Annotated in this window: 43 protein-coding genes, 1 pseudogene and 2 riboswitches (1 of these 46 running past the window's edge); of the genes and pseudogenes, 11 read left to right on the top strand and 33 right to left on the bottom strand. The window is 34.6% G+C overall.

All coding sequences use genetic code 11. From position 1 onward, the window contains the following. Positions 1–107: 107 nt before the first annotated feature. The 15 genes from C1Y58_RS21910 to C1Y58_RS21840 all read right to left on the bottom strand — a co-directional run bounded on the left by C1Y58_RS21910 (position 108) and on the right by C1Y58_RS21840 (position 22343). Positions 108–1067, bottom strand: coding sequence for a hypothetical protein (locus C1Y58_RS21910; RefSeq protein WP_170311664.1), 960 nt, complete (start codon positions 1065–1067; stop codon positions 108–110). Positions 1068–1346: 279 nt separating this feature from the next. Continuing rightward, positions 1347–2879, bottom strand: a complete 1533-nt coding sequence (xylB, locus tag C1Y58_RS21905; RefSeq protein WP_105618849.1) for a xylulokinase — start codon at positions 2877–2879, stop codon at positions 1347–1349. A gap of 10 nt (positions 2880–2889) precedes the next feature. Beyond that, positions 2890–4062, bottom strand: coding sequence for an ROK family transcriptional regulator (locus C1Y58_RS21900; RefSeq protein ID WP_105618847.1), 1173 nt, complete (start codon positions 4060–4062; stop codon positions 2890–2892). Between the two features lie 319 nt (positions 4063–4381). After that, on the bottom strand, positions 4382–5686 hold the full coding sequence (gene xylA, locus C1Y58_RS21895) for a xylose isomerase (protein ID WP_105618845.1): 1305 nt from the start codon (positions 5684–5686) through the stop codon (positions 4382–4384). A gap of 212 nt (positions 5687–5898) precedes the next feature. Then, positions 5899–7401, bottom strand: coding sequence for a LysM peptidoglycan-binding domain-containing protein (locus tag C1Y58_RS21890; protein WP_105618843.1), 1503 nt, complete (start codon positions 7399–7401; stop codon positions 5899–5901). A gap of 219 nt (positions 7402–7620) precedes the next feature. Next, positions 7621–8271, bottom strand: a complete 651-nt coding sequence (locus tag C1Y58_RS21885; protein WP_105618841.1) for an ABC transporter ATP-binding protein — start codon at positions 8269–8271, stop codon at positions 7621–7623. A gap of 2 nt (positions 8272–8273) precedes the next feature. Next, positions 8274–9920 (bottom strand): ABC transporter permease, encoded by a 1647-nt coding sequence (locus C1Y58_RS21880; RefSeq protein WP_105618839.1) that lies wholly within the window; start codon positions 9918–9920, stop codon positions 8274–8276. A gap of 77 nt (positions 9921–9997) precedes the next feature. Further along, on the bottom strand, positions 9998–11128 hold the full coding sequence (locus C1Y58_RS21875; protein WP_105618837.1) for a Fe(3+) ABC transporter substrate-binding protein: 1131 nt from the start codon (positions 11126–11128) through the stop codon (positions 9998–10000). A gap of 339 nt (positions 11129–11467) precedes the next feature. Next, positions 11468–12508, bottom strand: a complete 1041-nt coding sequence (locus tag C1Y58_RS21870; protein ID WP_105618835.1) for an ABC transporter substrate-binding protein — start codon at positions 12506–12508, stop codon at positions 11468–11470. A gap of 285 nt (positions 12509–12793) precedes the next feature. Next, positions 12794–13765, bottom strand: a complete 972-nt coding sequence (locus C1Y58_RS21865) for an ABC transporter permease (protein ID WP_105618833.1) — start codon at positions 13763–13765, stop codon at positions 12794–12796. A 155-nt stretch (positions 13766–13920) separates the two neighbouring features. Continuing rightward, positions 13921–15417, bottom strand: coding sequence for a sugar ABC transporter ATP-binding protein (locus C1Y58_RS21860; RefSeq protein ID WP_105618832.1), 1497 nt, complete (start codon positions 15415–15417; stop codon positions 13921–13923). A 144-nt stretch (positions 15418–15561) separates the two neighbouring features. Then, positions 15562–16536, bottom strand: coding sequence for a substrate-binding domain-containing protein (locus C1Y58_RS21855; protein WP_105618830.1), 975 nt, complete (start codon positions 16534–16536; stop codon positions 15562–15564). Beyond that, positions 16533–18317: a cache domain-containing sensor histidine kinase gene (locus C1Y58_RS21850; RefSeq protein WP_105618827.1), complete on the bottom strand. Its 1785-nt coding sequence runs from the start codon at positions 18315–18317 to the stop codon at positions 16533–16535. The genes C1Y58_RS21855 and C1Y58_RS21850 overlap by 4 nt, the downstream gene beginning before the upstream one ends. Continuing rightward, positions 18318–19946 (bottom strand): response regulator, encoded by a 1629-nt coding sequence (locus tag C1Y58_RS21845; RefSeq protein WP_105618825.1) that lies wholly within the window; start codon positions 19944–19946, stop codon positions 18318–18320. It abuts the gene before it with no gap. Positions 19947–20102: 156 nt separating this feature from the next. Beyond that, complete coding sequence (locus C1Y58_RS21840) at positions 20103–22343, bottom strand: glycoside hydrolase family 2 protein (protein WP_105618824.1); 2241 nt, start codon at positions 22341–22343, stop codon at positions 20103–20105. Between the two features lie 135 nt (positions 22344–22478). Between C1Y58_RS21840 and C1Y58_RS21835 the strand changes: the two genes are divergently transcribed. After that, the gene (locus tag C1Y58_RS21835) at positions 22479–23303 is read left to right on the top strand and encodes an AraC family transcriptional regulator (protein WP_105618822.1); all 825 of its coding nucleotides are present in this window, start codon (positions 22479–22481) and stop codon (positions 23301–23303) included. 81 nt (positions 23304–23384) lie between these two features. Here C1Y58_RS21835 and C1Y58_RS21830 read toward each other — a convergent pair whose 3' ends face one another. Together C1Y58_RS21830 and C1Y58_RS21825 are read right to left on the bottom strand one after the other, a co-directional pair. Then, positions 23385–23846 carry a DMT family transporter gene (locus C1Y58_RS21830; protein ID WP_105618820.1) on the bottom strand — a complete coding sequence of 154 codons (462 nt, stop codon included), beginning with the start codon at positions 23844–23846 and terminating at the stop codon, positions 23385–23387. 8 nt (positions 23847–23854) lie between these two features. After that, positions 23855–24277, bottom strand: coding sequence for a DMT family transporter (locus tag C1Y58_RS21825; protein ID WP_105618818.1), 423 nt, complete (start codon positions 24275–24277; stop codon positions 23855–23857). Positions 24278–24404: 127 nt separating this feature from the next. Between C1Y58_RS21825 and C1Y58_RS21820 the strand changes: the two genes are divergently transcribed. Beyond that, positions 24405–25091 (top strand): Crp/Fnr family transcriptional regulator, encoded by a 687-nt coding sequence (locus C1Y58_RS21820; RefSeq protein ID WP_105618816.1) that lies wholly within the window; start codon positions 24405–24407, stop codon positions 25089–25091. A 69-nt stretch (positions 25092–25160) separates the two neighbouring features. Here C1Y58_RS21820 and lpdA read toward each other — a convergent pair whose 3' ends face one another. The 5 genes from lpdA to gcvT form a co-directional block, all read right to left on the bottom strand. Next, a complete protein-coding gene (lpdA, locus tag C1Y58_RS21815) occupies positions 25161–26543 on the bottom strand; it encodes a dihydrolipoyl dehydrogenase (protein WP_105618815.1) in 1383 nt (460 codons plus the stop codon). Between the two features lie 49 nt (positions 26544–26592). Next, positions 26593–28050, bottom strand: coding sequence for an aminomethyl-transferring glycine dehydrogenase subunit GcvPB (gene gcvPB, locus C1Y58_RS21810; protein ID WP_105618813.1), 1458 nt, complete (start codon positions 28048–28050; stop codon positions 26593–26595). Continuing rightward, complete coding sequence (gene gcvPA, locus C1Y58_RS21805) at positions 28047–29396, bottom strand: aminomethyl-transferring glycine dehydrogenase subunit GcvPA (RefSeq protein ID WP_105618811.1); 1350 nt, start codon at positions 29394–29396, stop codon at positions 28047–28049. Before gcvPA ends, gcvPB begins: the two co-directional genes overlap by 4 nt. A 51-nt stretch (positions 29397–29447) precedes the next feature. Beyond that, complete coding sequence (gcvH, locus tag C1Y58_RS21800) at positions 29448–29834, bottom strand: glycine cleavage system protein GcvH (RefSeq protein WP_105618810.1); 387 nt, start codon at positions 29832–29834, stop codon at positions 29448–29450. Positions 29835–29900: 66 nt separating this feature from the next. Next, entirely contained in the window at positions 29901–31010 is a 1110-nt protein-coding gene (gcvT, locus tag C1Y58_RS21795; RefSeq protein WP_105618808.1) for a glycine cleavage system aminomethyltransferase GcvT, read from the bottom strand. Between the two features lie 324 nt (positions 31011–31334). After that, a riboswitch (glycine riboswitch) is annotated at positions 31335–31417 on the bottom strand. Beyond that, a riboswitch (glycine riboswitch) is annotated at positions 31418–31516 on the bottom strand. Between the two features lie 328 nt (positions 31517–31844). Here gcvT and C1Y58_RS21790 point away from each other — a divergent pair. From C1Y58_RS21790 to C1Y58_RS21775, 4 genes are all read left to right on the top strand, one after another. Next, a complete protein-coding gene (locus C1Y58_RS21790; RefSeq protein ID WP_105618806.1) occupies positions 31845–32822 on the top strand; it encodes a lipoate--protein ligase in 978 nt (325 codons plus the stop codon). Between the two features lie 11 nt (positions 32823–32833). After that, a complete protein-coding gene (locus C1Y58_RS21785) occupies positions 32834–33652 on the top strand; it encodes an AraC family transcriptional regulator (protein ID WP_105618804.1) in 819 nt (272 codons plus the stop codon). A 116-nt stretch (positions 33653–33768) separates the two neighbouring features. Continuing rightward, entirely contained in the window at positions 33769–34431 is a 663-nt protein-coding gene (locus C1Y58_RS21780; RefSeq protein WP_105618802.1) for a ThuA domain-containing protein, read from the top strand. Position 34432: 1 nt separating this feature from the next. Then, positions 34433–35536, top strand: a complete 1104-nt coding sequence (locus C1Y58_RS21775; protein ID WP_105618800.1) for a Gfo/Idh/MocA family protein — start codon at positions 34433–34435, stop codon at positions 35534–35536. An 86-nt stretch (positions 35537–35622) separates the two neighbouring features. Here C1Y58_RS21775 and C1Y58_RS21770 read toward each other — a convergent pair whose 3' ends face one another. From C1Y58_RS21770 to C1Y58_RS21750, 6 genes are all read right to left on the bottom strand, one after another. Further along, positions 35623–36768, bottom strand: coding sequence for an iron-containing alcohol dehydrogenase (locus tag C1Y58_RS21770; protein ID WP_105618798.1), 1146 nt, complete (start codon positions 36766–36768; stop codon positions 35623–35625). A 90-nt stretch (positions 36769–36858) separates the two neighbouring features. Further along, positions 36859–37596, bottom strand: coding sequence for a LytR/AlgR family response regulator transcription factor (locus tag C1Y58_RS21765; RefSeq protein ID WP_105618795.1), 738 nt, complete (start codon positions 37594–37596; stop codon positions 36859–36861). Then, positions 37571–37702 (bottom strand): hypothetical protein, encoded by a 132-nt coding sequence (locus tag C1Y58_RS27105; RefSeq protein WP_278286141.1) that lies wholly within the window; start codon positions 37700–37702, stop codon positions 37571–37573. The genes C1Y58_RS21765 and C1Y58_RS27105 overlap by 26 nt, the downstream gene beginning before the upstream one ends. Before the next feature lie 3 nt (positions 37703–37705). Then, positions 37706–38692 (bottom strand): flotillin-like protein FloA, encoded by a 987-nt coding sequence (gene floA, locus C1Y58_RS21760; protein WP_105618793.1) that lies wholly within the window; start codon positions 38690–38692, stop codon positions 37706–37708. Positions 38693–38749: 57 nt separating this feature from the next. Continuing rightward, positions 38750–39241, bottom strand: coding sequence for an NfeD family protein (locus C1Y58_RS21755; protein ID WP_157950236.1), 492 nt, complete (start codon positions 39239–39241; stop codon positions 38750–38752). Positions 39242–39338: 97 nt separating this feature from the next. Continuing rightward, on the bottom strand, positions 39339–40226 hold the full coding sequence (locus C1Y58_RS21750; RefSeq protein ID WP_105618790.1) for a sensor histidine kinase: 888 nt from the start codon (positions 40224–40226) through the stop codon (positions 39339–39341). 243 nt (positions 40227–40469) lie between these two features. On the opposite strand from C1Y58_RS21750, the gene C1Y58_RS21745 reads away from it, so the two are divergent. Further along, complete coding sequence (locus C1Y58_RS21745; RefSeq protein ID WP_105618788.1) at positions 40470–40919, top strand: YaiI/YqxD family protein; 450 nt, start codon at positions 40470–40472, stop codon at positions 40917–40919. A gap of 48 nt (positions 40920–40967) precedes the next feature. On the opposite strand, the gene C1Y58_RS21740 is transcribed toward C1Y58_RS21745, so the two are convergent. The 3 genes from C1Y58_RS21740 to C1Y58_RS21730 form a co-directional block, all read right to left on the bottom strand. Beyond that, positions 40968–42071 carry an RNA-binding domain-containing protein gene (locus C1Y58_RS21740; protein WP_105618786.1) on the bottom strand — a complete coding sequence of 368 codons (1104 nt, stop codon included), beginning with the start codon at positions 42069–42071 and terminating at the stop codon, positions 40968–40970. A 19-nt stretch (positions 42072–42090) separates the two neighbouring features. After that, positions 42091–43437 (bottom strand): PhoH family protein, encoded by a 1347-nt coding sequence (locus tag C1Y58_RS21735; protein WP_105618784.1) that lies wholly within the window; start codon positions 43435–43437, stop codon positions 42091–42093. A 226-nt stretch (positions 43438–43663) separates the two neighbouring features. Next, positions 43664–44842, bottom strand: coding sequence for a class I SAM-dependent methyltransferase (locus C1Y58_RS21730; protein WP_105618782.1), 1179 nt, complete (start codon positions 44840–44842; stop codon positions 43664–43666). 174 nt (positions 44843–45016) lie between these two features. On the opposite strand from C1Y58_RS21730, the gene C1Y58_RS21725 reads away from it, so the two are divergent. From C1Y58_RS21725 to C1Y58_RS26560, 3 genes are all read left to right on the top strand, one after another. After that, complete coding sequence (locus tag C1Y58_RS21725) at positions 45017–45712, top strand: C39 family peptidase (RefSeq protein WP_105618780.1); 696 nt, start codon at positions 45017–45019, stop codon at positions 45710–45712. Positions 45713–45752: 40 nt separating this feature from the next. After that, complete coding sequence (locus tag C1Y58_RS21720; RefSeq protein WP_105618778.1) at positions 45753–46502, top strand: L,D-transpeptidase family protein; 750 nt, start codon at positions 45753–45755, stop codon at positions 46500–46502. 68 nt (positions 46503–46570) lie between these two features. Then, positions 46571–46723, top strand: a complete 153-nt coding sequence (locus tag C1Y58_RS26560; RefSeq protein WP_170311663.1) for a hypothetical protein — start codon at positions 46571–46573, stop codon at positions 46721–46723. A gap of 56 nt (positions 46724–46779) precedes the next feature. On the opposite strand, the gene C1Y58_RS21715 is transcribed toward C1Y58_RS26560, so the two are convergent. Further along, a complete protein-coding gene (locus C1Y58_RS21715) occupies positions 46780–47193 on the bottom strand; it encodes a hypothetical protein (protein WP_105618776.1) in 414 nt (137 codons plus the stop codon). 276 nt (positions 47194–47469) lie between these two features. On the opposite strand from C1Y58_RS21715, the gene C1Y58_RS21710 reads away from it, so the two are divergent. Continuing rightward, positions 47470–48372: a helix-turn-helix domain-containing protein gene (locus tag C1Y58_RS21710; protein ID WP_157950234.1), complete on the top strand. Its 903-nt coding sequence runs from the start codon at positions 47470–47472 to the stop codon at positions 48370–48372. A 158-nt stretch (positions 48373–48530) separates the two neighbouring features. Here C1Y58_RS21710 and C1Y58_RS27340 read toward each other — a convergent pair. Beyond that, a pseudogene (locus C1Y58_RS27340) lies at positions 48531–48934 on the bottom strand (acetyl-CoA carboxylase carboxyltransferase subunit alpha) (it continues 1433 nt past the right edge of the window).

Here is a 48934-nt window from a genome sequence, read left to right as displayed (position 1 = left end):
TTATAAATATGGAAGAAAAATCCAACTAACTATACATAGCCAGATTGGATTTTTACACAATTAATGTTACACTCCCGCCACTTCTCTTCTTAGGAAAATATTAATCTTTATTGAAGTATACCTTTACCTCCACGATTACCTTTCATTCCACCTTGTGATCCCTGCATACCACCTCTTGGACCAAACTCAATATCCATTTCTTCCATCTTATCAGCCATAGCAGTTCTAAATTCATCTACTAAATCATTTTCTACTACTAAGTCTCTGAAATCTTTAAAATCTTCAACTAATGTTTTGGCTTCATCTACAGATATACCTGCTACCTCTGCATAAGCTTCAGCGTGAGCTTCATAAAGTTCTGCCTCTTGCTCTTCTGTTAATGCTACTCCACCTCGTGGTCCCTGCATGCCACCCTTAAAACCATATTCAATTCCTGCTTCTTCTAAATATTCAACCATAGCAGTTCTAAACTCATCTACTAAATCATTTTCTTCTATTAGGTCTCTAAAATCTCTAAAATCTTCGACTAATGCTTGCGCTTCATCTACAGATACACCTGTTACTTCTGCATAAGCTTTCGCATGAATCTCTAATAACTCTGCTTCTTGATCTTCTGTTAATGCTACTCCACCTCGTGATCCTTGCATACCACCCTTAAATCCGAAATCAATTCCTGCTTCTTCTAAATATGTTGCTATTGCAGTTCCAAATTCTTCTCTTAAATCGTCTTCTGCCACTAATTCTCTAAAACCTCTAAAATCTTCAACCAATGCTTTTGCTTCATCTACTGTTACACCAGCTGCTTCTGCATAAGCTTTAGCGTGGATTTCAAGAAGCTCTGCCTCTTGCTCTTCTGTCAATGTAACGCCACCTTGTTGACCTTTAAAGCTGCCATTCTGCATTCCTTTACCCATGCCACCTCTAACTCCAGCTTGGTTGCCACCTTTGAAGCCTCTTTCCATCATTGGTACTGTTGTTGTATCGCTTTCAACTTCATTAGCTGATACGCTAAAACTTGCAGCTGTTACTGTCGTACATAATAATCCTAATGCAACTAATTTCTTCATCTTCATACTCATCATCACTCCAATAAATTTTTTCATTAAGGTAGTGAGCTACTGTATCTTCCCCGATTAGTCATCTTATCTTTCGCTCATCCTTAACTTTGACTTTATTATATCCATGAAATATGGAGAAGTTATGAAAATCCAATGAAGATTTCATGATTAACAGATTATTCATATTTCTGACTCTTGTCTGAAACATAAATGAAAGTTTTCAATTAACAAGGAACTGACTGTTCTAAAAAATTAGAAAATCCAAGAGCTAAATGCCCTTGGATCCTTTTATTCACATATTTCACCATGCAATTTATAGCCTTCCTTCAACATTGGATAAAGCTTTTTATAAAACTCATAAATTGTATCGTATTTATCCACATGATCCACAAGTGTTTCGGTGATATCTTTTTCTCTTATCATTTCTCCACAAGCTTCTTCTATAGAATCATAAAGCCCTACACCAACTCCAGCTAAGATAGCTACACCAAATGCAGGACCTTCAGATGAATTGATGGTTCGTACACTATTATTGAAAATATCAGCTTGCATTTGTCGCCATAGAGGACTCTTGTTTCCACCACCAGATACGCGAATGTTCTCAATAGGAATACCTAAGTCTTTAATCAATTCAAGGCAGTCTCTTAAACTGTAGGTTACCCCTTCCATAATCGCTCTAATCATCTCATTTTTACGATGGGAAGGTGTTAGTCCAAAGAAAACACCTTTAGCATGAGGATCAAGATGAGGTGTTCTTTCTCCCATAAGGTAAGGTAAGTATACTAATCCTTTCGATCCAACTGGTGATTTTTCTGCTTCACCACCCATTAGCTCATAGGGGTCAATGCCCATCTTATCAGCTATACTCATTTCTTCGTCGCAGAAATTATCTCTGAACCATTTTAATGACAGACCTGCTCCTTGTGTAACACCCATCACATGCCATGTACCAGGTACAGCATGACAGAATGTTTGTATACGACCTTCTATGTCTTTCACGACTCTATCTGTATGAGCAAAGACAACCCCCGAAGAACCGATGGTAGAGGAGATAATGCCTTCTTTAATGATACCATTACCGATAGCACCAGCTGCTTGGTCTCCAGCACCACCTACGACTGCTGTACCTACCGCTAATCCCGTTAACTGGCTAACAAACTCAGTCACATGTCCAGTCACTTCATAGGATTCATATACTTTTGCTAAAAGTGATTGATCAATATTTAGAAGCCTTAGTAACTCATGGCTCCAATTTCTTTTTTCTATATCAATCAACTGCATACCACTAGCATCGGATACTTCTGTTGCAAATTCCCCTGTTAATTTAAATCGGATATAATCCTTAGGTAATAGAATGTGCTTAGTCTTCTTGTAATTTTCAGGTTCATTTTGCATAACCCATAATATCTTTGATGCAGTAAATCCTGTAATGGCTGGGTTACCTGTTATATCGATGAGTTTTTCGCGCCCAACTATTTCTGTCATATAGTCACATTGCTTTTCCGTTCTCTGATCACACCAGATAATCGAAGGACGAATAACATCATTGTTTTCATCCAACATGACAAGTCCATGCATTTGTCCTGATAAACCAATACCCTTGATATCTTCAGGGTCAATATTTGCTTTCTTTATAACTTGACTGATTGTACGATGAACAGCGTTCCACCAATCCTCTGGTTCTTGTTCAGCCCAACCAAGATAAGGTTGAGAGAGAGGATATTCTTCTAAAGCGCTGGCTATTGTATGCCCTTCTTTATCAAATAAAACAGTCTTCGTACCTGACGTTCCAATATCTATTCCTAAAAGATATGCGGTCATTTCTTCCCTCCTAGATGACTTTCTCAGTTCCATATAATAATTGTAAGAGAGGTAATAATGATGCTCCTAAGACAGCTGCTTTCCCATCAAGATTTGAGATAATAATTTTATTATCTCTTTGGCTATAAAATATATTGCCTGAATAGATTTTATTGATAAGCTCATGGTAATAATCATCACCATACTTGCTCATTTCTCCTCCGATAACGATGTAATGGGGATCGAGAGCAAATAAGATATTACGTAAGCCTAGAGCCAAATAATCCGTATATTGATTTAGGACCTGAATCGCATCATGGTCACCTTCTCTAAATCGCTTTACTATGTCTTCGATTTTTAATTCTTGATTAGCTTTTTCTTTGTATAATCGTTGTAAGCCTAATGTTGATACAAAGGTTTCCCAACATCCTATACTTCCACAATTGCAAGAAGGTCCTTCTGGATTGACTACCATATGACCAAATTCACCAGCTCGATCATTTTTCCCTTTATAAAGATAGCCTTTTATAACAATACCTGTACCTACCCCTTCATTGATCGAGATATAGATAAGATTACGCATCTGTTTTGCCACCCCTAAAAGGCTCTCGCTAATAGCAGAAGCATTGGCTTCATTCTCAATATAAACACTTGTACCAAATAGATCCTCATATTTATGAAAATCAATATTCTTATAAGATGCATTGGGTGCCATTTCAAAGATTAGTTTATTTTCATTAACGGTACCATGAAGAGAAAATCCAACACCTAATAGATTACTTCGCTTTATATCATGCTTTTCCAGCATTTCCTTTAATGCCCCATCGATAGTAGTCATAACCTCATCTGTATCATCTTGTAGAAGTTGTAACTCTTTTTGGCTTATAATATGGGACTTAAGATTAGTTATGATGATTGATATACCATGAGGACGTATATCCACGCCTACACTGTACTTAGCATCAGGCAAAAATTCCATAACAATGGGCTTTCTTCCTCCTGTAGAGACAGCCATTCCTGCTTCTCTCACAAAACCTTCTTCAATGAGCGTATTCACATTATGTGTCACAGTAGGAATACTGATTCCTAAGGTTTTTGCTATATCTTGTTTTGTCAACTGACCTTCTTTATAAAGCAACTGTAATATTTTCTTACTATTAGACATTTTGATTGCTTCACGATCGATATCCTTTAATAAAAACATAGTTTCACTCTTTCTATATATACATTAAGCTAAGCACTTATTACTCCATTCATTACTCTAGTATTTTTTCTATTATACCACAAATAATAATGGAACACTTACATACACTATTATCTTCATAAAGCGCGATGATCATGAGTCGCTTTCATTGCTCACTTCATTAGAGCTCATCATACAGAAAGCCTGTAAGGAGTTCTAGCCACGGATGGGGAGCCCAGCTGTCTAGGACATGGTCGCCTTTCCAACTGGCGAAATAGATCTCCTTACAGGTTTGACTCTAGAGATAGCATTACTTGTATTTAAACAGATAAAGAATGAACTAATCTATCATATAATCATTTAAAATGCCTTCTAGCATTTCTTGACGTCCGGATTCATTACGAATACCATCTAAGCTTAATGCATATTGTGATAATGACTCGAAATCTACTTCTCCATCAATGATTTTCTTACCAATCCCACTATTAAAGCTACTATAACGTTGTGCTGTAAAGTTTTCAAATACCTTATCTTCTAATAAGCGATGTGCAACTTTTAATCCTTTTGCAAATGCATCCATACCAGCAATATGAGCATAGAATAAATCCTCAGGCTCAAATGATCCACGGCGTACTTTAGCATCAAAGTTAAGACCACCTTTGTGTAATCCACCATTTTTAAGAATTTCGTACATAGCCATAGTTGTTGTATAAAGATCTGTGGGGAACTGATCTGTATCCCAGCCTAGTAGCATATCCCCTTGATTGGCATCTACACTACCTAATAAACCATTAATCCTTGCTAAATGAAGTTCATGTTGTAGTGTATGACCCGCTAACGTAGCATGATTCGTTTCGATATTCATTTTGAAGTACTTATCAAGATCATATGTCTTTAAGAAGCCAATAACAGTCGCTGTATCAAAGTCATACTGGTGTTTAGTAGGTTCTTTTGGTTTTGGTTCGATTAAGAATTGACCTTCAAAGCCAATCTTTTTCGCATAATCTACAGCCATATGCATGAAGCCAGCTAAGTTATCTAGTTCTAATTTCATATCTGTGTTCAATAATGTCTCATAACCTTCTCTCCCGCCCCAGAACACATAGTTTTCTCCGCCAAGCTCTTTGGTGATATCCATTGCTTTCTTTACTTGCGCTGCTGCTATAGCATATACATCTGCATTACAAGTTGTGGCTGCTCCATGTACATATCTTGGGTTTGAGAAATTATTTGCTGTACCCCAAAGTAGTTTTTTGCCAGTATCTTTCATATAGTCTTTCATTATAGCAGTGATGGTATCTAGATTTTTTTGAAATTCCCTCAAACTACTTCCTTGTGGTGCGATATCTGCATCATGGAAACAGAAGAAAGGAATATTCAATTTCACCATTAATTCAAATGCTGCCTCGACACGAGCTTTAGCTATATCCATTGGATCAGTGTAGCTATCCCATGATCTTTGCATCGTTCCTGCGCCAAATGGATCTGACCCTTCACCTGTAAGTGTATGCCAGTAAGCCATTGAAAAACGTAAATGTTCTTCCATTGTTTTATTTCCAACTACCTCAGATGGATTATAGTGCTTGAATGCTAATGGGTTTCTAGAACCCTTACCTTCGAATTTAATTTGATCGACTTTAAACATGGTAAGAATACCTCCTCAAAGATTAATATATGTTGATAATAACATAGACTCATAACTTTTTCAATACACTTTAAAAAGTTATTTTAAAAAGTTAAAAAAATTAAAAAGGAGTCCTTTGAACTCCTTCTCACCTCAATTGAAATATATAGCCCTTTGAAAGCGTTTATTATGTATATTAAAACATCAAACTTCCATAAATTACATTATCAAACTTAAGGAATTTGAATTATGGTACCTGAAACTAGGTTATTAACATCTGCTATGTTATTGATCTTCATGATTTCTTCTTCCTTTGAATTGGTACCAAAGAACTTCATACTAATACTGAACACTGTATCACCGGACTGTACTTTATATTCAATAGAACCATCTGCTGCTGGTAATAGAAGCTTTTGACCAACAAAGATATTCCCTGGATCTTCAAGATTATTGATATATGCAATCTTTTGAACCGCTGCCGGATCATCAAAGAGAGTCATGGCTATTTGATAGAGATTATCCCCTGATTGCACTTCATAATGTGTGGGTATACTGCTATCTTCAACTACTTCTGTACTCTCACCTGACTCCTCCACTGTTTCTTCTTCCAGAGGTGTCGCTGTTACTTGCTCTCCCTCCTCAGCAGGCTTCTCTTCTTCAACTGGCGGTGCCACATCTTCTAATAGATTATCTTCTCTTTGTTCTTCAACAACTGGTGGTGTTGCTACAGGTTCAGCTTCTTTAGTTCCTAGTAAGCTGTTAACACCAGATATAATTAAGAAAAGAACTAGTAGACACGCTACACCAATACCGCCATAAAGTGCATATTTTTTCTTATCTTCTGTATCTAAATTGACTTTAGGTAAAGAGATCTGAGAAGTAAGGTTGGAAGATTCCTTATCTCTAATAATGCTCCCCTTTACAACTTCATCAATATTCAACATGATCAATGTTCTATCTGTATCGCGCTGCTTGACACGATTAATTATTTCTTTACCAAGTAGAACTTCATCTTTATTGTTCTTCTCAATAATATTCTTTATATCATCATTACTCATTCCATCGGTTACACCGTCTGTTGTTAAGAATATAATATCTCCTGGATACACATTAAACACTTCTGAAAAACTAGCTGATAAACGATATTCTTCATCATCAAAACCAAAGTATTTCGTCACCTTACTTCTTATTTTATGTACTTCAGCTTGTTCTTCATTGATAATACCTAGCTTGACTAAGCTGTTGCATTCCAAATGATCTTGAGTAATTTGTAATAAGCGATCGTTTTTAAATAAGTAGACACGACTATCACCTACATGTACTGTGAAGGCTTTATTTCCAAAAAGGAAAACAGCAGCAAAAGTAGTTCCTACGTTTTGATCCTCCACTTGGTCTTTGTATAAGCATATTTTATTATTGGTGTCCACCACAAAATCACGTATCATCTTCCTTGCAGTTTGGATACTCAGATTCTCATCTTCAATTAGTCTTTTTTGAAGTACTTTAAGTATCTGCATAACAGCAGTAGAAGGAACTGATCCCTTTTCTCCATAACCTAAACCATCACTGACAGCGTATATTTGTATAGGTTCACGATAGCTACAACTGTAACTAAAATCATCACTTTTCTGCTCGTTGATGATATACTTACCGTTCATATATAAATTGTCTTGATTGTAATTATAACTCTCATTGGGTAATGAAACAGCATAACATTTTATTAATTGTTCCCCCATAAAAATTCATCCTCTACGCAAATATGTGTTAAAATTCTAATAATTATTATAATTATATCATAATCCCAAATTATTCACAATAATTCATTAATGTTATGCGCAGCTTTTGAAGCTCTAATCATAGAGATATGACTTTGGACACGTTTCAATTATATGCAAAATAGCAAAGGATATATAAAAACACATGAACTTCAATAAGATAGCTCATGTGTTATAGGATTAAACAACCTGTCCCGCATTTAATGTAATGACTTTATCAGCTAGAGCTTTTGCATCTTCTATATCATGAGTAACCAAAATAGATGTGATACCGACACTCTTTATTATACTCAATAGATCCATTCTTATCTTTTCCTTTAATTCTGTATCCAGATTGCTAAAGGGTTCATCCAGTAATAATAGATTTGGCTCAGGAGCTAATGCTCTTGCGATGGCAACTCTTTGTTGTTGTCCCCCACTTAATTCATAAGGATATCGTCTTTCATAGCCTTCTAGGTGCACTAAACTTAATACCTCTTTTAATCGTCTTTGCCGATCTTTTCTACCACCGCCATCTAATCCAAATACAATATTTTGACCAACAGTCATGTGAGGAAATAGAGCATAATCTTGAAAAACCATACCAACATTTCTTTTTTCAGGTGGTATATAAGTCCTCTCATCAACTACTGTTTCGTTATTGATTACTATGCTACCGCGTTTAGGCTCTTCAAGACCTGATATTAGGCGTAATAAAGTACTCTTTCCACATCCGCTTGGACCTAATAAAGAAGCAATTTTACCTTTCTCCAAATCAAAGCTTACCCCTTTTACGGTATCTTCATCAGCATTAGCATATTTAAAAGTAAGATTATTAACTTGAACAAACATGTTTATGCTCCCTTCCTTTGACTAATTTTATTATACATGTAAATAGCGATAAAACTTATTAGAACAATTAACAATGACGGTACCGCTGCTTCGTGAATCATCTCATCATTAGCATATTCATAAGACTTAGTAGCTAAAGTATTAAAGTTAAAAGGTCGTAATAGTAGGGTTAGAGGCAACTCTTTTAATGTTTCAATAAACACGAGCAAAAATCCTCCTAATACTGCTGGAGAAATCATTTTTAAGTCCACTTTGAAAAATGTTTCTATGGAATTTTTACCTAAGGTCCTTGCTGCTTCATGGAAAGTAATACCTATCTTCTCAAAACCAGAGTCCACAGCATTATATCCAATTCCCAAAAAGCGAACTACATAGGCAAAAATAAGCATAACTACGGAGGTACTTAACACAAGTTTTCCGCTATTAGAGTCTACTAGTTGGTAGAGCCAATATAAACGGTGATCAATATTTATAAAGAATACCATAACACCAATAGCTATGACCGCCCCAGGAATAGAATACCCTAATGTCGTTATGCGACCATATATTTTTGATAATAGATTATGACTAAGGCGATTATTATTAGCTACTATTAACGCTATAACCACCATGATAAATGAAGCAATTAATGCAACTAAAACGGAATTTAAGGCTAAAGAAAAAAACTCTGAATCAAGAACTTTTCTATAACTTAATAATGCCCAATCCATTAACTGTATGACAGGAATAATGAAACTAATCATTAATATCAGTCCCGCATACAAAAAGGCTAACCATGCTTTCATTCCTTTTAATTCATAGGGTCTTATTGGTCGAACCTTGGTAGTTGTGTAGTTATATTTTTTACGTCCTCTTAACATCTTCTCTGAGAACAAAATAATAAAGACTATAATCATTAATATTGCTGCTAATCGTATAGCTGAATCAATATCCCCCATACCAAACCAAGAAGTAAATATAGCAGTACTAAATGTTTGGATACCATAATAATTAACAACTCCATAATCGTTTAGAACTTCTAATACAACTAAGCTAACACCACCAATAATGGCCACTCGTGATAAAGGTAATACAATTCTAAAAAATATTGATGTAGGACTTTTGCCTAATAATCTAGCATTCTCTATTAAATCAGCAGACTGCTTCGACATGAACCCTCTTGTTATCGTATAAACATAAGGAAATAAGAACATGGTAAAAATGAATATAGTACCTTGCATTGACATGATATCGAAATACTTTTGATTGACGTATATATCAAAGTTATTTCTCAAAAAACTTTGTATAGCACCAGTATAACTCAGTAAACCATTATATGTGTAGGCTGCAATATAAGGTGGTATCGCTAAAGGTAATATTAATGTCCATTTAAAAAAGTTTCTTAATGGGAAATCATAAACAGAAACAAGCCATGCCAAACTAGTACCAATAATCGTTGCAAATAATCCTGTGAAGATAACTAAAGTCAATGAGTTAATTGTATAGTCTTTTAATAAATAAGTTTTTATATGATCCCATGTATCATTGGGTTCGTTAAAGATATTAACGAATATATTTAAATTAGGTACAAGAATCAATAAGATGATAATTAAGCTTAAAATGGACCATATGTTGATATGCCTTTTAGATCTGCCAAGTCCCATTCCCATGTCCCTTCCTCCTTACCAAGTCGTATAAATGGGTAAAAGCACATGATAAACCATGTTTATCATGTGCTTGTTATTTCTTATTTCCAGCCTACTTCATTCATGATCTCAACTGCTTTAGCATTATATTCACCTAATAATGAAAGGTTGATATCTTGAGTTTTGAATTCTCCCCATGACTGTAAAAGCTCTGAAGGTTCTACATTAGGATTAACTGGATACTCGTAATTCGCTTGAGCATATTGCTCTTGAGCAGTTTCACTTGATAAGAATTCCATTAATTTAATTGCATTCTCTTGGTTCTTAGCATGTTTTGTTAAGCCAACACCACTAACATTGATGTGTGTACCATTTGTATCTTGATCTGGGAAAAAGATCTTGACACTTTCAGCTACTTTTACTTCTTCTGGCTCAGAAGAGTTTATCATTTTACCAATGTAATAAGAGTTCATGATGGCAATATCACCCTCACCAGCAACTACTGCTGTTGCTTGAGCACGGTCATTACCTTCTGGTTCTCTTGCCATATTTTCAACGACACCTGCAGCCCATTCTTTTGTAGCTTCTTCACCTTGAATAGCAATTAATGATGCTACTAAAGATTGGTTATAGATATTTGTTGAAGAACGAACAAGAATTTTATCATTCCATTTTGGATCAGCTAGATCTGCATATGTTGTCAATTCTTCTACGTTAACACGGTCTGGAGCATAAGCAAGTATCCTTGCACGCATTGTTATACCAAACCACTGATGATCTTGATCAACTAAGTTCTCAGGAATGTTTGTTGTCAATACTTCACTCTCAACTGGTTGAAGAAGATCGCTTGTTTTTGCCCTATGTAATCTTCCTGCATCAGCTGTAATTAATAAATCAGCTTCAGTATCTTCACCTTCACGAACAAGTCTTTCAATTAATTCGTCGCCTTTACCCTTTACAACATTTACTTCAATGCCTGTTTCTTCAGTAAACAGTTTATACAGTTCTTCATCTGTATCATAATGTCTATCTGTATATAAATTAACCACTTGCTTCTCTACTTCTTTTTCTTCTTTCTCTGTATCTTGATCAGTAGTTTCTGTTTTTTCTTCCACTACTACTTCTTCTTTAGTTTCAGGTTCTTCTGTCACTACATCAGATGAACATCCAACGAATACACCTAATACAGTAATCATTAATACACTTAGTAACATCCATACTTTTTTCTTCATAATATCCTCCTATGAAAGTAACTTAATGATATTTTATATCACTTGTAATTGAAAATTACTTTCATTATTATAATCAATTCCTGTTCAAAAGTCAATGGTTATTATATAAATTTTAACAAAGTACAACAAATTTCTTCTTTTATCTACGCATACCTAAAAAAATAGCCTCGTATTTTCTTCATTAATTGAATAAAATACGAGGCTGTGCTAAGTCCTCAAGAAGGGAATTTGTCTGATGAAAACATGTATGGTTTAAAATAAAATCAAAAAAAGCCCCTAAGCTCTCTCTTTAATCTCGGTAACTAAAAAGAGCTGGAAAACCAGCTCTTTTGAATATTCTTATTCATAAAGACGTGCTTGAATTTCTTCTGTATCGATGTTGGATTGGTCAAACCAGAAGAAACCAGTATCGATATCTTTCTCAACACTTTCGCCATTAACTGCTTTTACTGCAGCTTCTACAGCTTTGTATCCAATACCAATTGGATCCTGTGTAACAGCACCTAACATCGTACCATTACGTATAGCATCTTGCTGAAGTTTACCTGAATCATAACCAATTACAACAACTTCGCCTTCTTTACCTAACTCTTTTACAGCATTTAATACACCAATAGCTGAACCTTCATTAGCTCCAAAAATACCTTTAATATCTGGGTTCGCTTGTATGATTGATTTAGCGATATCAGTAGATTTTAATTGATCACCTTCACCATATTGAATATCTACGATTTCAATATTTGGATAAGCTTCTTCTATGCGTTTAACGAAACCATCTCTACGATCTACGCCAGTTTTACTGGTTTGGTCATGTACAACTAAAGCTACTTTTCCTTCATTTCCAATAGCCTCAGCCATTTTATCTGCTGCTACTGCTGCTGCAGCTAAGTTATCAGTTGCTGCAGTAGCAACTGGTATATCACTATCTACACCAGAGTCAAAACCGATAATTGGAATGCCTGCTGCATCTGCTTGATTTAACAATGGAATAACTGCTTGACTATCAAGAGCTGCTAAACATAAAGCATCTGGTTGCTTACTCATGGCTGCTTCTATCATTTCGATTTGTTTGTCTACCATTGCTTCAGTTTCTGGTCCTTCAAATGTTATTTCTACACCGTAGTCCTTTGCCGCTTGCTCAGCACCAGATTTAACTGCTTGCCAGAATTGATGCTGAAATCCTTTTGATATAACTGGAATATAAAGTGTGTCTTTTTCCTCTGTTGATGCTTTTTCTTCTGCTTTCTCTTCTGTTTTAGCTTTTTCCTCTGTCTTTGTACCTGTACTGCTATCTTTTGAATCTGCAGGTTGCTCAGAAGTACATCCTATAATTGATGCAACCATCAATAAACTAAGTAATAATGCAACTAATTTTTTCATGTAAACCCTCCTTTTTATTTTGCAAAATAATTTCAAAAGCCATCATTAAGATTCTTTGCACCCAATATATTATCTTAAGTCCATTGTCGTTTAACATAAGTAATGAAGACGCCTTTACTTCATTCATTTCAATTAGAGAGTTTTCCTAGAGATGAACATATTAAGCTTAAGAATCAACAGATTACAATTTTGAAATTACTTGACCTGATCATCCCATAGAGTATCAAGTCAACAGCACACATGGTGCCCTATATTAACTGCCTGAGGCAGTCAAAATCTTTATTATTAATTCTTCTGCTTACGTGCTACATCTGCAATGACAGCACCAATAACGATAATACCAGTTACAACAGTCTGCCATTCTTGAGGAACTGATAGTATTCTTAATCCATTAATCAATGTACTCATGATAAATGCACCAATGATGGTTCCTAAGATAGTTCCTTTTCCACCACTTAATGATGTTCCACCGATAACAACCGCTGCAATTGCATCCAGTTCATAACCCTGCCCAAGTGCTGGTTGTGCAGAATTTAATCTTGCAGCCATCAGAATACCTGCAATACCACAGAAAGCGCCCGTTAAAGTATGAATAGCTATTAACCATTTTTGTGTACTAACTCCTGAAAGACGTGTCGCTTCTAAATTGCTACCTATAGCAAATGTATAACGTCCTAGTAATGTTTTTCCTAATACAACACCTGCTATAATTGCAGCTGTAAAGAATATATACACTGCATTAGGTATACCAAATGTCATTCCTGTAGATATCTTTGAAAAAACGGGTGTATCAGTGAAATAAATTGGTTTTGCACCTGATATAACTAAGGATAAACCTTTTGTAATCATCATCATACCTAAAGTAGCGATAAATGCTGGGATCTTAAATTTAGCAACATTGAATCCATTAATAAATCCACACAATGCGCCTGCTCCTATTGCCCCTAATACACCTATCCAAATTGGCATTCCCCACATGGTAATAAATACACCTGCTATAACAGAAGCAAATGTCATCACTGTTCCAATTGATAAATCAATACCACCAGTTATGATAACGAATGTGACCCCCACTGCCAATACACCGTTAACGGCTGTTGCTAATAAAATGCTGATAATATTTGATTTTGTAAGAAAATTAGGCGATAATACCGAAAATACTACCACTAAAAGAATTAAACTACCGAAAGCTAATACTTTTTGCATGGCAGATGAATTTACTAAAGAAGATTTCTTTATCATAACTCTACTTTCCATGTTTGTTCCCTCCATTTATAAGTATTACAACTTTTGCACCTTGAATAAGATTCTAATGAATTATAATATTCTCCTATGTGAGCACAAAGCGGCTAATACCGCTTTGTACTAGGGAAAGGAATGAAAATGTAAGTGCAAATAGTTGGGTTAGTGTCTTATCTAGCTGTTGCATAATGCATTATTTTTTCTTGTGTAGCCTCATTTCTATCTAATTCACCTGTAATGCGACCTTCACACATAACGATGATTCGATGGCTCATTCGAAGAATCTCAGGAAGCTCGGAAGATATCATAATAATTGATTTACCCTGAGCAACGAGTTCATTTAAAAGCTTGTAGATTTCACCTTTGGCACCTACATCAATACCTCGTGTAGGCTCATCAAAAATCAATACATCACAATCCTTTGTTAGCCATTTCCCAATAACAACTTTCTGTTGATTGCCACCAGAAAGATTTTTAACTTTTTGGTTGATCCCTGGTGTTTTAATTCTTATATTTTCTACTTGCTTCATAGCAGCTTCTTTTGTTTTATTAGTCTTAACAAATCCAATACTATTAATAAAATCTTTAAAATTAGCCATTACTGTATTGGTTTCAATATCTAACCCCAAAACTAATCCATATCTCTTACGGTCTTCTGATAAGTAGCCGATATGATGTTTGACAGCATCCTTAGGCGATTGAATAGATACTTTCTTACCATTTACGTAGACATCACCTGAATCCATTTTATCTGCACCAAATATTGCTCTAGCTACTTCTGTTCGTCCTGCACCCATAAGCCCTGCGAAACCAAGAATTTCACCTTTTCTTAGTTGGAAATTAACATCAATAATTTTATGACCATGGTTAAGATTCTTAACTTCAAGAATAACTTCATCACTCGTATAGAATGTCTCATTTGATGCTGAGTCAAAAATTTCTCGACCTACCATCATATTTATGATTTCATCTATGGTTACTTCGTCCATGTGCTTTGTATCAACATAGCAACCGTCACGCATGACTGTAACACGATCACAGATCCTTTTAAGTTCTTCCATTCGATGAGATATGTAAACAATGCCAACACCCTGCTTCTTCAATTTTGTTATGATTCTAAAGAGCTCGTCAATTTCACTCTCTGTTAATGCAGCAGTTGGTTCATCCATGATCAAAACCTCAGATTCATAGGAAAGTGCTTTCGCTATCTCCACCATTTGTTGTTGAGCTACAGTTAGATCCTCAACTCTTGTATCACTAGGAATATCGATATGCATCTCTCTTAATAAAGCAGATGTTTTTTCATTTAAAGTTCTATCATCCAGAAAGATCTTAATGCTTTTCTTAGGCTCCCGTCCGATAAATATATTTTCAGCCACAGTTAAGTCAGGCATCAAATTCAATTCCTGATGAATAATACTTATTCCCATATCTTGAGCCATTTTAGGTGCCTGTATATCTATGATTTCACCTTTATATGTAATAGTTCCTGTATCTTTCTTATGAACACCTGTCAATATTTTCATAAGGGTAGATTTACCCGCACCATTTTCACCCACTAGAGCATGTACCTCTCCCTTTTGTAGTTCAAAATGACATTGATCCAAAGCCTTTACCCCAGGAAAACTCTTGTCAATCCCCTCCATTTTGACTAAACACCGCGTCATTCATTACACCTCCAAGCCTACTTTTTCAGTTATTTCTTGCATTACTGTCTTTTCTAATATTATATAAAAATACCTGCTTATAAAAAATTAAAAAACCTCTCAAAAAAGTTAAAAAAAATAGCCTCTTTAACTAAGAGACTAATTTTACTCAACAAATGGGAAGAGTAGTTTTTGGTTTTCAGGTGTAAATAGGTTTTCTTCTTTAATTAAAGCACAACCTGTATCAATCACTTCTGGTTCTTTTCCCTCTACATTAATTGCATAAGCTTCTTTCACACCTAAATAACCCATATTAAAGGGCTTTTGTACCATAGATGCATACATGGTACCCTCTTCAATATACTGAACCTGTGTAGCTTCTGCATCAAAACCCACAAATATTATATCATCTTGAAGATGTAACTCTTTTAATGCTTTACCAACCCCCATGGCAGTCTTCTCATTTGTTGCAAAAATAGCATCAACTTGTGGATATCTGTCTAAAAACTTAAGGGTTTTTTCATATGCTTTTAATTCTTCTCCATCACTATAAAAAGTTTCATCTAAGACAAATATATCATCATATAGTTCCATTTGCTTACGAAACCCTTCTTCTCTTTGAATAGCAGTAGATGTTCCTTCTACATGGGAAAATATAGCTACCTTTCCTTTGTACCCCATGCCTTTGGCTAAATCTTCAGCGATTATTTTGGCTGCTGCTATATTATCCGTTTGAATAAGGCTTTTATTAGCCTCAATAGATACATCTGAGTCTATAAGGACTAAAGTTATTCCTTTTTTCATAATAGCCTCACATACTGCCACAAGGGCTTCTTGATCCGCTGGTGATAAAATAATAGCTGAAGGTTCCTCCTCCATCACTTCATACAATATACGAATCTGTTCATCTACATCTGTCTCATAAGTTGGTCCTCTATAGTGAACTTCTATCCCCAATTCATCAGATGCTGTTTTTGCTCCATCCATCACAGTCTGCCAAAACTGAAAATCACTATCAATGGATTTAGGTATAAAGTAATAAACCTGTGTCCTCTGCCGTCCCAAGGAAAGTAAGAAAAATAAACAGCCTAATATAAGTACAATTAAGATGGTCATAACCCTCCACTTAGATTGCTTCACTGAATTTGTCCCCCTTCTTCCATAGATATTTTAGGAATAGTTATTACAACTTCTGTTCCCTCATCCAGTTCGCTTTTGATGGTGATACCAAAGTCATCACCAAAGTAGAGCTTAATACGTTCATCCACGTTGCTCATGCCTACACCACTACCTGACCCCTTCTTCTCCATCGTTTTATTTAATACTCTTGTGATTTCATCTTCTGTCATACCAATGCCATCATCACTCACGGATAACTTTAAGACATCCTGCTGATCGTAGATGGCTATTCGTACCATACCAGTTCCCTCTTTATACTTAATCCCATGATAAATGGCATTCTCCACGATGGGTTGCAGTATGAGTTTCACTGTATAGTAATCGTTTACCCCTTCACCTAAATCCAATACATAATCAAGCTTATTACCATACCGCATTTTTTGTATTTTGAGATAGTTTTTGATGTGTTCTACTTCTTGCCCCACAGGAATAATCTGCTTTCCTTTACTGATACTAATGCGGAATAACTTAGCTAATGAAGATGTCATTAACTTAACACTTTCATAATCCTTTAATTCCGCCATCCATATGATAGCATCTAATGTATTATAGAGAAAATGAGGATTAATTTGTGCTTGAAGAGCTTTTAATTCATTTTTACGCTTTAATTGTTCTTCTTGATTAATCTTTTTTATTAAGTTTTTTATTCTTATTACCATACTATTAAATGTGCGACTTAACTCTGCGACTTCATTTCCTTTTTCAACTGGTATCTGAACAGTGAAATCACCTTTTTTAATGACCTTCATGGCATCTGCTAAATCTTTCAGCGGATGAAGAATCTGTCTTGATATAAGAATAGCTAAGGTCACAGCAATAATTAAAGCCACTATAGCGGACATGACAAAATAACTCTGAAGTGTTGGTGTATAAGCTAATAAGTCATCCATATAAACTGCACCAATAACTTTCCACCCTAAACCTTCAATGGAACTAATAGAATACTGTTTCTGCTCGCCACTTTCTTTTAAAATAACATTACCATCCTCATAGTCCAATAATTCCACTATAGGCTCATTGTATAAATTGCTATAGATTAACTGTTGCTTAGGATGATAGACGATATCTCCCTCTTCATCTAACACAAAAACGTATCCCTTATTACCAAGTTTTATACCGCTACACATGTCCTCAATGAAATTAAAGTTCAAGTCAATCAATAATACACCTAAGACTTCATTATTTTCATCTCTTAAAGCATTGCTACAAGATATAACCCAATTATATTGACCATTAATAATATTCTGAACCCTTGAAGTAGATACGACTAACCCCTCGGATTCAATTGCCTTTTGATACCATTCTTCTTTAATGGGGTCAAAATTAGGATTAAGTTCAATATCAGCATCGTTAGCTAGATATCTACCATCTTCAGTAAAAATAAATATATTTGCTATATCAGCTCTTGCAGTCACGAAATTGTTCAGGTAATTTTGCAGGTTTTCCTCATCAACGGTATTTTTATTTATTAAATACTTATTGATATCATGATCATAATAGATATTGTATTTAATAACTTCAACATTATCAATATAATATTGTATATTACGATTGACTTGGTCCACTAATTGTACTACATAATCTCCCGAGTTTTCTTTTACAACACCACTAGTTGCAAAATAAGAGATAGCTCCCAGAACGAATATAACCAGCGATATAAGACATACAAAACTAACTGTTATGACGAATTGGATACTTTTTCTACTATAACTATCTTTTAATTTACTGAACAACCTTCTCATTTAATCAGCCTCCTGATTTCGGAAAGCTTTCGTTGTATATCCTGTATTTTTCTTGAAGAGATAGCTAAAATAATGTGCATCTTTATAACCTACTTTTTCCGCGATTTCATAAGTCTTATAGCTTGTGGATAATAGGAGATCTTTTGCTCTTTCTAATCTTAGATGGGTTAAATACTCTTTAAAGGTTTTACCTGTTTCAGACTTAAAGATTTTGCTAAAATAGCTGGTACTTAAGTACAACGTATTACAAATATCCTGTAGACTATAATTAGGATCTGAGAAGTTTTTTTCTAATAATAAGCATCCTTGATTAACAATTCTCTGCTTAGTATTCTGCCTGCTTTCTAGCATCTTCCCCATCATTATATCACATATTTGATAAATATGAGCCCCTATTTCTTCCAATGTTTGTAGTTGAAAAATTTTAGTGAAAAAATGCTGTGTATCTGGTAAGACTTGATAATCTTTCTCTTCCACTATTTCTTCAAAAACTTGTAAAAGCTGTACCATTAGACTGGTAGCACGTGTACGTATTTCATAGGTATTCAATCCACTACCTTTTAGTAGTTCGGTGAACTCTTTTAAGTGACAAACCACACTTTCTTGATCACAAAACCGTAAAGACATAGATACTTCTTTTATCAGTACCGTCAAATCTTCTTGGGTTTTTTCGCTCCTATCCACGATGTCTTTAATGAAAACCACCGCACCATCACCGGTAAATTCACTGTATTCTAAAGCCTTCTTAGCCTCCATAAATGAATACCTTAACTCATTATATTGTTCATAAACCTCTCCGACACCTACTCCTACTTGTGCATGTATAAATATTTGAAGTTTATCACTGATTTCTTCTAACACTTGCTCCATGATCCCCTTAAAGTACTCTCTTGACATATAAGCATCTTTAGATAACACAATAGCAAAGTATTCTTTTCTGTGGTGAAAGCAATGATAAGGTATCTTATTCGTATCCAAAATCTCTCTGGTAACATTTAAAACTGCAAAATTAATCAATTTGATATGTTCTTCACCAAAAATACACTTAACTTTATCAGGATTTAGTATTTTAAATAATGCTACCCGATGTTCATTACCTGAAAAAGAGATTTCCAACTGTTTCATATCTTCTTCTATCTCTTTTTCTCCTAACTTTTCTTCTAAAAGTAGATTGAAGAATTGCTCTTTTAAAATACCTCGACTATTTAGAAATTCCTTTTTTAAGCTTTGAATATAGTTATCATCAATGGTTATCTTGTCCATCTCTTCTTTAATTTCTTGAAGATTATCCCTTAATTCATCAGCTGTCAATGGCTTTAATATATACTTTGATACGTTGTATTCAACAGCTTTTTTGGCATATTCAAACTCGTTATAGCCAGTAATAATAACAACTTTTACATTGGGATAAGATTCTTTTATAGCTTTTGATAAATCTAACCCATCCATAAAGGGCATACAAATATCCGTAAGTACTAAATCAACTTTTTCCTTCTCTAAAACCTCTAATGCTTCTTCCCCATTGCTTGCCTCTCCTACTAGGTTAAATCCTAGTTTTCTCCAATCGATGATTTGAATAATGGCTTTTCTAACCATTTCTTCGTCTTCAACAAGCAGAACATTATACATAAAAACACCCCTCCTTGCCTATAATCACTATTATAAAACGTAGAAAACGAATATACAAGGAGTAGTTAAATGATGCAAAAAGAGTGAAGTCTTTATTCAATCAACTTCACTCTTCATTCACTCATATCATTATATAGCCTTATTGTGTATTAGTTATTATCTAACATCCACTTTAATCTCATTAGCTTCAAACCTGGAACATCTAGCTTTTACTTTGATTGTTCCAACTTCACCTGTTGTTTTTATCCATACACCAATGCATCCACCAATGAGTGCCATTTCCTTAGGTCCAATTATCTTACCCATACCCTCTATGTCTAAGCTGAGGATTTCATTGATATAAGGTATTATATTGCCCTTTTGATCTACCATCTTGAATAGGATTCTTGTTACATCCATATCTCCTGAATTTAACTCAGTATCATCTACCTCAGCAATCAACTCAGTTGCAATAGGATTCTTTGCGTATTCTTTTCGTATAACTTCCTTGTCACCAACATACCCTAAAAGCAGAAGATCATTCCAACTTGAACCCCAGTCTTGCTTGACTTCCAGTTCATCAATTACAACAGGAGGATATTCCAAACCTCGATATGTCTCTCTGTCAGGTGTATATTCGCCTACCTTTTGACCCAGATGATATACTTCTATGCGATCACAATTAGTCAATACCGTCATAGGTAAAACACCACAACGATCACGTTCTCCTCTTGCCCAAAGTGTTACTGGCTCTAGAATAGGCTCTATTTCAGGGCTAACTTGACTACTGTATACATGGGCAGCAAACTTAGGTATTCTGAACATATCCATAATACCGTGATAACATATACGATCACCTGAACCGAATTCATAGTGTGTATTATAATCGAAGGCACACCATCCGATGGCTCCGCTAATGCTTTGGTCTAGAGCAGCTCGATTTTGAACTCTAACATGACGCAGTACATGTTCGTTGATCCGCTCCTCTTGATCAAATCGCTTCGTTGGATACATATGACCATTATACTCTGTTACCATATAAGGTACATCTTCTTTTATACCAGTTACTTCTTGTTGTGGTCTAAGCGCTCTCTCTTGATCCCCATGAATAAAATCATTCATGGTATAAACATCCTCTAGAAGTTCACTATCACGAATGCAGCGGACACCACCAGTTTGTCTTGTAGGATCTAATTCATGAGCTATTTTGTTGGATTCTACATAGAAATCATGATCATCTTTTGACTCATTAATACGTACTCCCCATAGGATGATAGATGGATGGTTCCAATCTCTTTCGATCATCTCACGAACATTATCGCAGGCAACTTTCTTCCATGCCTCATCACCAATATGCTGCCAGCCTGGTATTTCTTCAAAAACCAACAGACCTATCTCATCACAACGATTAAGGAAATGTACAGACTGTGGGTAGTGACTGGTTCGTACTAAGTTAAGATGTAATTCATTCTTTAGTATTTCAGCATCTTTTTCTTGAGCTCTCTTAGGCATGGCATAACCTACATACGGAAAAGCTTGGTGGCGATTGAGGCCTCTAATTTTAACTCGTCTTCCGTTGAGATAAAAGCCTTTTGAAGTAAATTCTGCACTTCTAAAACCAACTCGAGTTTCATGACAATCTATAACTTGATCATTCTCTAAAATCTCCACTCGAACATCATACAAATGAGGCGTATCAATATCCCAGAGTTGAATGCCTTCTAGATCTGATAAGGATAAACTTTCTTTCATTTCTGATCCATTGATCTCAACTTCATTAATGGCTTCTCCATATTTCTGACCTTCCTTATTCGTCAAGGTAGTTTTTACTAATACTTTCTTTGGATTCTCTGAAGTATGCTTAAGATAAACATCTACCCCTAATCCTTTTCTATCCTCTAAAACCTGTTGAGGTTTAGCAAAAATGTTGTCTATATGGATACTGTCCACAACCCTTAATGATACCTCTCTATAAATACCGCCGTATGTCAAATAATCGATAACAAAACCAAAGGGTGGTATATCATTTCTTTCTCGTGAATCTACTTTAACAGTTAAGCAATTCTCTTGCCCAAACTGTATATACTTCGTTAAATTAAAGCTAAAAGGTGTATAACCACCTTTGTGCTCACCTAAATAATGACCATTGATATAGACTTCTGCATAAGTCATCACACCTTCAAAATCAATATAGATTTGTTTATTTTCATGTTCTTTAGGTACTGAAAAAATTTTTTTATAACAAGATATAAACTGATACATTTTTTCATCAAAATAATTATAAGGAATTTCTTTATTCATATGTGGTAATGTAATGCTTTCAAACCCATCATTATCATGAGCATTTAATATATATTCATCCTTAAAATTTTCATTGTATAACCAATTTTGATTGAGTGATATAATTGATCTTCCCATATTAACCTCCGTATCTTGAAATCATGAATATTGTTTTGATTATGTTTTATATTCATATTATAATATATACAGAAGGGTTAAACTATCTAAGGATTTGAAAATAACTATAACAATATTAATGTGAGGTGATTCAGCATGAATTCCAATTTCCCCACTATAACGGAGGAAATTTCAAATTTGCCAATCTGTCTATCTTGTATTGGATACGATTTTGAGGAAAACGGAATTAAAAGATTACAAGGTTACCCAACCTATCAATGGATACAATGCGAAACCGGAAAAGGGCGTCTTATTCTTCGTGGCAAGGAGTATACCATCACCCCCTCTCACGGTATGTTTATTTATCCCGATGTACCTCATGAATATTATCCAATTGAAAGACCATGGAAAACAAGCTGGATAGGCTTCAATGGAAAAGGACTATCTGATATCTTGTCCTTGATAGGACTTACTGAAACAAATGTGTATATTATGAAAAACAGTAACTTTCTTCATAATATGCTCATTAATTGTTTTAAAATCGTTGAATCCAATAAAGCTCTATGGCAAGTAGAGGTTTCTGCCTATCTCTATAACTTTTTACTGGAGTTAGTTAAACATGTTACACGTTTAGATCATGTATCACTCCAACAACACTTCAACCGACTTGAACCTGTTTTGAACTATATTGATCGTCACCATAGCAGCCCATTTTCAATGGATCATTTAGCTTCTCTAATCGACGTTACACCACAGTATTTATGCACACTTTTTAAAGAGAATCTTAATTTAAGACCATTTGAGTATATCAATATTACACGTATTAACAAAAGTAAAGAACTAATGATCAAATACCCTGGCTTAAATCTTAATGAACTTTGTAGAACAGTGGGCTTTGACAGCCCTAGTTATTTTGGTAAGCTATTTAAGAAATTAGTTGGTATGACACCTGGTCAGTTCAGGCAGTTGCATATTCATTAATAACAAAGCACATGCTTAATATTACTGGAATTATATCCAAAACATCAGCATGTGCTCATATATTTTAAATAAAGTTAATATCTACTTAGCAAGCTTTAAATTCTTTTCTGTCTCTTGGTCACTACTTTTTTGATCACAGTATAGATTAAAACAAACCCCTCCTATAATGATGATACCTCCTATAATATCACCCCACTCTAAGGTTTTAAATCGTAAATAATCGATAAGGATCCCTGCAAATAACTGCCCCACAAAGACTAATACAGTTGTATAGACAGCGGATATTTTTATGACAACGACACTGTTTAAAATGACTATTGCTACGCCAAATGCTCCACCAAAATACAGGTAAACAGGGATGTCTTTCAAATTTGTCGTATTGCCCCAATCAAACAATAAATAGAGTACGGCTGCAAAAAGTATCCCTAGAATAAAATTAATCAATGTGGCTTGGTGATAACCAATGCGATTACTTAAATTCCCGTTGAGAATAATGGTAATAATTACAATAATCCCAGTTATAAATGCTAAAAAATAAAACATATAATCACCTACCCCATCATCATAATTAGAATGCCAAATGCCATAATAGCAAATCCAATAAGTTTCTTTTTATTTAATGGTATTTTTTTCATACCTAGTAAACCAAAATGATCAATAATTACGGATGCAATAAGTTGACCATAAAGTCCTAAACCTATTGTTAACGCTGCACCAATGGAAATGAATGCTGCGTTGTTAAGGAATACACTTATAACACCTATGGCTCCTGCAAGTAATAAATAAAATGGAATACCCTTTAATGAAACCAACTTAACTCTTTTAAATAGTATAATTAGGCTAATTGTTATTAAACCAACTCCATGGATAATAAGTAAAGAAATGAACGCATCTGTCGCCATGGATAACATACTATTTAGAGCAATCATAATAGCGATAAGTACACCATTTAATAATGCAAAACCTTTGTACATAACCACTCCCCCATTCTATATAATCAACATTGTATTTGACTGCATTTTAATCATATCTCTCACTGCTTAACTCTAACATATTTGTGGTATAATGAATTAGGACATATGTCCTGTAAGGAGAATTATTATGAAAAAAGTTAAAAACACAAAAACCGTTAAAAATTATTTAGAAATCTATAGCCTAAATACTATCTTTAAGGAGTCCACTTTAGATCATTTTGAAATCCATTGCTTTAAAAAGGACGAATTTATATGTAGACTTGAAGAGCCTATCATTTATTTCTATTTCTTAGTAAAGGGAAAAGCTAAAGTATCTATTTTATTGAATAATGGTAAAAGTCTATTATTGCGCTTTTATTTTCCCTTAAATGTTATGGGGGATATTGAGTTTCTATCACCTAGCCCCTATAGTGCTAATGTAGAAGCATTAACTGATTGTCATTGCCTAGCAATACCTATGGATTATCTAAGGAAACACTATGAAGATAATATTGATTTTGTTAAATTTCTTAATAAAAGTCTAGGAGAAAAGCTCTTCACACTATCCTATTACAGCTCTTCTAATCTACTTTATCCTGTTAAAAATCGTATTGCCAGCTATATAGCAGCCCATAGAGAAGAGTCATCAAAAGAAGTTATTCTCCCCTCTTCCTATAGTAATATCGCCGAGATGTTGGGAACGACTTATCGTCATCTCTCACGAACTCTTAAGGAAATGTGTGATGAAGGTATTCTTGCCAAAAGTAGAAATAAAATTATCATATTAAACGAAGACAAATTGAAAAGTTTAGTTAATTCCAGTTATAAAGATTAAAAAATGCAGGAACAAGAGACTCTATCTCTTTAATTCCTGCATATCTTAAAATTATTTATTCAATTACGTTTAAACTTGATGAATCGCTTCACCAATTAAGCCTAAAACTGCCTCATGGAAAGCTTCGCCCAGTGTTGGATGTGGATGAATGATAGATGTAAAGTCTTCAGCTTTTAATCCTTTTTCCACAGCTAATATCCCTTCATTAATGAGGTCAGATGCATGTGGTCCCATGATATGAACACCGAGAATTTGATGACTTTCTTTATCTGCTATCACTTTAACAAATCCTTCACCTTCTCCTAAGGTAAGTGCTTTGCCATTAGCAGAGAAGTTAAACTGATTGGTTACATAGGCTAACCCTTCTTTTTTGGCTTCATCTTCAGTTATACCCACTGTTGCTACTTCTGGTGAAGTAAAAATACAACCTGGCACTGGTGAAGGTACCACATCTTTATCTTCTAAAAGATGTTCTACAACTTTAACAGCTTGATAAGATGCAGCATGAGCTAACATGCTTTCACCGTTAACGTCTCCGATTGCAAAAATATGATCGATATTGGTTGAGTAGTTTTCATTAACTTTTATGCCCTTACCATCATATACAATACCTATTTCGTCAAGTCCCAATTTATCCACATTGGGTACCCGACCTGTGGATACTAAAATTTCTTCAGCTATTAATTCATGTTCACCTTTTTTATCCTCAACTGTAATTACTTTGACATCAACTTCATCTCGAATATTTTTGACAGTGGTTCCAGTCATAAACTTAATACCACGTTTCTTCAACATGACTTTCAAGCGTTTACTGATGCCACTATCCACAGTTGGTAAAATATTATTCATCATTTCCACAACTGTCACTTCAGATCCAAAACTATTAAGAATACACGCAAATTCCATACCAATAACACCACCACCTATGATAGCTACTCGATTAGGTATGCAATCTATAGCTAGCATTTCTTCAGTGGTTTTAACGACTTCTCTTGTACATCCGGGTATTGGTGGAAGGAATGGCTTTGATCCTGTAGCTATGATGATATTTTTTGATTTTACTTCATCAATTTCACCATCATTGCGTAACACCTTAATGGATTGTGGATCTAATAAAATACCATTACCATAGATTACTTCTACTTTATTTTTCTTAAGAAGATGATGAATACCTTTTACTAGGGTTTCTACTACATCTTCCTTTCTTTTTTGAATCATATCTATATTAATTTCAAGTAATTCTGCATTAATTCCAAATTCTTCACTCTTTTTGATCAACTCTATAACTTCAGCATTACGATACAATGCTTTTGTTGGTATGCAACCTCTATTCAAGCAGGTACCACCTAGTTCATCTGCTTCAATAATGCATGCATCAGCACCTAACTGAGCTGCGCGGATGGCTCCTACATAACCAGCAGGACCACCGCCAATGAAGGTTATATCTTTCATTTCTTCCACCTCTTTCTGAGAAAAGTAGCTACGTACTTCTTAATAAATGTCAGCGGATTGAGTCTTTATACTTAAGTACTGGATTTCTAGCCGCTTTTACCTCGTCTAAACGACCAACAGGTGTGGTTATTGGTGCTGCATGTAATGCATCTGGGTCTTCTTTTGCCTCTTTAGCAATATTTTTCATGACATCAATGAAAGCATTAAGATTCTCAATACTTTCTGTTTCCGTAGGTTCAATCATTAGAGCTTGCTCAATGATAAGCGGGAAATAAATAGTTGGTGGATGAAAGCCATGATCAATTAGTCTTTTAGCTACATCCATGGTAATAACATGATGTTCATTATCACCAAGTCCAGCTAAAACAAACTCATGCTTACATACCCCTTCTATAGGAAGAACATAAGTATCTTTTAAGTTTTCTTTTAGATAGTTAGCATTCAATACTGCTAATTGACTAGCTTTCTTGAGACCTTCTGCTCCCATCATCTTAATATAAGTATACGCTCGAACTAAGACACCAAAATTGCCGTAGAAACTTTTCAATGATCCAATGGAATCTGGACTTTCATGATCTAATGTATATCTATCAGCTACTTTCTGTACCATTGGTTGAGGTAGGTATTTCACTAATCTATCCACGACACCTACAGGTCCACTTCCTGGACCACCACCACCATGTGGTGTTGAGAATGTCTTATGAAGATTAAGATGAACGATATCAAAACCCATATCACCTGGTCGAGTAATCCCCATGTTAGCATTCATATTGGCACCATCGTAGTAAAGTAGACCACCTACATCATGCACCATCTTTGCAATAGTCACAATATCCTTTTCAAAGATACCCAAAGTATTAGGATTGGTTAACATAAGACCCGCCGTTTCATCGTTAAGTACCTCTTTCAATTTTTCGATATCAACGGTACCTTTAGGATTAGATGGAATCTGAACGGCTTTAAAGCCTGCCATGGTAGCACTTGCTGGGTTAGTACCATGAGCCGAATCTGGTACAATGATATTTTTACGCTTCTCATCACCTTGTTGACGATGATAAGCTTTCATGATCATAAGTCCCGTTAACTCACCTTGTGAACCTGCTGCCGGTTGCAAAGTAACCTCTGCCATACCTGTAATTTCTTTAAGAGATTCCTGTAATTCGTACATCAACTGTAAAGAACCCTGAACAGTTTCTTCTTCTTGTAGAGGATGTACATGGGCAAAACCTGGTAGACTTGATGTTTCTTCATTTATTTTTGGGTTATATTTCATTGTACAGGAACCTAATGGATAAAATCCTGTATCCACACCAAAGTTCTTATTGGAGAGGTTCGTATAATGGCGTATGACATCTACCTCATATACTTCAGGTAAATCTAACTCATGACGTCCTAAATGCTCTGGAATATATTCATTGATATTTACTTCTGGAAACTCATCTTCTGGAAGGGTAAAGGCTTTACGTCCTTTTTTAGATAACTCGAATATTACTTTTTCATATTTCATAAGATCCCCTCCAATTCTTTGACAAATTGATCAATCTCTGCACGTGTACGTTTCTCCGTTACACATAAGAGCATTTTATTTTCATATAAAGGTGATGTTTTTCCTAAGTCATAACCACCAATAAAACCTTTTTCAAGTAACTGTTTGTTGATTGCTTTTATTGTCTTATCAGAATCGATGGAAATCACAAACTCTTTAAAGAAGGGCTGATTCATTTGAACGTCTACTCCTTCAATTCCTTGTAACCTCTCAGCCATATAATGAGCCTTTTTAATGCAATTACTTGCTACTTCCTTGAGACCTTCTTTCCCCATGGTTGCTAAGTAAATTGTAGCCATCAATGCACATAGTGCTTGATTGGATGTGATATTAGATGTAGCTTTTTCTCTTCTAATATGCTGTTCTCTAGCCTGTAATGTAAGAACAAACGCTCTCTTACCATTAACATCTTCTGTTTGACCAACAATACGACCTGGTAATTTTCGCATAAATTTCTGCTTACAAGCTATAAATCCTAGATAAGGACCACCAAAATTCAAAGGATTACCTAATGACTGACCTTCTCCAACTACGATGTCAGCACCACATGCGCCAGGACTCTTATAGATACCTAGACTAATCGGATCCACATTCATAATGAGTAATCCTTTATTCTCATGTAATTTTTCAGCAATCTTTTCGACATCTTCTAGCTTTCCATAAAAGTTAGGACTCTGTATAATAACCGTTGCAACTGTCTTATCAATAGAATCTAAAACTTTTTCGACATCCGTTTTTCCTTCAGTTTCATCGATAACTACTAATTCTATATCTTTGTAATCCAGATATGTCTTTACCACATCTCTTACCATAGGATGAACCGTTGATGACATGATCACTTTATTTCGTCTTGTTTGACCACAAGCCATAAAAGCTGCTTCTGCAGTTGCTGTAGCTCCATCATAGAGTGAAGCATTTGAAACGTCCATCCCAGTTAATTCACAAATCATGGATTGATATTCAAAAATTACTTGAAGAGTACCTTGACTTATCTCCGGTTGGTAAGGTGTATAAGCTGTAAAGAACTCAGATCTTGATACAATAGGAGCAATCGTAGATGGAATATAGTGATCGTATGCTCCTGCCCCAAGAAAACATGTTGCTCCATCTAAGTTAATGTTTTGGTTACTCATATTTTTTAAATCTTTACGTGTTTCAAATTCACTTTTTCTTTTTAGTACTTTTAATTCTTCTTTTAGTCTTATTTCCTCGGGAATATCATGAAATAATTCTTCAATTGTTTCTACCCCGATACTTTTTAGCATTTGTTGAATGTCTTCATCCGTGTGTGGTAGATATGGATGCATGTTATACCCCCTATTCTTTTAACATGTCATTAATGAATCAAATTCTCTTTTTTAATCGTCTAGACTGCCTATAAATTCTTCATACTTTTCAGCTGACATCATTTCTTCTAAAGCTTCTGTATCAAATTCAACGATTTCAGCTATCCAATTTCCATAAGGATCTTCATTCAATGATTCAGGTGCATCTTCTAGCTCTTCATTGGCTTCAGTAACTGTTCCTGACAATGGCATAAATACATCTGATGCCGCCTTAACTGACTCTACTACACATAATACGTCGCCCTCACTATATGTCTCATCAACTTCTGGTAACTCAACAAAAACAATATCACCCATCTTATCTTGAGCATAGTCAGTTATACCAATTCGTGCTTTGTCACCGTCAACCTTAATCCACTCATGGTCAGTAGTATAATATAATCCCTGTTCAATTTTCATTATCAACGCCTCCTTATTTATTTTTAATTAACTTCTTTAAGTTCTTTATTAAATATACTTTCAAGCTTATTTCTTATATTTCTTTTCCATAAACCGTTTACTTCTTACAACAGCATCCACTGTCTTCTTTCGTACTTGTATACTAATCTCTGTTCCTAGTTTAGCATGGTCAATATCAACAAGTCCCATACCTATACTTTTATCAATGGATGGTAAATAGTATCCTGTTGTTACTTCACCAATCTTATTTCCTTCACTATCTAAAATAGGATAACCGTGTCTTGTAATACTCTTCTTCGTAAGTTCGAAACCGATGACTTTTCTTTTTAGCCCTACCTCTTTCTGCTTTGCAAGAACTTCTTTGCCAACAAAATCATCCTTATACAACTTCACAAACATACCAAGTCCAGCTTCTAATGGCGTTATATTATCTGTTAATTCATTACCGTAAAGAGGAAGTGAAGCTTCGAAACGTAAAGTATCTCTAGCACCCAATCCTGCTGGTAAAAGTCCTTTGTCTTTCCCTTGTTCCATGATGGCTGACCATAATTGAGGTGCTTCTTTGCTATTGGCATAGATTTCAAAGCCATCTTCTCCAGTATATCCTGTACGAGAAACTAATACCTTTTTGCCTGCAATAGTCGTTTCATCTTTAAATGTATAGAATGTTAATTCACTTAAATTCAAATCTGTTAAGGGTTGTAGGATCTCTTCTGCTTTAGGTCCTTGAAGCGCAATCTGAGCATAATTATCTGATATATTCTCTAGCTTAATATCAAAGTCTTTAGATAAGCCTTGCATCCACTCATAGTCTTTCTCTGTATTACTTGCGTTGATAACTAGTAAATATTCTTGTGTATTGAACTTATAGACTAAGAGATCATCAACGACGCCACCTTTTTCATTACACATGGGTGTATAGATCACTTGACCATTTACCATTGGTTCTACATCATTAGTGACTAGATAGTTCACAAATTTTTCTGCTTCTTTACCAATGACAGATACTTCTCCCATATGACTTACATCAAATAGACCCGCAGCTTGACGAACTGCATCATGCTCTTCTATTAATCCCTTGTATTGTACAGGTAATGCCCAACCAGCAAAATCAATCATTTTTCCACCGTGTTCTAAATGCTTTTCATACAAAAAAGTTCGTTTTGTATTATCCAATTGAATACCCTCCTTTATGATTTTTTACGTTTTACTAGATTTGCATACTTCAATTACTTCACTATTTACATACTATAATGTTTCCTATACTCTCATTAAATTATTAGTTAATACTATATATGAACTAAACATTTCGAGTATTTATCTTTAGTTCAATATATATTCTTTAATTATAGGTGAATAGTTCTAAATAATTGCTAGGCTCATAGCAATTTATTGAATTCAACTTATATACATAAAATCAATAGATTATCCTTAATAAAACTATTGAGATTATGCCCCTTTAAAAATAGAAAGAGGGTAAATGGCATTATAAATAAACGCCATTTACCCTCTGTATTTTTACCTGAGAGATTCTACATGTCATATGTATTGCTCCTTGGGTGCATAAATGCTTTCCAGAGTGCTATCCGCTAGCGATCCTTTTGCCTGAAAGTTTCTATAAGTATTTGGCTATACTTTATATTACATCTTCGGCGCCCTAAGATCTCTCTCGCTAACTTCAATTAGCCACGTAAATATTCTGTTACTTTAATCATATTACAAAATGATAAGTTTATCAACTATGTATTTGCAATAATAATTATTTTTCTGTTATTCTGATAAATCCCATTAAATAATTTCTAAGATGCTATACCAAATTGTATGATTTAACTAGTATAAGATGAGGATGATGTTACAATCTAAATAAAGAAATTTTTCACTATTCTCTAATTCGCTTGCTAGGGTAGATAGTTTAAATTATAATAATTATTAATATTCTGATTCATAGTGTATGGTTCCATTAACCGTATAGATTACGAAATTAATTGTCATTCTGAGGAGGTACTTATTATGTTATCCATTATTAGTACAACAAATAACCCCTATTTCAACTTAGCTACTGAAGAGTATTTATTAAAAAACAAAGATGAGGATGTCTTTTATCTTTATCGTAATGCACCATCTATAATCGTTGGCACCCATCAAAATACTATTGCCGAAATCAATTATGACCATGTTAAAGAGCATAATATCCCTGTCATTAGACGCCTTTCAGGTGGTGGTGCAGTCTTTCATGATTTAGGAAATTTAAATTTTTGCTTTATAACTAATGTGGAGAAGAATACAGCTGAAAGTTTTAAAGAATTCACAAAGCCTATATTAGAAGTTCTCAATCAACTAGGTGTAGAAGCTATTTTTTCTGGCCGAAACGATTTAACCATCGATGGTAAAAAGTTCTCTGGAAACGCTCAACATGTTTCAAAAAATAGAATCTTACATCACGGAACCCTTTTATTCAGTTCAAACATGGCAGATTTATCAAAGGCATTAAAAGTTAATCCATTAAAGTTTAAAGATAAGAACGTTAAATCCGTCAAAAGCCGTGTAACAAATATCTCTAGTCATCTTCCTCAGCCTATGTCAATTGAATATTTTGTAGATGCTATCGCTAAGCACATAACAGGTTCTTCTCATAGCAGCTTCTATCAACTGAATGAGACTGAAACAAACACTATCCAACAACTAGTAGATAACAAGTATGATACATGGGATTGGACTTATGGTAAACAAGCTACCTATGGGTTTACTAATGCAATCCGCTATTCAGGTGGTACAATTGAATATCACTTCAACGTAAAAAATGGTTCACTAGAGGATTTAAGAATTTACGGTGACTTCTTTAATAAAGAGGACGTTCATGTCATTGAAAAAAAACTTGTTGGAACTAAACATGAGTTAGAAGCTATTAAGGATCAATTAAAAGATCTAAATCTTGAAGATTATTTTATAGGTATTGATGTTGATACATTCGTTAAAGGTCTTTTCTAGGGGGGATTTCAGTGTGTGAGTATCATGAAATTCTTGATTTTAAAGGTGCTAAAGCTCGCTTGAGTTACAGTGATAACAGCCAACTTCACTTTCCAGCTCATTGGCATGAAGAAGTCGAGTTATTCTATATCTGCGAGGGCATCTCGCATATCCATGTATCTCAAACTGACTATTGTTTAAGACCTGATGATTTACTTATTATTGGATCAAAAGCTATCCATGCCATAGATGACCAACAGAATAATAGGAAAATCATGCTACAATTTCACCCATCATTATTTAATTGTGTTCTAAATGATCCTGATATAAGTAAATTTATATACAACTTTTATTATAGCACCCAAAAATATAACATTGATACTACACCACTATTAACCTTTTTTGAAGGCTTAAAAACACTTGATCATAGGATTCAAAGTCCATTACTAGTCCAGTCTAAAATACTGGAATTAACCCATCATCTTTACAAAAACTATAAAGATAAATGCTCATCAACACATATACTAAATAACCCTATCATCCAACAGGTGGAGCAGTTCGTGGCTAATAACTATGAGGCTGTTATTACATTGGACATGATTGCTAATGAAGTCAATCTAAGTAAATATTACTTCACTAGGTATTTCAAGGAACATAAAGGTATTACATTTGGTCAATATCTACGTGAATATCGTATAAAAAAAGCTCTTAACTATCTTATAAAGACAGATATCGCTGTTACAGAAATAGCGTATACCTGCGGCTTTGATAGTATAAAAACCTTTAATCGTATCTTTAAGCATTATACCAGTTTATCACCTACTCAATATCGCGGCGTATTAAATAGATAGTACCTAGCCTAGAGCTTGAATAGAGCAATTTTTGAGTAGTATACAGCAATGAGTTAGAAGTAAAAGTACCTCCTTTTTGCTATAGTTAAACTATACTGAAAAAGGAGGTTTTTTCTATGCGTGCTCTTATTGTTTATGGTGGTTGGGATGGCCATCAACCTGAAGAAGTATCACAACATTTTAAGTCTATCCTTGAGAATATTGGTTATGAGGTTACCCTAAAGGATACTCTTGCATGCTTTAAAGATATTTCTTACCTTCAATCTTTTAACTTGATCATACCTTGCTGGACCATGGGCGAAATACAACCTGAAGAAAGTAAAGGTATTCGTGAAGCTATAGCATCAGGTATCGGCTTGGCTGGATGCCATGGTGGTATGTGTGATGCCTTTCGCCAAGATGTAGATTGGCAATTCATGACCGGTGGTAATTGGGTAAGTCACCCTGGTGGCGATGATATAACTTATACCGTTCACATGAGAAACTCCTCTAGTTCATTAGTTGAAGGTATTGCAGATTTTGAAGTTACATCTGAGCAATATTACTTACATGTTGATCCCAATAATGAAGTTCTGGCTACCACCAGATTTCCCATTGCAACTGGTGACCACACTACTAATGGGACTGTTGATATGCCAGTTATATGGACTAAAAAATGGGGGAAAGGTAGAGTCTTCTATTGTTCCCTTGGTCATGTAGCTGAAATTGTTAAGATGCCTGAAGTAACTGAGATCATGAAACGTGGCTTCTTATGGGCGTCACATAATGAGGAGGGATGATATGAATCAATTAAATGTTGGCATTATTGGATGCGGTAATATAAGCAGTATCTATCTTGACAATCTACATGATGTCTTTGATAATATTTGCTTAGTTGGATGTGCTGACCTTAATGAAGAAGCTGCAAAAAGCCAGGCTGAGAAATATAATATTGAACATATTCATTTAGATAATATGTATACACGTGAAGATATAGATATCATTCTTAACTTGACGAACCCTAAAGCTCATTACCATGTAGCAAAGAGAGCTTTGGAAAACGGCAAACATACTTACGCTGAAAAGCCTCTGACCATTACATTAGAAGAAGGTCAAGAATTAATAGACTTAGCTAACTCAAAAGGTTTAAAAATTGGATGTGCTCCTGATACCTTTTTAGGCGCTGGCATACAGACTTGTAGAAAATTAATTGATGACGGGTGGATCGGTGAGCCTATCGCTGCTACCGCAAATATGATGTGTCATGGGCATGAAAGTTGGCATCCTAATCCAGATTTCTACTATCAGCTTGGCGGTGGTCCACTATTTGATATGGGTCCATATTATTTAACTGCATTAGTAACCCTGCTTGGTCCTGTCTCAAAAGTTTATGGATCAGCTAAAAAATCTTTTGAGACGCGAAAAATTACCAGCAAAGAGCAATATGGGAAGATGATCTCCGTTAACGTAGATACCCATATATCTGCATTACTTAACTTTAAAAATAATGTCACCTGTCAACTCAATCAATCCTTTGATGTTTGGAAGCACGATTTGCCTTGTATCGAAATCTATGGAACAAAAGGCTCTCTTTCAGTACCTGACCCTAATTGTTTTGGAGGCACTATTAGGTATAGCCATAAAGGTACTGATTGGACTGATATACCCTATACACATGGTTTTGAAGAAAACAGTCGTGGTCTAGGGGTCGCCGATTTAGCTCAGTCTATTATTGATAAAAGATCGGCTAGAGCTAGTATTGATTTAGCTTATCATGTTTTAGATATTATGCATGGTATTATTAATTCTTCAAAGAAGCAGCAGGTTTTAGAGCTAAAAACCACCTGTCATCGACCATCTCCTCTACCCTGCGGCATTGACCAACATCATCTTCATTATTTATAGGGAGAACTCATAGTAGTTATTGATAAGCATAACTATATATTTCAACAAAAGCACTGGCCTACATTATATAATCATGCTTATCCTTTTTATAAACAGTTGTTTAAAATAGATAACTTGTCTTCCTTGGTTAGATCAATAGGATTATTTTTATTAGATGATATTGAAATAATCTTATTAAAATCTTCTTGATTTATTCCATAATCTCTAAGTCTAGGTATGTTTAATACTTCAACCCAGTTTGCTAAGCAGTTACTAATGTCTTTAATTTCTTCGACACTTAACGCTTCTGCAATACTCTTAAACTTTATAAGGGTCTGTTGATCGTCTATTCTCATTACTTTCTCTAAAGTGATTTTCATTACTTCTGGGAGCAGTCTACCACATGCCACACCATGTGGAATTGGGAAGATACCTCCTAATGGTCCCGCTATACCATGCACTACACCAAGTCCTGCATGTGCTAGTGTGATTCCTGATAGAAAAGCTCCATACATCACTTTACTTCTTAATTCAATGTCTTGGGATCTATTTGTACATACAGGAACTAAGGCTTCACTTATTTCTTTTATTCCAGATAACGCTAAGCTATCTGTTAGTGGATTACCTTTAGTCGATAAGTAGGACTCAATTAATTGAGATAAAGCATCTAAACCACTAGCTGCTGATACACTTTTGGGACATCCTAAGGTTAATAATGGGTCTAAGATAGCTATATCAGGTATGAAGTTTTCATGCCTTAAAGACTTTTTAAACCCTTTTTCACCTACTGAACTTATAACAGTATTCTTGGTAGCTTCACTGCCTGTACCTGATGTTGTTGGCACAGCAATAAAAGGGATCTTGATACCTTGATGTATTTTATGACCTATCCCTTCAAGGTAATTTTCTACACTGTCGCCTAAAGGTAACATAGCTGATATAGCTTTCCCAGCATCCAATACACTGCCACCGCCTATAGCGATAACTAAATCAATATTATTTTTATGGTTTAATAATACTACTTCATCAATATTATGCGGTGAAGGCTCATTAGCAATAGTTACTTCAATTACTTCTTTATCATTTAATTGATACCTCACCCCATCATAATGCCTACATGCTTTAAAAGATGCTTTTCCAATAACTAAAATAATCTTTTTAGATTTTTTAACTAAATCTATTTCTTTAATTTGTTCTAAAGCACCTTCCTCAAAGAAGGTTTGGGGTATACCATCTAAATTGAATTTTATCACTGGACCACCTCTCTCTAATTAATGTACCATAAACTATGGCTCTAACCATGAACTTAAGGCACATGATTCTATTAATCATGTGCCTTATTCCTATCCTATCTTTATTCTAAATCTTTCCTCTAGAATCTCGGCTTTTTCTTTGGTTATCAATGCATCTTCCTTTATGCCCTTAAGTTTAACAACATAAGTCCAACGACCATAAGGACTTAATCGTTTTATTTTACTAATTTGAATAATGTAAGACTTATGGCATCTCAAAAAATATTCCTTTGGCAATTTTTCTTCTATCTCACCTAAAGTCTCTGTAGTTGTGAAACGATCATCTTCAGTAATAATGATTGTGGATCGATTCTCTCTTTGTATCAGAACAATATCTTTAGGATGAATAACAGCCATGCCATTACGATTTTTGAGAAGGATCTCATTTAACTCTTTAATCTTCTCTGGCTCATTTAATTGAACTTGCGGATTAGTGACTTGCATTCTTAAGATCGTCTCATGCAACCTATCAATTTTAAAAGGCTTGAGTATATAGTCAAAAGCGTATAATTGAAAAGCCTCTGGCATAAACTGTTGATGGGCTGTTACAAAGACAATCATACAGTCAGGCTTGATGTCACAAATCAATTTTGCTGCTTCTACGCCATTAATACCAGGCATATCAACATCAAGAAATACTGCATCAGGTAAGTGTTTCTCCGTTAAGGCTAATGCCTCATCTCCACTGGCTGCTTCACCGATTATCTTTACATTCTCACACTTTTCAATGGCTTTCCTAAGGACGTAACGCATGGATGCTTCATCATCTGCTAAAAGTATGTTTAACATTTACTGTCCTCCTTGGTTTTCTTGCTCTAGGTGCCCCAAGAACTTCAGCCATGATAACGGCATTTTTTAAGCTCTTTTTAGTTACTTTCTTAATTTTCATATTCATCACCTAACCTACTATCTCGTCTGGGTCATCCTCTTCAGCAATAAGTTCTCTCATACGAGTGTCTGCTTTAATATTCTCCATGTTGTAGTAATCAAGAACACCTAGATTACCCTTTTTCAAAGCTTCTGAGATGGCAAGAGGTATTTGAGCTTCTGCTTCTACAACCCGTGCTCTCATTTCTTCAACCTTTGCTTTCATTTCTTGTTCAAGTGCTATAGCTTTAGCTCGGCGCTCTTCAGCTTTAGCCTGAGCAATTTGCTTATCTGCTTCTGCCTGTTCAATCTGCAGTTTTGCACCAATGTTTTTCCCGAGGTCAATATCTGCAATATCAATCGATAATATCTCAAAAGCAGTACCGGAATCCAACCCTTTATTTAACACCATTTCAGATATAGAGTCTGGATTTTCTAACACAGATTTATGGTTCTCTGCTGATCCTACTGTAGTGACAATCCCTTCACCGACACGAGCAATAACTGTTTCTTCTCCAGCTCCACCAATTAACCTTGTAAGGTTAGCCCTCACTGTAACTCGTGCTATAGCTTTGACCTCTATACCATCTTTAGCAACAGCGATAATAGAAGGTGTCTCAATAATTTTAGGCTTAACACTCATTCGTACCGCCTCTAATACGTCTCTTCCAGCAAGATCGATTGCCGCTGCTTGTTCATAGGTTAATTGTAGCTTGGCGCGATGAGCAGCTATTAAGGCATCAACGACATGATCCACATCACCGCCTGATAAAAGGTGACTTTCTAACTGATTAATGGATATGGTTAAACCTGCCTTTGTCGCTTTAATCATAGGTCTAACAACATCAGACGGTCTTACTCTTCTTAATCGCATACCGACTAATGATAAAATTCCAATACGAACTCCTGAAGCTAATGCGGATATCCATAATCTTACGGGGATAACACTAAAAAATATAGCAAAGAAAAGCGCTATTGCCGCTATAATAATAAGCATTCTTATTAATTCTGATGACATAAAAACACCCCTTCAAAATTTTTCTATATCTATCTCTATTCTAAATTAAAAGTATTACTATGAAATCCTCTCATTCACATACTCTTTCACAATGATTTTAGTACCTTGTATCTCAACAACTTCTACTTGCTTTCCACTTTTGATGAAATCACCTTTTGACAAAACATCTAATTTGACACCATCAAAGTCCGCATTTCCTGAAGGTCTTAGCGCTGTAGTTGTTATGCCCTTTTTGCCTATGAAAAATTTTAGATCATCGTAGATCTTATTATCTTCTCCTAAGCTCTCTTTTAGTATCAAAGTTTTGTTCTTCTTGGCAATCCATTTGACACTGAAATATATAATAATGGATAAAAGACATGTTACAAGTAGCAAGATGATAATTCCCTCAACAAGTGTATCTGCAAAAAGAATAATACCTGCTATGGTAGCAACAATACCTAATCCTCCCCATATACCAAAACTAGGGATAAAAATTTCAATAATTAATAGAATAATTCCTATGATTAATAACATCATAGAAATATACTCTAATAAAGTAGCATCCATGATTGACACCTCCCTTTTGCTACCCTTCCTAAGTTCATCATATTCCATATAACAGCCTTTTACAATACTTCTTGCTTCAAATATACATCTGATTGACTCAACAATCTTGATTATGAATATTCCCCTTAGGTAGTGTTAATATAAAGCTAGTGGCTTTGTCGTTACTCTTAACTTCTATTTCTCCTTCATAATTATGTATGATACTCTGAACAATGTATAAACCCATGCCATGACCTTCTTCCTTCTTAGTTGTAAAGCCTGGCATAAATATTTTATTTTTGATTGCCTCATCTATGGCTTCTCCATTATTAGTGACCTTGATCTCATACTTATTAATGGTCTCACTAATGAGAGTCTGAATATACTTTGGTCCCTCTTTTTTACTAAGAACGGTTATACTATTATCAATGAGATTACCAAGACATCGACACATCTCCCAAGGTGGAATCTTAAGCTCAGTTAACTTAGACTTGATATCGATATCGTACTTAATTTTGTGTTCCCTTGCTGTATTGGATTTAGCCAGCAATAAAGCGTTAATGGCAACGTGGTCTGTCTTAATATGCTTATTCAACCCTTCGATATCTCCATAGAGCTTATTCATGTATTCAGCAGCTTCTTGGTATTCTTCAAGTTCCACTAAACTGTATAGTACTTGTATATGATTTAAGAAATCATGCCTCTGTGCACGGAGTTGCCTATTTAAAGCTTCAATATCAGTTAGTGCATGGTCTTTAATGGATATCTCATTAGATAAGTTAAACAACCATTTAATATCTACAAACATGATGATGCAATTAGTTATAAGAAGTACAGAAGAAATTAATAATAAAAAATCAGCTTGCAGAATAAAACTTTCATCCAGGACTTTTATGATTACTAGTAGGCGAACACCTAAGAGTACAAGTATTAAAATAATCTGGCTAACGCATAATACCTTTATATAATTTGAAATTTTTTTTATAGGTAACTTTCTAGCATCCATACTTTTTCACTCCACTCATATATTTCCATATTAACATAGATCTTAATACCTGTTCAATGTTTATTATTTACAAAACATCTTATATGCTTATCCTATTTTTGCTCCTATGTGTAGAGAAAATCTATCCTTAAATGGCAAGGAGACTTAGATGTTCAAAAGTGGTGCATAGCATTAATGAATTATCGTGAATAATTTGAATTTAAGTGTTATAATAAGCAAAAGGTAGTGAAAGGGAGGTGGAGTATGCGAATACTTGTTGATGCAGATGCCTGTCCAGTTAATGATATTATTATTCGGGTAGCTAAGAAATACAGTCTGAAAGCTATCTTTATTACAGATACAGCCCATGTTTTATCTTCACATGATGAAAATGTTGAGGTGTTGATTATGGATAAAGGACGTGATTCTGTTGACTTTGCCCTCATTAATCGTCTTGAAAAAGGTGATGTAGTCATCACTGGCGATTATGGTGTCGCTACAATGGCTTTAGCCAGAGGTGCCTATGTTCTCAATCACAACGGGAAACGCTATACCAATGAGAACATTGACTTCATGTTAATGAATCGGCATATTGCTAGAGCTATTCGACAATCTGGTGGTAAAACACCCCGGATTAAAAAGAGAACAATCGAACAAAATAATTGGTTTGAAGACGGTCTAGTTAATCTTATTGCTGAACATTTAAATGAATAGGAATAGTATGATACCTCTTACTTAAAACCATCCCCGAAAGGATGGTTTTTATAGAAAACTTGGTAAAATAACTTTGAATAAATTATCAGAATCCAAATTAATGTACTTCACTAATCCATGGCTCTTAAAGGCTTCGTTGATGCGCTTTAGCCCTAAACCGCTTTTACTGAAACGATTTTTCTCGTCTGCCATGAGTATTCTCTGGTATAGCCAAGGATTACGTCTTCTAGGATTATAAATTCTATGCTTATCATATAATCTATTCCCCGCTACTAAGGCGCCAGGATTGGAGACATAAATATGTTGGTTGGTAATTTCTACAGTTATGCCCCTATAATAATCTAGGTAGTCTCGATGAATAACTGCGTTAGCTATCACATCAAGCAATGCTTGTAAAGGATAGTCCTTCTTTTGGCATATACCCCTTAATAACTCCTCTATCTGATCTAGCATACTGATAATGTTGCCTTTAATAAGCTCTGTCTTACCATCATGCATAAATTCTATATAAACATGGGGTAAATACCGACTTGGCTCTATACCATATAGTAATAGACCTCCTATTGTTGGATGATAATCATCTTTTTCTTCTACAATTAAATCTAAATTTTCCAATAGTAAAAAATCATAGGGATATCGCCTGGTTATCATCTTCATATCTAGCGCCTCAACTGATGCTTTCTGAATAACGACTTTTTCATAGGTGATGATACCATTATCTTGAAACATGCGAGCTATTTCTTGGCGATGTGCCACATCTGTGGTAGAACCGCGCCTTATGTAAAAAGCCCCGTTTTGAATCATCTGATGAGGTCTTGCCTTACTTTTATATATGGTTAGTACTGCTAACTCCTTATTCGCATAAGTTATGAAGTCCACACTCACAGGAATAGGTGGGTTACTTCGATTATTGATGACTTGCTGTAGAGATTCTTCATGAAATACTTGACGATCTATGCCCAGTATCTTCTTGGTTTTATCCTCCACTCCAAAAATGATATAACCTCTGCCGCCTTTAGAGTTGGCCATTGCAATAACATCTTTTGCTAACTCTTTTTTTGAACCATCAGTTTTTATACTGAGGGTTGCTTTAAAATCCATCTTAGGTTGCTCTTCTCTTTTTAATAAACGCTCTAACATCTGAACATCCATAGCATCACCTCAAGTATCCTTACATACTTTTTTCAGCCAGTTGAGCAAGCGGACTTCGTTCTACTCTGCTTAAAGCAACATGACCAGTAATATTATAGGGTTTCATCTTTTCTACGGCAAAGACTAGACCATTAGACTTAGCATCAACAAAAGCATTATCAATTTGGTTATCACTTGGATCACCAATAAAAACAAATTTAGACTGTTCACCAGCTCTCGTTAACATGAGCTTCGCTAAATGTGGCGTCATTTCTTGAGCTTCATCAACTATGATAAGCGAATTGGTGAAAGTACGTCCTCTCATATAAGTAAATGTCTTAGTTTCTATTATACCACGCTGCCTAAACTGCTCTATAAAGTCATCCACTGTAAAGTTAGGTTTTTCATAATTATAATCATCATTATTATACTTAATATCTGATAGATTTTCTATAGCATCATAGAAGCTACCCATCCAGGGTTTTAGCTTTTCTTTTTCTTCGCCTGGTAAATATCCAATATCATTTCCAGCCGCTACTACAGGGCGCACAAAGACAATTCTTCTATATTTATTGGACTCGATGACGTTTTGCAAGGCCACAGCTGTAGAAAGTATGGTCTTACCTGATCCTGCGCCTCCAGTGATGGATACAAAATGAATATCTGGGTCCATGAGTAGCTCAAATGCCATACGCTGTTCTCTATTAATAGGTTTTAATCCCCAAGCTTGCTCATTATAATACTTCAATGATACTATTTTTTTACCGTTATATCTTGCTAAAACACTATGGTTCATTTTATCATTACTCTTTATATGAAAGAAGTGATTTGGATACACCTCTTCCTCAAGGGAAGGTAATGCAATACCACCATTGAAAATCTCATTGATTTCATTAGAAGATAGGCTAATTTCTGAGTAGCCTTTATAAATTTGATCATTATCAATTTTGTCAAAAGGATAATCTTCAATAATTAGTCCTAAAGCATTTGCTTTAATATTCATATATAGATCTTTAGAGATGAGCACAGTTTTTGTCTCAGGATAAGATTTTTGAATACTCTTTGTTACTGCTAATATTTTTGAGTCTGCTTTACTTAAATCCATTCCATTTGGCAATAAACCCATATTCATATGATTCATCTCAACTCTTATAGTGCCACCATTTGGCAATTCAATACCTTTGGATAAGTCTCCATGTTCCATCAAGTTTCTTAACTCTTTTGCCACAACTCTTGCATGGTAACCAACAATCCCCTCCCTCTTTTTCAAACTATCTAATTCTTCAATAGCTAAAATAGGAATGATCAAATGATTATTATCAAACTTATACATAAATTTGGGATCGTGAATCATAACATTGGTATCGATAATATAATTAATTGCCATTAAATCCCTCCATGTCTATTTAATTGGTGGTGTCCAATACTCATACATTATGTGCAAATAAAAATGACTAGATCATGTCTTCCATAAGGAAAAAAGCATCCCTTAAGTTAATATATGCTATATATATTGAACTTAACATTAAAAGGTTCTATTATGGCGATGAATATATCTCTCTTGACTTATTAGTTGAATTCAGACTAAATAATTAAGGTCATATAATGATTGCTTAATTTAACCGATTTGTATTGAGTTCCTCTTTCATTAGTTCCCTCTCGAGATAAGGATTGATGTTCCAAAAAGACTTAAATAGTTCGTATTCATTTAATGCTTTCTCACTTTTTTTATCGTTAAATACGGCTTTTATCATAAGATTTTTGGGTGTATGTTCCATGTCAATAAATTCAATAACAACGACTTCATATCCCTTTATTTCCAGTATACATGTGCGCATAGAATCTGTTACTAGTGAAGATAATCGTTCCTTAATTAAACCATGCTTCAACATAGGTTCCAAAGTATCATTTTGAATTTGGTCAAATAATTCATGTTGACAACAAGGTACAGATAAGATAACCTTTGCTCCCCATATTACAGCCTTACTAAGTGCTGCATCTGTGGCTGTATCACATGCATGTAAAGTAATAACCATATCCACATCTTTAGCTTCATCATAATCCTTAATATCTCCCTTTAGAAAGCATAATCCAACATAATTGAGCTCTCTAGCTACATGATTACAATAATCGATAACATCTTCTTTTAAATCCAGTCCTATGATATTCACCTTATAATTCTTCCTCTTAACAAGATAGTAGTAAAGTGCAAAGGTTAAATAAGCTTTTCCACATCCAAAATCAATAATGTTAATGGTTTTTTGATTGTCCAAATGCTCCAAGCTGTTTTCAACGATTTCAAGAAATTTATTAATCTGTTTAAACTTATCAAATTTCTTAGCATGCACCTTTCCATTACTTGACATAACACCAAGATGAATTAAGAAATCACAATCTTCTCCTTCTTCTATAATATATTTTTTCTTTCGATTATGGCTCTCTAAGATTTTTAACTGCTTTGTAGGCTTTTTATTTAATACCTTCATACTCCCCTTCTTGCTGGTCATAACATGTATATCTACATTCTTTGTATAAAACATAGCATTTCTAAAGGTTGACTCTAATAAATTCTTAATTTCAGTAAGCAGCTCCTCACCATTAACATTTTGATGGGTTACCTTTTTATCGAATACATAGGTAATTTGATACAGTATACCTTGCTTACTGTCAAATGGTTTGATAGAGACTTTTTTATAAGTCTTCTCTATTCCTTTTTTTAGATTACTTAATGTTCCTTGTATAAAAAATTGATTATTGATTATCTCTTCTAGATTATTCAATAGATTTTCCATAAATACCTCCTGATATGATTACAAATACTTATTATTAATCTACTATAAGCCACTACTTAATTCAAGTCTAAGCTTGTTATTACATTTTAATAACGATACTGTAAAAACATACACATATGGATCATTTTTGAATATCTTAATCATTAGATAGGTTAACATATAGAAAGGTTTTCTATGAAAATACGATTATTTCTATCCATCATACTCATACTATTATTAGCACAGACTATTTTGGCTACAGAACCTTCTTCCATTATTGAAGGTGTTCCAACCCTTTCACAATTCCCTGAATTACCTACCGGTTGTGAGGCAACATCACTAACCATGTTACTGAATTTTTATGGAATGGATATCGATAAGACAGAAGTGGCTGACGATATGCCTAAGGGTAATTTGCCTTATTGGGAAAATGGATCTCTTCGAGGCAATAATCCACATGAGGTTTTTATTGGTTCACCCTTTGATTCTCATAGCTATGGCATCTATCATGAACCTATTTTAAACATGATAACAGATTATTATGGTCCAGGGTCAGAGATTAATTTAACAGGTATGTCTTTTGATGAAATACTACAAAATATAGATATAGGGAATCCCATCATGGTATGGGTGACAATAAATATGGTCCCTATGCGATTAACAACATCTTGGAATTTGCCTGACAACACTTCTTTTCAATGGACTGGTAACGAGCATGTGGTAATTATAGTGGGCTATACTGAGAATAGTATTATTGTGAACGATCCCTACATAGGTGATGAAATTGCTTATGATAAAAAAATATTTGAAGAACGTTGGAACGAACTAGGTAATCAAGCTATAATGCTGAACCCTATTCCTACGCATTCTATCCCCCCAAATACGCCATAAATGCATTAGGGGATCATCTTAATATATCTGGAGGTGTACTGTGAAAACACGACTTATTTGCTTTTTTATGATGATTCTAACCCTATATTTTCTACCTGTAACTGCTGTTGCAGTCGAAACTGATATTAATCATCTTCATGGTTTAATAGAAGAAGGCTTTACAGATACGCTTGAATATCGTCATCTTCTTATCAATTTTCAAGCTGATCATAATTTAGTAGTTGATGGTGTTTTAGGTAGTCATACACAACAAGCATTAGATGCTTATGAAACTGATGATATTATTATTAATTTAGAGGATAAGGTACCCATTGATGATGAATGGTTCATTGTGATTAATAAAAGTACTAAGATCTTAACAGTCTATAATTTGGGAAAAATTTACGAAAAGTACCCTGTAGCTTTAGGTAAATCATCCACACCTACACCAAACTATAAATTTACTATTATCAATAAATATAAAGATCCTTATTGGGGTGGTATGAATGGTACCCATACCCCGGTAGCAGGTGGTGCCCCTAATAACCCTTTAGGACGGCGATGGATGGGTTTATCAAGAGATTCCTACGTTGGTTACGGTATACACGGTAATAGCAATCCTTGGTCTGTTGGCAGCTATGTTTCCAGTGGTTGTATTCGTATGATTAATTCTCAAGCCGAAGAAATATTTGAATACATTCCATTGCATACAAAAGTTTGGATTGGTACAGAGGATGTGCTTAATGAGTGGGGTGTTTCTCAGAACATTGCTTATACATCCAGCACTGAATCAAGTTCTACAATCCATTAATGAAATAATGCATTGAATCCACCCCTTCGGGTTATAATAAATAAGAATATTTAAGAATGGGTGATAAAATGCATACGAATCAACCAGATATTAATGAACTTAAGGATGCTAAATATGCTCCATTATCTGAAAATGAAATAATTGATATTGTAAGATTTGAAAAAACTCTTAATCAAGAGCGGAACAAGGAAGTTTATATCCTTGCCTTTGAAAAAGAATAAGGTATACATAAAGCTTTTGCTTTATGTATACCTGGCCTATGGGGTATTTATATATATTAATTTATATATATATCAAAGTAATTATGTAAATCTATAATGATGCATTGATCAATTTTATACCAATCACCTTTATAGCGAACATTCTCTCCTACAAAAACTAAGTCAAACGCTTCACCTTTTTCATCAAAGAAATAAACATTATATGTCCAACCAGAGGGCACCTGATCAGAAGCTAACTTTTCATCTAATTTAATTTCCTTAAATAGTGTAAACAAATTTTGCTTTTTCTCTTTATCGGATATGGTAATGGATCTGTCTTGATTAATTATTTTTATTTCATTAATTTCATCTTCATTAAGAACAATAGTCGGATAGGCTTGGCTGATGACATCGAACATGGCTAAGATACCAAGGGTTACCATAACAAAAATCCCTGTAACTACTATAACGGTTTTCCCTTTCAAGGACAAGTAAATCCCTCCTATAATTTCTAATTCAATTATATAGACTCTTTTTAGGTATAAATTGTTCCCAATTTTTAATAAAAATTTTTTTTCATAACTTGTCCTTAAATCTTACGAAATGTCTGTATTAATTTTATAATATATGTTATTATTAGTAAATATAACAATTGTTTTATTTCGTAAGAAATCACCCTAAGTTTTTAAGACAAAACAATAATCTACTGGAGAATTGTAAAACTTATTTGCAATATTCATGTTATTAATAAGGGAGTAGGTGATGGTTTGAATCCAGAGATATTAGGTAATACTATTCGATTTTTTAGAGAGAAGAAGGGGTTTACCCAAAAGGAATTAGCAAAAGACATTTGCTCCCCTCAGTATATTTATTTAATCGAAACTGGAAAAAGAATCCCCTCTTCTTATATACTTGAACAATTATCAACTAAACTCGGCGGTGATATAAGACAATACCTGAATCTATCGGAGTACAGTGACCCTCTCAAGCTGCTGCGCGTGCAAGAAGAAATTACTTTTCTTAGAGAAAATCATGATTTTCAAGGTTTATACGAAAAATTGCTCACTGTAAACAATGAAGACTTGCAAAATAATAAGATTAAGCAGTTTTATTTATGGAATAAAGCAATCTGCATCAACGAACTCTTCTCAGATATCGATGAAACATTTACATTATTAGAAGAAGCCTTAGCACAAACGAAGGAATTCAATTGTATAGAAGAGCTCCTAGATGAATTTTTAAGTAAAGAAGAACTCCATATTCTTAATTCTATCACTAAACTCTATGCTGATCTAGGTAATTATAAATGTGCTATTCGTATTAACAAACATCTGCTGGATAAAGTCTCAACTACTTATTTAGATTTTTATACCTCTAAAGTTTATCATATACTTCTATATAACTTAGCAAAATATTTAAGTAAAGACAATCAATATGAAGAAGCCATCATGTACATGGATCAATTTATTGAAATAGCTATCAAATGTAAGAGTATTTATTTATTAGCTGAAGCACTTTATCAAAAAGGTATTGACCTATACCATCTAAATCAAACCATTGAGGCAAAAAAATACATAAAACATGCTATATCTCTTTTCCAAGTACAAGGTCGCCAAGATTGGCTTGATGAGATCCAAGCTGCACTCAAAGAAAAGTATTATATTAAATAGATATTTAACACAAATTAGTCATGGCAATGTAAAAGGAATGACCTGAGGCTATATCTCCCTCTAGTCATTCCTTTTATATAGATCATGATTTTAACCGATTAGGGGTTAATAGTAAAATTCATGATGTTCACACTTTAATTGTTATTAGAATCGATAACTTAACAATAGCTAAATCTTAATTTCTGATATCGAGCATTCAATAATTCTTCTTTACTCATTTTAATAAGTATTTGCATCTCATTTTCTAGGTTTTCTTTTAGCCTATTTGCCATTTCATCAACATCTTTATGGGCTCCGCCAATAGGCTCCTCAATAACTTTCTCTATTACACCAAATTCTTTAAGATCCTGAGCTGTTAATTTCATCACTCCAGCAGCTTCCTTTGCTCTAGATGCATCTTTCCAAAGAATACTAGCAAATCCTTCTGGTGACAAGATTGAATAAATGGAGTGCTCAAACATCCATACTTGGTCTGCAACACCTATTGCTAAAGCACCACCACTACCACCTTCTCCGATGACTATGGAAATAATAGGCACTTTAAAAACAGATAGCTCTAAAA

The organism is Vallitalea okinawensis, from assembly GCF_002964605.1.
In the GTDB taxonomy this organism is placed as follows: domain Bacteria; phylum Bacillota; class Clostridia; order Lachnospirales; family PQDH01; genus Vallitalea_A; species Vallitalea_A okinawensis.
Note: the sequence above shows the minus strand (reverse complement) of the source record. Positions and strands in the feature narration are given on the sequence as shown.

Excerpts from the sequence above, each read along its gene's own strand:
- C1Y58_RS21820 (WP_105618816.1), top strand. The coding sequence starts at position 24,405 with ATGAAAAAAGTTAAAAACACAAAAACCGTTAAAAATTATTTAGAAATC.
- C1Y58_RS21725 (WP_105618780.1), top strand. The coding sequence starts at position 45,017 with ATGAAAATACGATTATTTCTATCCATCATACTCATACTATTATTAGCA.
- C1Y58_RS21830 (WP_105618820.1), bottom strand. The coding sequence starts at position 23,846 with ATGTTTTATTTTTTAGCATTTATAACTGGGATTATTGTAATTATTACC.
- C1Y58_RS21790 (WP_105618806.1), top strand. The coding sequence starts at position 31,845 with ATGTTATCCATTATTAGTACAACAAATAACCCCTATTTCAACTTAGCT.
- C1Y58_RS21845 (WP_105618825.1), bottom strand. The coding sequence starts at position 19,946 with ATGTATAATGTTCTGCTTGTTGAAGACGAAGAAATGGTTAGAAAAGCC.
- C1Y58_RS21765 (WP_105618795.1), bottom strand. The coding sequence starts at position 37,596 with ATGTTAAACATACTTTTAGCAGATGATGAAGCATCCATGCGTTACGTC.
- C1Y58_RS21750 (WP_105618790.1), bottom strand. The coding sequence starts at position 40,226 with ATGGATGCTAGAAAGTTACCTATAAAAAAAATTTCAAATTATATAAAG.
- C1Y58_RS21755 (WP_157950236.1), bottom strand. The coding sequence starts at position 39,241 with ATGGATGCTACTTTATTAGAGTATATTTCTATGATGTTATTAATCATA.
- gcvH (WP_105618810.1), bottom strand. The coding sequence starts at position 29,834 with ATGAAAATTGAACAGGGATTATATTATACTACTGACCATGAGTGGATT.
- C1Y58_RS21730 (WP_105618782.1), bottom strand. The coding sequence starts at position 44,842 with ATGGAAAATCTATTGAATAATCTAGAAGAGATAATCAATAATCAATTT.
- C1Y58_RS21875 (WP_105618837.1), bottom strand. The coding sequence starts at position 11,128 with ATGAAGAAAAAAGTATGGATGTTACTAAGTGTATTAATGATTACTGTA.
- C1Y58_RS21870 (WP_105618835.1), bottom strand. The coding sequence starts at position 12,508 with ATGAAAAAATTAGTTGCATTATTACTTAGTTTATTGATGGTTGCATCA.
- C1Y58_RS27105 (WP_278286141.1), bottom strand. The coding sequence starts at position 37,702 with ATGAATATGAAAATTAAGAAAGTAACTAAAAAGAGCTTAAAAAATGCC.
- lpdA (WP_105618815.1), bottom strand. The coding sequence starts at position 26,543 with ATGAAAGATATAACCTTCATTGGCGGTGGTCCTGCTGGTTATGTAGGA.
- C1Y58_RS21775 (WP_105618800.1), top strand. The coding sequence starts at position 34,433 with ATGAATCAATTAAATGTTGGCATTATTGGATGCGGTAATATAAGCAGT.
- C1Y58_RS21860 (WP_105618832.1), bottom strand. The coding sequence starts at position 15,417 with ATGACGCGGTGTTTAGTCAAAATGGAGGGGATTGACAAGAGTTTTCCT.
- C1Y58_RS21835 (WP_105618822.1), top strand. The coding sequence starts at position 22,479 with ATGAATTCCAATTTCCCCACTATAACGGAGGAAATTTCAAATTTGCCA.
- gcvPB (WP_105618813.1), bottom strand. The coding sequence starts at position 28,050 with ATGAAATATGAAAAAGTAATATTCGAGTTATCTAAAAAAGGACGTAAA.
- C1Y58_RS21850 (WP_105618827.1), bottom strand. The coding sequence starts at position 18,317 with ATGAGAAGGTTGTTCAGTAAATTAAAAGATAGTTATAGTAGAAAAAGT.
- C1Y58_RS21780 (WP_105618802.1), top strand. The coding sequence starts at position 33,769 with ATGCGTGCTCTTATTGTTTATGGTGGTTGGGATGGCCATCAACCTGAA.
- C1Y58_RS21865 (WP_105618833.1), bottom strand. The coding sequence starts at position 13,765 with ATGGAAAGTAGAGTTATGATAAAGAAATCTTCTTTAGTAAATTCATCT.
- C1Y58_RS21880 (WP_105618839.1), bottom strand. The coding sequence starts at position 9,920 with ATGGGAATGGGACTTGGCAGATCTAAAAGGCATATCAACATATGGTCC.
- C1Y58_RS21910 (WP_170311664.1), bottom strand. The coding sequence starts at position 1,067 with ATGAAGAAATTAGTTGCATTAGGATTATTATGTACGACAGTAACAGCT.
- C1Y58_RS21885 (WP_105618841.1), bottom strand. The coding sequence starts at position 8,271 with ATGTTTGTTCAAGTTAATAATCTTACTTTTAAATATGCTAATGCTGAT.
- C1Y58_RS21740 (WP_105618786.1), bottom strand. The coding sequence starts at position 42,071 with ATGGATGTTCAGATGTTAGAGCGTTTATTAAAAAGAGAAGAGCAACCT.
- floA (WP_105618793.1), bottom strand. The coding sequence starts at position 38,692 with ATGTCATCAGAATTAATAAGAATGCTTATTATTATAGCGGCAATAGCG.
- xylB (WP_105618849.1), bottom strand. The coding sequence starts at position 2,879 with ATGACCGCATATCTTTTAGGAATAGATATTGGAACGTCAGGTACGAAG.
- C1Y58_RS21745 (WP_105618788.1), top strand. The coding sequence starts at position 40,470 with ATGCGAATACTTGTTGATGCAGATGCCTGTCCAGTTAATGATATTATT.
- gcvPA (WP_105618811.1), bottom strand. The coding sequence starts at position 29,396 with ATGCATCCATATCTACCACACACGGATGAAGACATTCAACAAATGCTA.
- C1Y58_RS21840 (WP_105618824.1), bottom strand. The coding sequence starts at position 22,343 with ATGGGAAGATCAATTATATCACTCAATCAAAATTGGTTATACAATGAA.
- C1Y58_RS26560 (WP_170311663.1), top strand. The coding sequence starts at position 46,571 with ATGCATACGAATCAACCAGATATTAATGAACTTAAGGATGCTAAATAT.
- C1Y58_RS21890 (WP_105618843.1), bottom strand. The coding sequence starts at position 7,401 with ATGGGGGAACAATTAATAAAATGTTATGCTGTTTCATTACCCAATGAG.
- C1Y58_RS21825 (WP_105618818.1), bottom strand. The coding sequence starts at position 24,277 with ATGTACAAAGGTTTTGCATTATTAAATGGTGTACTTATCGCTATTATG.
- C1Y58_RS21900 (WP_105618847.1), bottom strand. The coding sequence starts at position 4,062 with ATGTTTTTATTAAAGGATATCGATCGTGAAGCAATCAAAATGTCTAAT.
- C1Y58_RS21735 (WP_105618784.1), bottom strand. The coding sequence starts at position 43,437 with ATGGCAATTAATTATATTATCGATACCAATGTTATGATTCACGATCCC.
- xylA (WP_105618845.1), bottom strand. The coding sequence starts at position 5,686 with ATGTTTAAAGTCGATCAAATTAAATTCGAAGGTAAGGGTTCTAGAAAC.